55 protein-coding genes (1 of these 55 running past the window's edge) are annotated in these 56,225 nt (G+C 61.9%); 14 read left to right on the forward strand and 41 right to left on the reverse strand.

Translation table 11 applies throughout. The features are described 5' to 3' along the window. Positions 1-467: 467 nt before the first annotated feature. The 4 genes from tyrS to JMA46_RS08980 all read right to left on the reverse strand — a co-directional run bounded on the left by tyrS (position 468) and on the right by JMA46_RS08980 (position 5,565). The gene (gene tyrS, locus JMA46_RS08965; protein ID WP_207345001.1) at positions 468-1,778 is read right to left on the reverse strand and encodes a tyrosine--tRNA ligase; all 1,311 of its coding nucleotides are present in this window, start codon (positions 1,776-1,778) and stop codon (positions 468-470) included. 101 nt (positions 1,779-1,879) lie between these two features. Next, positions 1,880-4,120, reverse strand: a complete 2,241-nt coding sequence (locus JMA46_RS08970; RefSeq protein ID WP_207345002.1) for a UvrD-helicase domain-containing protein — start codon at positions 4,118-4,120, stop codon at positions 1,880-1,882. A gap of 159 nt (positions 4,121-4,279) precedes the next feature. After that, complete coding sequence (locus JMA46_RS08975) at positions 4,280-4,786, reverse strand: adenine phosphoribosyltransferase (RefSeq protein ID WP_348770106.1); 507 nt, start codon at positions 4,784-4,786, stop codon at positions 4,280-4,282. Positions 4,787-4,860: 74 nt separating this feature from the next. Beyond that, entirely contained in the window at positions 4,861-5,565 is a 705-nt protein-coding gene (locus JMA46_RS08980) for a DNA-3-methyladenine glycosylase (RefSeq protein WP_207345003.1), read from the reverse strand. A 43-nt stretch (positions 5,566-5,608) separates the two neighbouring features. On the opposite strand from JMA46_RS08980, the gene JMA46_RS08985 reads away from it, so the two are divergent. After that, positions 5,609-6,646 (forward strand): NADPH:quinone reductase, encoded by a 1,038-nt coding sequence (locus JMA46_RS08985; protein ID WP_207345004.1) that lies wholly within the window; start codon positions 5,609-5,611, stop codon positions 6,644-6,646. A 66-nt stretch (positions 6,647-6,712) separates the two neighbouring features. Next, a complete protein-coding gene (locus JMA46_RS08990; RefSeq protein ID WP_207345005.1) occupies positions 6,713-7,588 on the forward strand; it encodes an AlkA N-terminal domain-containing protein in 876 nt (291 codons plus the stop codon). Positions 7,589-7,776: 188 nt separating this feature from the next. Here JMA46_RS08990 and JMA46_RS08995 read toward each other — a convergent pair whose 3' ends face one another. From JMA46_RS08995 to argC, 10 genes are all read right to left on the reverse strand, one after another. Continuing rightward, entirely contained in the window at positions 7,777-8,706 is a 930-nt protein-coding gene (locus JMA46_RS08995) for a hypothetical protein (protein WP_207345006.1), read from the reverse strand. A gap of 199 nt (positions 8,707-8,905) precedes the next feature. Beyond that, positions 8,906-9,640: a maleylpyruvate isomerase family mycothiol-dependent enzyme gene (locus JMA46_RS09000; protein WP_207345007.1), complete on the reverse strand. Its 735-nt coding sequence runs from the start codon at positions 9,638-9,640 to the stop codon at positions 8,906-8,908. Between the two features lie 248 nt (positions 9,641-9,888). Continuing rightward, positions 9,889-11,310 (reverse strand): argininosuccinate lyase, encoded by a 1,422-nt coding sequence (gene argH / locus JMA46_RS09005; protein ID WP_207345008.1) that lies wholly within the window; start codon positions 11,308-11,310, stop codon positions 9,889-9,891. Positions 11,311-11,312: 2 nt separating this feature from the next. Next, entirely contained in the window at positions 11,313-12,518 is a 1,206-nt protein-coding gene (locus JMA46_RS09010) for an argininosuccinate synthase (RefSeq protein WP_207345009.1), read from the reverse strand. A 110-nt stretch (positions 12,519-12,628) separates the two neighbouring features. After that, complete coding sequence (locus JMA46_RS09015) at positions 12,629-13,165, reverse strand: arginine repressor (protein ID WP_207345010.1); 537 nt, start codon at positions 13,163-13,165, stop codon at positions 12,629-12,631. A 2-nt stretch (positions 13,166-13,167) separates the two neighbouring features. After that, complete coding sequence (gene argF, locus JMA46_RS09020) at positions 13,168-14,139, reverse strand: ornithine carbamoyltransferase (protein ID WP_207345011.1); 972 nt, start codon at positions 14,137-14,139, stop codon at positions 13,168-13,170. Beyond that, positions 14,139-15,479, reverse strand: coding sequence for an acetylornithine transaminase (locus JMA46_RS09025; RefSeq protein ID WP_207345012.1), 1,341 nt, complete (start codon positions 15,477-15,479; stop codon positions 14,139-14,141). The genes argF and JMA46_RS09025 overlap by 1 nt, the downstream gene beginning before the upstream one ends. After that, positions 15,479-16,375, reverse strand: a complete 897-nt coding sequence (gene argB / locus JMA46_RS09030; RefSeq protein WP_207345062.1) for an acetylglutamate kinase — start codon at positions 16,373-16,375, stop codon at positions 15,479-15,481. The genes JMA46_RS09025 and argB overlap by 1 nt, the downstream gene beginning before the upstream one ends. Positions 16,376-16,582: 207 nt before the next feature. After that, entirely contained in the window at positions 16,583-17,752 is a 1,170-nt protein-coding gene (gene argJ, locus JMA46_RS09035; protein ID WP_207345013.1) for a bifunctional glutamate N-acetyltransferase/amino-acid acetyltransferase ArgJ, read from the reverse strand. Next, positions 17,749-18,795, reverse strand: coding sequence for an N-acetyl-gamma-glutamyl-phosphate reductase (argC, locus tag JMA46_RS09040; protein WP_207345014.1), 1,047 nt, complete (start codon positions 18,793-18,795; stop codon positions 17,749-17,751). Before argC ends, argJ begins: the two co-directional genes overlap by 4 nt. A gap of 129 nt (positions 18,796-18,924) precedes the next feature. On the opposite strand from argC, the gene JMA46_RS09045 reads away from it, so the two are divergent. After that, on the forward strand, positions 18,925-19,899 hold the full coding sequence (locus tag JMA46_RS09045) for a quinone oxidoreductase (protein ID WP_207345015.1): 975 nt from the start codon (positions 18,925-18,927) through the stop codon (positions 19,897-19,899). 178 nt (positions 19,900-20,077) lie between these two features. Here the strand turns inward: JMA46_RS09045 and JMA46_RS09050 are convergent, their stop codons facing one another. After that, complete coding sequence (locus JMA46_RS09050) at positions 20,078-21,043, reverse strand: FUSC family protein (protein ID WP_207345016.1); 966 nt, start codon at positions 21,041-21,043, stop codon at positions 20,078-20,080. 154 nt (positions 21,044-21,197) lie between these two features. On the opposite strand from JMA46_RS09050, the gene JMA46_RS09055 reads away from it, so the two are divergent. Continuing rightward, positions 21,198-21,716: an MBL fold metallo-hydrolase gene (locus tag JMA46_RS09055; RefSeq protein WP_207345017.1), complete on the forward strand. Its 519-nt coding sequence runs from the start codon at positions 21,198-21,200 to the stop codon at positions 21,714-21,716. 150 nt (positions 21,717-21,866) lie between these two features. Here the strand turns inward: JMA46_RS09055 and pheT are convergent, their stop codons facing one another. Together pheT and pheS are read right to left on the reverse strand one after the other, a co-directional pair. Continuing rightward, entirely contained in the window at positions 21,867-24,410 is a 2,544-nt protein-coding gene (gene pheT, locus JMA46_RS09060) for a phenylalanine--tRNA ligase subunit beta (protein ID WP_207345018.1), read from the reverse strand. A 3-nt stretch (positions 24,411-24,413) separates the two neighbouring features. Beyond that, positions 24,414-25,499: a phenylalanine--tRNA ligase subunit alpha gene (gene pheS, locus JMA46_RS09065; RefSeq protein ID WP_247647193.1), complete on the reverse strand. Its 1,086-nt coding sequence runs from the start codon at positions 25,497-25,499 to the stop codon at positions 24,414-24,416. 184 nt (positions 25,500-25,683) lie between these two features. Here pheS and JMA46_RS09070 point away from each other — a divergent pair, with 184 nt between their 5' ends. The 4 genes from JMA46_RS09070 to JMA46_RS09085 all read left to right on the forward strand — a co-directional run bounded on the left by JMA46_RS09070 (position 25,684) and on the right by JMA46_RS09085 (position 28,146). Continuing rightward, complete coding sequence (locus JMA46_RS09070) at positions 25,684-26,400, forward strand: hypothetical protein (protein ID WP_207345020.1); 717 nt, start codon at positions 25,684-25,686, stop codon at positions 26,398-26,400. Between the two features lie 290 nt (positions 26,401-26,690). Continuing rightward, positions 26,691-26,975: a hypothetical protein gene (locus JMA46_RS09075; protein WP_207345021.1), complete on the forward strand. Its 285-nt coding sequence runs from the start codon at positions 26,691-26,693 to the stop codon at positions 26,973-26,975. Further along, the gene (locus JMA46_RS09080) at positions 26,969-27,499 is read left to right on the forward strand and encodes a hypothetical protein (RefSeq protein WP_348770104.1); all 531 of its coding nucleotides are present in this window, start codon (positions 26,969-26,971) and stop codon (positions 27,497-27,499) included. Before JMA46_RS09075 ends, JMA46_RS09080 begins: the two co-directional genes overlap by 7 nt. Next, positions 27,496-28,146 carry an SIMPL domain-containing protein gene (locus JMA46_RS09085; protein WP_207345022.1) on the forward strand — a complete coding sequence of 217 codons (651 nt, stop codon included), beginning with the start codon at positions 27,496-27,498 and terminating at the stop codon, positions 28,144-28,146. The genes JMA46_RS09080 and JMA46_RS09085 overlap by 4 nt, the downstream gene beginning before the upstream one ends. A gap of 68 nt (positions 28,147-28,214) precedes the next feature. On the opposite strand, the gene JMA46_RS09090 is transcribed toward JMA46_RS09085, so the two are convergent. After that, positions 28,215-29,714 (reverse strand): long-chain fatty acid--CoA ligase, encoded by a 1,500-nt coding sequence (locus tag JMA46_RS09090; protein WP_207345023.1) that lies wholly within the window; start codon positions 29,712-29,714, stop codon positions 28,215-28,217. 197 nt (positions 29,715-29,911) lie between these two features. Between JMA46_RS09090 and JMA46_RS09095 the strand changes: the two genes are divergently transcribed. After that, a complete protein-coding gene (locus tag JMA46_RS09095) occupies positions 29,912-31,048 on the forward strand; it encodes an Rv2578c family radical SAM protein (RefSeq protein WP_207345024.1) in 1,137 nt (378 codons plus the stop codon). A gap of 45 nt (positions 31,049-31,093) precedes the next feature. On the opposite strand, the gene JMA46_RS09100 is transcribed toward JMA46_RS09095, so the two are convergent. Together JMA46_RS09100 and JMA46_RS09105 are read right to left on the reverse strand one after the other, a co-directional pair. Continuing rightward, positions 31,094-31,285: a DUF5302 domain-containing protein gene (locus JMA46_RS09100; protein WP_207345025.1), complete on the reverse strand. Its 192-nt coding sequence runs from the start codon at positions 31,283-31,285 to the stop codon at positions 31,094-31,096. A gap of 90 nt (positions 31,286-31,375) precedes the next feature. Continuing rightward, entirely contained in the window at positions 31,376-31,798 is a 423-nt protein-coding gene (locus JMA46_RS09105; RefSeq protein WP_207345063.1) for a (deoxy)nucleoside triphosphate pyrophosphohydrolase, read from the reverse strand. A gap of 144 nt (positions 31,799-31,942) precedes the next feature. Between JMA46_RS09105 and JMA46_RS09110 the strand changes: the two genes are divergently transcribed. After that, positions 31,943-33,160: an MFS transporter gene (locus tag JMA46_RS09110; RefSeq protein WP_207345026.1), complete on the forward strand. Its 1,218-nt coding sequence runs from the start codon at positions 31,943-31,945 to the stop codon at positions 33,158-33,160. 9 nt (positions 33,161-33,169) lie between these two features. Here the strand turns inward: JMA46_RS09110 and JMA46_RS09115 are convergent, their stop codons facing one another. The 5 genes from JMA46_RS09115 to infC all read right to left on the reverse strand — a co-directional run bounded on the left by JMA46_RS09115 (position 33,170) and on the right by infC (position 37,132). Then, entirely contained in the window at positions 33,170-34,105 is a 936-nt protein-coding gene (locus JMA46_RS09115) for a cation diffusion facilitator family transporter (protein WP_207345064.1), read from the reverse strand. 118 nt (positions 34,106-34,223) lie between these two features. After that, positions 34,224-35,135, reverse strand: coding sequence for an RNA methyltransferase (locus JMA46_RS09120; protein WP_207345027.1), 912 nt, complete (start codon positions 35,133-35,135; stop codon positions 34,224-34,226). A 67-nt stretch (positions 35,136-35,202) separates the two neighbouring features. Further along, on the reverse strand, positions 35,203-35,586 hold the full coding sequence (gene rplT / locus JMA46_RS09125) for a 50S ribosomal protein L20 (RefSeq protein ID WP_054010475.1): 384 nt from the start codon (positions 35,584-35,586) through the stop codon (positions 35,203-35,205). A 108-nt stretch (positions 35,587-35,694) separates the two neighbouring features. Continuing rightward, positions 35,695-35,889: a 50S ribosomal protein L35 gene (rpmI, locus tag JMA46_RS09130; RefSeq protein ID WP_038467906.1), complete on the reverse strand. Its 195-nt coding sequence runs from the start codon at positions 35,887-35,889 to the stop codon at positions 35,695-35,697. A 103-nt stretch (positions 35,890-35,992) separates the two neighbouring features. Next, complete coding sequence (gene infC / locus JMA46_RS09135; protein ID WP_207345028.1) at positions 35,993-37,132, reverse strand: translation initiation factor IF-3; 1,140 nt, start codon at positions 37,130-37,132, stop codon at positions 35,993-35,995. 274 nt (positions 37,133-37,406) lie between these two features. Here infC and JMA46_RS09140 point away from each other — a divergent pair, with 274 nt between their 5' ends. Continuing rightward, positions 37,407-37,814: a DUF1844 domain-containing protein gene (locus JMA46_RS09140; protein ID WP_207345029.1), complete on the forward strand. Its 408-nt coding sequence runs from the start codon at positions 37,407-37,409 to the stop codon at positions 37,812-37,814. A gap of 428 nt (positions 37,815-38,242) precedes the next feature. On the opposite strand, the gene JMA46_RS09145 is transcribed toward JMA46_RS09140, so the two are convergent. The 7 genes from JMA46_RS09145 to JMA46_RS09175 form a co-directional block, all read right to left on the reverse strand. After that, positions 38,243-39,145 (reverse strand): SseB family protein, encoded by a 903-nt coding sequence (locus tag JMA46_RS09145; RefSeq protein ID WP_207345030.1) that lies wholly within the window; start codon positions 39,143-39,145, stop codon positions 38,243-38,245. A 3-nt stretch (positions 39,146-39,148) separates the two neighbouring features. Then, entirely contained in the window at positions 39,149-39,883 is a 735-nt protein-coding gene (priA, locus tag JMA46_RS09150; protein ID WP_207345031.1) for a bifunctional 1-(5-phosphoribosyl)-5-((5-phosphoribosylamino)methylideneamino)imidazole-4-carboxamide isomerase/phosphoribosylanthranilate isomerase PriA, read from the reverse strand. A 78-nt stretch (positions 39,884-39,961) separates the two neighbouring features. Beyond that, on the reverse strand, positions 39,962-40,111 hold the full coding sequence (locus JMA46_RS09155) for a hypothetical protein (protein WP_207345032.1): 150 nt from the start codon (positions 40,109-40,111) through the stop codon (positions 39,962-39,964). Next, the gene (hisH, locus tag JMA46_RS09160) at positions 40,111-40,788 is read right to left on the reverse strand and encodes an imidazole glycerol phosphate synthase subunit HisH (protein WP_207345033.1); all 678 of its coding nucleotides are present in this window, start codon (positions 40,786-40,788) and stop codon (positions 40,111-40,113) included. The genes JMA46_RS09155 and hisH overlap by 1 nt, the downstream gene beginning before the upstream one ends. After that, positions 40,785-41,405: an imidazoleglycerol-phosphate dehydratase HisB gene (gene hisB / locus JMA46_RS09165; protein WP_207345034.1), complete on the reverse strand. Its 621-nt coding sequence runs from the start codon at positions 41,403-41,405 to the stop codon at positions 40,785-40,787. Before hisB ends, hisH begins: the two co-directional genes overlap by 4 nt. A 172-nt stretch (positions 41,406-41,577) precedes the next feature. Beyond that, complete coding sequence (locus tag JMA46_RS09170; RefSeq protein WP_207345035.1) at positions 41,578-42,675, reverse strand: histidinol-phosphate transaminase; 1,098 nt, start codon at positions 42,673-42,675, stop codon at positions 41,578-41,580. 109 nt (positions 42,676-42,784) lie between these two features. Further along, positions 42,785-43,252 carry a LysM peptidoglycan-binding domain-containing protein gene (locus JMA46_RS09175; protein WP_247647190.1) on the reverse strand — a complete coding sequence of 156 codons (468 nt, stop codon included), beginning with the start codon at positions 43,250-43,252 and terminating at the stop codon, positions 42,785-42,787. Between the two features lie 331 nt (positions 43,253-43,583). On the opposite strand from JMA46_RS09175, the gene lexA reads away from it, so the two are divergent. Continuing rightward, on the forward strand, positions 43,584-44,273 hold the full coding sequence (gene lexA, locus JMA46_RS09180) for a transcriptional repressor LexA (protein ID WP_207345066.1): 690 nt from the start codon (positions 43,584-43,586) through the stop codon (positions 44,271-44,273). A 140-nt stretch (positions 44,274-44,413) separates the two neighbouring features. Here the strand turns inward: lexA and JMA46_RS09185 are convergent, their stop codons facing one another. Continuing rightward, positions 44,414-46,441: an ATP-dependent DNA helicase gene (locus tag JMA46_RS09185; protein WP_207345036.1), complete on the reverse strand. Its 2,028-nt coding sequence runs from the start codon at positions 46,439-46,441 to the stop codon at positions 44,414-44,416. Then, complete coding sequence (gene hflX / locus JMA46_RS09190; protein WP_207345037.1) at positions 46,434-48,095, reverse strand: GTPase HflX; 1,662 nt, start codon at positions 48,093-48,095, stop codon at positions 46,434-46,436. The genes JMA46_RS09185 and hflX overlap by 8 nt, the downstream gene beginning before the upstream one ends. A gap of 207 nt (positions 48,096-48,302) precedes the next feature. Between hflX and JMA46_RS09195 the strand changes: the two genes are divergently transcribed. Next, positions 48,303-48,890, forward strand: a complete 588-nt coding sequence (locus JMA46_RS09195) for a methyltransferase (RefSeq protein ID WP_247647191.1) — start codon at positions 48,303-48,305, stop codon at positions 48,888-48,890. 49 nt (positions 48,891-48,939) lie between these two features. Here the strand turns inward: JMA46_RS09195 and dapF are convergent, their stop codons facing one another. The 7 genes from dapF to JMA46_RS09230 all read right to left on the reverse strand — a co-directional run bounded on the left by dapF (position 48,940) and on the right by JMA46_RS09230 (position 56,065). Then, complete coding sequence (gene dapF, locus JMA46_RS09200) at positions 48,940-49,872, reverse strand: diaminopimelate epimerase (protein ID WP_207345038.1); 933 nt, start codon at positions 49,870-49,872, stop codon at positions 48,940-48,942. A 43-nt stretch (positions 49,873-49,915) separates the two neighbouring features. Next, positions 49,916-50,863: a tRNA (adenosine(37)-N6)-dimethylallyltransferase MiaA gene (gene miaA / locus JMA46_RS09205; RefSeq protein WP_207345039.1), complete on the reverse strand. Its 948-nt coding sequence runs from the start codon at positions 50,861-50,863 to the stop codon at positions 49,916-49,918. Further along, entirely contained in the window at positions 50,860-52,401 is a 1,542-nt protein-coding gene (gene miaB, locus JMA46_RS09210; RefSeq protein WP_207345068.1) for a tRNA (N6-isopentenyl adenosine(37)-C2)-methylthiotransferase MiaB, read from the reverse strand. Before miaB ends, miaA begins: the two co-directional genes overlap by 4 nt. A gap of 248 nt (positions 52,402-52,649) precedes the next feature. Next, the gene (locus JMA46_RS09215) at positions 52,650-53,831 is read right to left on the reverse strand and encodes a lytic transglycosylase domain-containing protein (protein WP_207345040.1); all 1,182 of its coding nucleotides are present in this window, start codon (positions 53,829-53,831) and stop codon (positions 52,650-52,652) included. A gap of 70 nt (positions 53,832-53,901) precedes the next feature. After that, positions 53,902-54,429 carry a RecX family transcriptional regulator gene (locus JMA46_RS09220; protein ID WP_207345041.1) on the reverse strand — a complete coding sequence of 176 codons (528 nt, stop codon included), beginning with the start codon at positions 54,427-54,429 and terminating at the stop codon, positions 53,902-53,904. A gap of 10 nt (positions 54,430-54,439) precedes the next feature. Beyond that, a complete protein-coding gene (gene recA, locus JMA46_RS09225) occupies positions 54,440-55,492 on the reverse strand; it encodes a recombinase RecA (RefSeq protein WP_207345042.1) in 1,053 nt (350 codons plus the stop codon). 351 nt (positions 55,493-55,843) lie between these two features. After that, the gene (locus JMA46_RS09230) at positions 55,844-56,065 is read right to left on the reverse strand and encodes a DUF3046 domain-containing protein (protein WP_207345043.1); all 222 of its coding nucleotides are present in this window, start codon (positions 56,063-56,065) and stop codon (positions 55,844-55,846) included. 70 nt (positions 56,066-56,135) lie between these two features. Between JMA46_RS09230 and JMA46_RS09235 the strand changes: the two genes are divergently transcribed. Then, positions 56,136-56,225, forward strand: partial view of a MarR family transcriptional regulator gene (locus JMA46_RS09235; protein ID WP_207345044.1) — the 5' end (the start) only. 420 nt of this gene lie beyond the right edge of the window; only the first 90 of its 510 coding nucleotides appear in the window; it begins with the start codon at positions 56,136-56,138; its stop codon lies off the right edge, out of view.

Genomic DNA, 56,225 nt, shown 5'->3' on the forward strand with positions numbered 1-56,225 from the left:
TAAATTCGAAACCAGCTAAACGATCATGCATCACCACAGGGGCGGCAACACACAACCAAATAACCAATCCATATAAATAAATTGGTATCAATAAAACTTGGCACACTATTGAGTTCTCAAACAACAATTACAATTCGAGTAATTCCTAATTATTTTTCATAATTAGTTTTCGTCGTTGCGATGATCAAACTTTATTTCAAGGAAAGCATTTTGTCCAATCCACAGTATGTGTGGCTCATCACTCCATGTTTTCCATAAACCCATAACTTCGTCTAGAAACAAACGAATCAAAGAGTCGTTTGTATTCATTCAGAATTTGTATGGTTTTGTTTCTTGCGGGGTGGTGAGCTCTTCCCCGCAAGCGGAGTGGCTCAGCGTTGCGCAAGCAACAGATAGAACAATACACAGCTGCCCGCCCCAACGCAAGTTGAGGCGGGCAGGGAGACTATGACCGGGGAGAACTTTGGTCAGGCGGCCAATTCCACCATGGCCAAGGTTCGCTTCCCACGGCGCACCAGCAAGTACTTGCCGTGGAGTGCATCGGCAGAACCCAACATGGTGTCTGGATCGGTGACCTTGACGTTGTTCACGTAGGCACCACCCTCCCCCACCGTGCGGCGAGCCTCGGAGTTACTCTTGGAAAGCCCTGCGGAAACCAAGAGTTCCACAATGGTCAGGCCAGCTGCCGGCGCCGTTGAACGCGGCAATTCCCGGGTCGCTGATTCCAACGTCGCCACGTCGAGTTCAGCAAGCTCACCCTGGCCAAACAAGGCAGCGGAAGCTGCAATCACCTTCAAGGTGGCGTCCACACCATGCACCAAGGACGTGACCTGGAAGGCAAGTGTCCGCTGGCCTTCGCGTGCTTGCGGCTTTTCCTCAACTGAGGTGGCAATGGCCTCAATTTGTTCACGGGAGAGGAACGTGAACACCTTCAGCCGGTCCACAACGTCCGCATCGGCAGTGTTGAGCCAGAACTGGTACATGTCAAAAGGACTGCACATCTCCGCATCGAGCCAAATGGCGTTGCCTTCGCTCTTTCCGAACTTGGTGCCGTCGGAATTGGTGATCAACGGTGTTCCCAGTGCATGGACAGCGGCGCCTTCAACCTTGCGGATCAAATCGGTGCCACTGGTCAGGTTCCCCCACTGGTCAGAGCCACCTTGCTGGAGCACACAGCCGTACTGGCGGAATAGCTCAAGGTAGTCCATGCCCTGCAGGATCTGGTAGCTGAACTCGGCGTAGCTGATGCCTTCGTCGGAGTTCAGCCGAGAGGCCACAATGTCCTTCTTGATCATGGTGCCCACGCGGAAGTACTTGCCCACGTCACGCAGGAAGTCCAGCACCGACATCGGTTCGGTCCAGTCAAGGTTGTTGACCATGCGGGCGGCATTCTGGCCCTCAAATGACAGGAAGCGCTGCACCTGGCCTTGCAGGTAGCCAACCCACTCCTCAACTGTTTCCTTCGAGTTCATGGTGCGCTCCGCCGTCGGACGCGGATCCCCCACCAAGCCAGTGGAGCCACCCACCAGGCCCAGCGGCTTATGGCCTGCGAGCTGCATGCGGCGCATGGTCAGCAGCTGGACCAGGTTGCCCAGGTGCAGGCTCGGGGCGGTGGGGTCAAAACCGCAATAGTACGTGATCGGATCGCCGGCGAGCAGCTCTTCAAGGGCTGTCTCGTCGGTGGAGACCTGGACCAGGCCTCGCCACTTGAGCTCCTGCCAAACATTGGCGAAGCTGGGGTCGTTCTCGGGGACGTGGAGTTCAGTTTGCAAAGACACATCCCAAAATTACCAGCACGACGGCGGTTCGTCGCCATTCATGGCCCGCGCCGCCTCCCGCCGCGGCTGCCTTGGGCAACAACGGCCGGCAGGTGCTGGCGCTACTTCTCGATTCCCGCCGGCAGCGGCTGCGAGCAAATGAGGCGCAACCGCTGGGTGGGCCGGGTCATGGAGACGTACAGGTCCCCGACGCGACCGTGGGCGTGGGCCAATAGCTCCGCAGGTTCAACGATGATCACACCATCAAATTCCAGGCCCTTGGCCTCGTGCGGGTCGATCACCACAATGTCCTGTTCCAAGGAGCCGGCCCCGTGTCCAATCCGGGGGCCATAGACCTCTCGCAGTGCTGCCGTGGTGGCCTGAACCATGGCCGGAGGGGCGATCACGGCGACAAGCCCGCCGCCCACGGCAGTAGTTTCCTCCGGCATGACCGCCACCACTTGGGCAATCACATCACTTGCCGCAACGTAATCAACGAAGGGTTCCCATTCGCCGTCGCGCACTGCCTTGGGGGCCGAAACGATCTGGCCCGCCGCATTGGCCATGCGCACCGCCGCCTCTGCGATCTGCGCAGGGGTACGGTAGTTGACCGTCAGTTCCTCGATGTTCCAGCGCTCCCCCATGAAGGGGTTCAGTGCTTGGCGCCACGACATGGCCCCGGATGCGGAGCTGGTTTGGGCTATATCGCCGACGATCGTGAAGGACTTCACTGGGCAGCGGCGCACCAGGAGCCGCCACTGCATGGGCGAAAGTTCCTGCGCCTCATCCACCACCACGTGACCGTAGGCCCACGTCCTGTCCGTCAGCGCACGCTCCGCGCTGGTCTGTGCCGCCTCACCGACCACGTTGTAGTCGGCCAGCTGCTCCGCCGTGAGCATCCCGTCGACACCGGAATCCTCCATCTGCTGGCTCATGTTGGCGATTGCCTTTTCAGCATTGGCCAGATCCCGCTTGCGCTGCGACTTTGCATTGGCTTGGGCGCGGCCTCCCGTGGCATCCATCTCACCCAACAGTTCGGCGGCCTCATCCAGCAGCGGCACATCCGACTCCGTCCACGGCGCGTTCGGGCTGCGCAGCAACAGCTCCCGCTCTGCCGGGCTCAAGTCCGGTGTGACGGCGGCCAGAATTTCCGGCTTGCTGAACATGTCATTCACAAGCTGCCTGGCCGTCATGGGCATCCAGCACAAGTTCAACATGACACGTACGTCGCGGGAGGTGCGCACATCCTCGGCGAGATAGGAACGGTCTGCGTTGTTGCCCGCCCCTGCAGATTCAATATGCTCGCGCAACTGTTCTGTCAGCTCACGCAGCAAAGTCTTGACAAAAGTGATGCGCGCTTCGTTGTGCGGCAGACCCGTGGCCCGCGCCTTGTCCCTGGCACGGCGCACTTGGCGCACGGTGAGGATCAAACGGGTGCCTTCGACGTCGAGCCTGACATCCCCATGTGGCATGCGTTGCCGGTTGGCGACGGCGTTTGCCACCACCTGCGCCATGGAAATCCGGCCCTTCAGTTCGGCAGTCTCAGCAGATTCGCTTCCCTTTGCCAGCACACCGGGGAACAGGTTTCCCACGCTGGCCATGACCACCCCCGTTTCACCAAGGGAGGGCAGCACGCGCTCAATGTATTTCATGAACGCGTTGGAAGGGCCCACCAGCAGGACGCCGGCGGACTGCAGTCGTTCGCGGTGCGTGTACAGCAGATAAGCGGCACGGTGAAGGGCCACCGCAGTTTTCCCGGTACCCGGCCCGCCCTGCACCACCAGCGCACCGCTCAAGGGTGAGCGGATGATCCTGTCCTGTTCGGCCTGGATAGTGCCGACAATGTCATTCATGCGACCAGTGCGCTTGGAATTCAGCGCGGCCAGCAGGGCACCTTCACCTTGGACGTGTGCGCCGTCGGAGAGCATGGTGTGGTCAAGGACATCATCCTCGATGGCCTTCACTTTGCGCCCTTGCAGCAACAGGTGCCGACGGCGGCGCACGCCCATGCGGTCAAAGGCCGTGGCTTGATAGAAAGTACCGGCTTCAGGGGCACGCCAATCGACCATGAGCTGGCGCAGATCCTCCGACAGCAGTCCTATGCGGCCGATGTAGCGGTCCTGGCCGTCATCGAGGTCGAGGCGCCCAAACACCAGCTTGTCGTCGACGGCGTTCAGTTGGGCCAGGCGGTCCTCGTACAGTGTGGCGAAGGCATCGCGCTCGGAGCGGTTTTGGTGTGTACCCATGGACCTGGACCTGCGCACTTCTGCCAGCTGCTCAACCTTCTCGGCGCGGAGTTCATCCAGGCGGGAATACAGGCCGTCAACATAGCGTCGTTCTTGGGCCAACTCGTCGTCATACATGCAAGGCTCCTGATAGCTAAGGCTTGTCGCCAAAAAGGCGGACCGTCTATTCTATCCCGGCCTGCGTGTTGGTGGGCCCGTTTGTGAGCACGCCTACACAATGGCAGTGCCGAGGGCCGCGTGTTGTCCGGAACAGCTGCGGATTGAGGATTGTGAGGGCTACACGTGGAGCAGCGACACGATGTCACTGCCAGCAAGGTTTACCCGTCCCGGCAGTGCGTCTATCTCCAGCACCACGCCGAAACCAGCCACCACGGCACCCGTGCGCTCAAGCAGAGCCGCAGCGGCACCCAGGGTGCCCCCGGTGGCGAGGACGTCGTCGAGAATTAACACACGCGTACCAGCAGGGACGTCTTCACGATGCAGTTCCAAGGTCGCCTCGCCGTACTCGAGGGCGTAGCTCTCGGAGTACACCACGCGTGGCAGTTTGCCAGCCTTGCGAATGGTGATGACGCCGGTTCCGGTGGCGTACGCGGCCGCTGCTGCCAGCAAAAAACCGCGGGCCTCCACTCCTGCCACTGCGTCAAACTGGCCGGCGAACGGCCTCACGATAGCGTCCACTACCTGCTTCAAGGCTGCTCCGTCGGCAAATACGGGGGTGAGGTCCTTGAAGACAATGCCGACTTGCGGGTAGTCCGGAACTGTTGCGCACAAGCGCTCCACCACGGCGGAAACATGGGATATGTCGCTATGCTGCTGGATGGTTTGGGCTGGGGCTGACGGGGCGCTTGAGGTCTCATTCACCCTCCAACGGTACAACCTGTCGGAGGCAACGGGGCCTCAGGGGTTTTCGGGGTGGCTGGTGCTTGCCCACGCACCTTGGGCGCTGCGGCCGCCTTGAACTTGGAAACGGTCTTATCCCCGTCTATCCAGAATCGCCACGGGTAGTCCTCCGTCCCGCCGGGCCCGCTTAAGCCCACCCGCGGGCCTGTGCGCACGTGGCGTTCGGGCGTGGACGGCAACGTCAATGAGACTTGGCCGCCAAGAGCTGAAATGCCGTTGTGTTCCAGGTTGAATCCCAGAGCTTTGGTCAGTGTGGCCGGGCCCCTGGCCAACTCGTAGTCGTGCTTCGCGGTGGGCCGGCGCAGCCGTGCTAAATCCAGCCCTTCCACGATCTCACCTGCGCGCATCAGGCAACCGGACGACAACCCCTCGGGCCTGCAGACCAAGTTGGCACAAAAGTGCATGCCGTAGGTGAAGTACACGTACAGGTGCCCAGGCGGGCCGAACATGACGGCGTTGCGGTTCGTCTTTCCACGGTAGGTGTGTGCACCAGGATCGGGGTGTTCAGAATCCTTCGGGCCCAGATACGCTTCAACCTCGGTAAGGCGCACGGCTACGGGCCCCTCCGGACTCTCGTGCCGCACCAGTGCGCCCAGCAAGTAGGGCGCCACGACGGTGGCCGGTTGTTGCAGCAATTCAAGGATGTCGATTGGCTCGCGCATCTTTCCAATTTAGCAGCGTCTGCTTTTCACCTAGACTCCAACCATGGACCCTGAAGTGATGAAAGCTGCGTATTTCACGGCCACGGGCGGACCGGAGGTCATAAGGTTCGGCAGTGTGCCACTGCCTGCACTGGCCCCAGGCAGCGTTCTGGTGAGAGTTACAGCCGCCGCCGTGGACCATGTGGACACGTTCGTGCGCGCTGGGTCTTACACCACCAATCTGGTCTTTCCGCAGGTTCCCGGACGGGACGTTGTGGGCACTGTGGCACAGCTGGGGCCAGATGTTCCGGAGGGACCTGCCGGCTTCCACATTGGTGACCCCGTGTGGGCCAACTCAATGGGCTTCGACGGTAGGCCGGGAACGGCGGCGCAGTTCACCGCCGTTCCAGCAGACCGCCTCTACCACCTCCCAACGGGGCTCAACGCTGATGGTGGGGACGCCGTCGCCGTGGCTGCCGTGCTGCACTCCGCAGCCACAGCCCACCTGGCGTTGCATCGGCATGCTCAGCTGCAAGCTGGTGAGACGGTTTATATTGGCGGCGCAGCTGGAGGGGTGGGCACCGCTGCGTTGGTTCAGGCAGTGCGTGCCGGAGCCCGCGCCATCACCTCCTCCAGCGCGGCCGACGTCGAACGCTGCCTGTCGCTCGGAGCTTCCGCGGCGCTGGACTACCGTTCTGAAGGCTTCGCAGAGGAACTGCATGAAGCCGTCGGCTCAGTGTCCGACGGCTGGGGTTTGGATGTGCACTTGGAAACGTCGGGACGCCACCGACTGGGCCTAGCCGTCGAGCTTTTGGCGCTCCGCGGGCGGATCATCGCCATGTCCGGAATGTCAGGTCAAGATTCGGTGCCGCTGGGCAGGCTCTACACCAAGGACGGCAGCATCCGCGGGTTCGCCATCAGCAACGCCACCGTGGCGGACCTGGCCGCAGCTGCCGAAGCCGTCAATGAGCTGTTGCGGGACGGCAGCCTTCACGCCCGGAACGTGACGGTTCTGCCGCTGTCCGGCGCCGCAGATGCACATACCGCATTGGAGGCAGGGACCGTCCACGGCAAGATCGTGCTGGTCCCCGAAGCGGACTAACTGCCAGAGCAGTGCGGCTCCGTCTGCACAAGCAGGACCAAAATCATCGCATGGAAGAATGCTCGCATGGCTGTTTCACTGGACTTCACTCCCCCTTTCGAACCGGGAATCTTTGACTTTCTCGCAGCCCGTGCCGTCGCAGGTGTAGAGGAAGCAGGGCCCGCAAGTTATGCACGCACCGTGCAACTTGAAGATGGGCACTGCTGGTTCAGCATTCATTGGGATGGACGGGACCTGTGCTTGGAGCATGACGTTGAACGTCCGGAGGAATCTCCCGAGCTGTTGGCCAAGGTGCGGCACCTGTTCAACCTTGACCACCACCCCGCGGCCGCAGATGCGGCAATGGGTGCAAACCCACTACTGGCGCCGCGGGTTGCCGCGCTCCCCGGCATGCGGCTGCCAGGCTGCACTGATCCGGCTGAGATCCTCATCCGGGCCATGGTGGGTCAGCAAATCACCGTTGGCGCCGCACGCACAGCGCTGAACCAGTTGGCCGTGCTGGGCACGCCTAGCCGGTTGCACCATGGTTCGATGCAGCGTTTCTTCCCAACCCCTGCACAAGTTGCGGCTGGAGGCAGAGATATTTTGCGTGGGCCGGCCCGGCGCATTGATTCGATCCTGGATGTGGCGGCGCGGCTTGCGGCAGGGCAACTGTCCATCAGCGCCGAAGACACCGAAGAATCCCTGGCCGCCAAGCTGCTGCCCATTCCGGGCATTGGGCCGTGGACAGTAGGATATGTGGCCATGCGCGTGCTGGGCAGCAGCGACATTTTTCTGCCCAGCGATGCGGCTGTACGCAATGGCTACGGGTTTCTCCGCGGCGACACCCCGACCCAAGCCCGCTCCATCAAGGCCGCTGAGCTGAGCGCCGCAGCCGAACCGCTGCGACCCTGGCGGTCCTACGCCACTTTGCATTTGTGGCGGAGAGCCGGGGAAAAATAGGGAATCCCCAGGCATCCCGAACACACGCAGCATTCAGCACCTGGTCCGGCAAGTTGTGGTCGGTGCCATCCGGCAGCGCTTTCGCACCCTTGAACGGTCAGGGTATGACTTTCCGATCCGTCGAAACAGGAGCAGTCGGCAATCTACCACGGAACCATTGCCGACTGCTCCCGTTTCGATTGGGCTTTTCACGGTTTCCAGCCCTTTGCCCGCAACACGCTAGCAACTTTGCGCACCACGGCTGGTCGATCCCCATACAAGTCCTCCCGGGAGATCCTCACCTCCTGCCAACCGAGGGCTTCGGTAGTTTCCAGGCGCCTAATATCTCGCCGGTACTGGTCCTGATTATTGTGGTGGCCTCCGTCGTATTGCAGGCTGATCCGATAATTTCGGTATGCTGCATCGGGCCAGAGCCGGGGCCTTCCCCATTCATCGCAGACGATGACGTTCAATTCCGGCTCTGGCAGCCCCGCCTCGACAAGGTCCAGCCGGGTAAAGGTCTCCGGCGGCGAATCAGCGCCCACCCGAATCAATTCAAGCCCCGCGCGGGCCTTGAGTACACCTCGACTGCCGGGGTGCTTGTTGACCATGCGTTGCAGGTCAGCCAGGCTGCAGATTTCCTCGCGGGGAGCCGGAAATTCCAGCCCATGCTGGCACACGAGGTAGTCCCCCGCAGCCACAAGTTCCCGCAACGGCAGACACGCCGCTAGGTCCAGCCACGTCCGGGCCGCACTCGTGAGTGGGACACTGTCCATGATCCAGATTTCCCCATCCGCAAAGTTCAAGCGGTGCCCGACGACGTCGACCCTCCGGGGCTCGCTCGATTTCGCTGGATTGGCTATGTGGATCCGCCAGTCATTTTCCAGCCTTGCTGGCAGTGGAATCCCCCACAAACGTGCGGCCGACAAGTGGCTGAGGACACTACGAGGGCTGGTCTCGACATAGGCAGCGAGTGCAGTGGTGCCTCTGAGTGGCACTCCGGCAGGAACGCGTATGTCGCGTGAGACGACAATCAAGTCGCTGGCGTGTGTCCGGCCGCGCGTCAGCCCGGAGGCATCGGAGGATTTCGTGGTGAACGATCTCCGTCGCAGGTGCGGGGGCAGCTCAGAACGGTGCATACCTCATTGTTTCCCTGAAACACCGCCGCTTTTTGGGTTATCCACAGGCAATATCGAGTACCTCTGAATCGAATGCACAGTTGATTACAGTGTTGAGGCAAAACATTGCAATCAACTGTGCATTCGATTTTTGGAAGGATGCTGGCCGTGGGGGAAGTCCGGAACAGGGTGGAAATCAGCACGCCGGGAAGCGCGGGAGTTACTTGACGGGTGCGGGAGCTGGCCAGCCCTGCAGCTTCGGCAGTTCCACCGAGTCGGCGGCGGCCTCGGCTCGCAAACTGCCCATGGTGGGTGTGCGTCCGGCCAGCCAGGCGACGATGTCGGTCAGCATGCCGGAAATCGACACGGCGTTCTCGCCCGTGCCGACCGTCATGGGTGACAGGCCTAGCGGCAGCAGTTTCAAGTGGGTGTCAGCGGGCACGCGCGGAGCCAGGAATTCCAGCAGATACAGGCAGAACTCCTTGGACCACGTTTCGGGTCCGCGCCCCACCTGCAGGTCGGCCAAGTGAATGACAAGCTCGCGCCAATACGCCAGCGCACCGTCGCGCACCACGCCGTTGCGGTAGCTGATATGCAGCTGCCACTGCGCTTCCGAGAGTCCCCCCAGTGCGCCCAGAGCCCTAGCAAACCCGGCCGTGAGCGCCTGCTGGTGCTCCCGCGCGCCATGCCCGGCAGCCATTTCAATGGCCTGCGTCCGGCCGCTTTGCCCGCCGTCGTAGAAGTCAACCAATTCCCCGTTCAGGGCGTATTCAACCTGCCTGGCCACAGCGTTGGAAACATGGGTCAGATGCGCCAACACGTGTCCGCGCGTCCAGCCGGGCAGTTCCGTGGCGGCAAGGACGTCTTCGTCGCTGAGGCCGGCCAACTTGGAGCTCACATTGTCCGCAGCAGCCTTGAGTCGTTCCAGCAGCTGCGCATTTGAAATATCAGTCATGCACTCCAGCCTAGACGGCCGAGGGGCCCACCGCGAGCCTGCGAGTGGTGGGAGGCCGTCAGGCGCTAGACGGCCGAGGGGCCCACCGCGAGCCTGCGAGTGGTGGGAGGCCGTCAGGCGCTAGACGGCCGAGGGGCCCACCGCGAGCCTGCGAGTGGTGGGAGGCCGTCAGGTGCTAGAGCCGGAAATGCCCGCACCCCTCAAGGATGCGGACATTTCACCGATTGCTTTCGAACGTACGACGCCGGTCAGGCCAGGAACGCCCTGACGTCGCCCAGCTGCACCTCAAGCGCCGCCAGTTGCGCCAGCACCGCTGAAGGTGCGGTGCCGCCCTGCGCGTTGCGGCTGTTCAACGAGCCCTTCGTGCTCAGGACAGTGCGAACCTCAGGGGTGAGGTGGGCGGAGATTGCCGCGTATTCCTCGTCGCTGAGATCCCACAACTCCACGCCGCGGGCCTCGGCCACCTTGACAGCAGCCCCGGAAAGCTCATGGGCGTCGCGGAATGGCACGCCCTGCCTGACAAGCCATTCGGCAATGTCCGTGGCCAGCGCAAAGCCCTGCGGCGCCAAAGCTTCCATGCGTTCGGTGTTGAACACCAAGGTGGCGATCATGCCGGAAACTGCGGGAAGCAGCAGTTCGAGGGTGTCGGCGGCGTCAAAGACGGGCTCCTTGTCCTCCTGCAGATCCCTGTTGTACGCCAGTGGCAGACCCTTCAGCGTGGCCAGCAGCCCCGTCAGGTCGCCAATGAGGCGCCCAGCCTTGCCGCGTGCCAGTTCCGCCACATCGGGATTCTTCTTCTGCGGCATGATCGAGGAGCCGGTGGAATAGGAATCATGCAGCGTCACAAAGGAGAATTCCTTAGTGGCCCACAGGATGACTTCCTCGGAGACCCTCGACAGATCAACGCCGATCATGGCGGCAACCCAGGAGAACTCGGCAAACACGTCTCGGGAAGCCGTGCCGTCGATCGAGTTCCAAACAGCTGAATCAAATCCGAGATCGGCGGCGACGGCGTTCGGGTCCAGGCCCAGCGAGGACCCGGCCAACGCCCCGGACCCGTAGGGTGACACGGCTGCGCGCTTGTCCCAATCTACTAGGCGCTGCACGTCGCGCAGCAGAGCCCAGGCGTGGGCCAACAGGTGGTGGCTCAGCAGCACCGGCTGGGCGTGCTGAAGGTGCGTGCGTCCCGGCATGGCCACACCGTGGTGCGCCTTCGCCTGCGCTACCAGCGCGTCAACAACGCTCAATACGCCTGCGGCGACAATCCTGGCATGTTCACGCAGATACATCCGCCCCAGTGTGGCGACCTGGTCGTTGCGCGAACGCCCGGCACGGAGCTTTCCGCCCAGTGCCGTTCCGGCACGTTCGATCAGACCGCGCTCCAGCGAACCATGCACGTCCTCGTCAGACTCGGACGGGGTGTAGGCACCGGACTTCACATCCGCTTCCAACTCGTCAAGGGCCTTCAACATGCCCTCAAGCTCTGCCGCATCCAGCAACCCAGCTGTGTTCAGCACGCGGGCGTGCGCCTTGGAACCTGCAATGTCATACAACGCCAAGCGCCAGTCAAAGTGAGTCGACTTGCTCAGCGCCGCCAGTGCATCCGCGGGACCGCCTTGGAAGCGCCCGCCCCAGAGTGCGCCCTCATTGGTCCCGTGCGTCTGCGCCACTGCTACTTCCCTGCAGCGCGCTGGTCGCGGGTCGAGGCTACCTTGGAGGACATCCCCCACAGCTCGATAAAGCCCTTGGCCTGTGACTGGTCGAAGGTGTCGCCGGTGTCGTAGGTGGCCAAGTCGAAGTCGTACAGGGAAGTCTCGGAGCGGCGGCCGTTCACGATGGCCTGGCCACCGTGCAGCGTCATGCGAATATCTCCGTTGACGTATTCCTGGGTGTCGTTGATGAACGCTTCCAGTGAACGCTTCAGCGGTGAGAACCACTGGCCGTCGTACACCAGCTCGGTCCAACGCTGGCCAACAGTGGCCTTGAAGCGGGCCTGCTCGCGCTCAATGGTGATGTCCTCAAGGTGCTTGTGCGCCGTGATGAGGGCCATGGCGCCGGGTGCTTCATAGATTTCGCGGCTCTTGATGCCGACGAGACGATCCTCCACGACGTCGATGCGGCCCACGCCCTGGGCGCCGGCGCGGCGGTTCAGTTCCTGGATGGCCTGCAACGGGGTGACCTTCACGCCGTCAATGGCGACGGGGATGCCCTGCGCGAAGGAAATGATGACCTCATCCGGTGCGGGAGGGAATTCCGGGGTGGCCGTGTAGTCGTAGATGTCCTTGGTAGGGGCGTTCCAAATGTCTTCGAGGTAGCCGGTTTCCACGGCGCGGCCCCAGACGTTCTGGTCGATCGAGTACGGGTTCTTCTTCGTGGTCTCGATGGGCAGGTTGTGGGACTCTGCATAGACAATGGCCTTGTCGCGGGTCAGGGCGAGGTCGCGGACGGGGGCAATGCACTTCAAGTCCGGGCCGAGGGTCTGGATGCCGACTTCGAAGCGGACCTGGTCGTTGCCCTTGCCGGTACAGCCGTGGGCCACGGTGGTGGCGCCGAATTCACGGGCGGCCTTGACCAGGTGCTTGACGATGACGGGGCGGGAGATGGCTGAAACCAGCGGGTAGTGGCCCTGGTAGAGGCCGTTGGCCTTCAGTGCGGGCATGGCGTAGTCGTTGGCGAATTCGTCGCGGGCATCGGCCACGTAGGCTTCAACGGCGCCACAGCCGAGGGCGCGCTGGCGGATGTCCTCCAAGGACTCCCCGCCCTGTCCAACGTCGACGGCTACGGCGATAACTTCCGCGCCGGTTGCTTCGCCGATCCAGCCAATGGCCACGGAGGTGTCTAGGCCGCCGGAGTAGGCCAATACAATGCGTTCAGTCACGATTTTTCTCCCTTTGTTTGCACGACTCATCAGAGTGTTTTCAACGTTACCTCAAAGCATAATGCATGATTATGCAATCTCACTAAAATATATTCAGCCCGGGCTGCGGCTTATGCCCCGGCCCCTGATTCCGCCGCAAATTGCAGGAACCTCTCGGCTGCTTCCGCTCCCCCGAGAGGGTTGCGGGTGATGACCATGACGGTGTCATCCCCGGCGATGGTGCCAAGGATGGAGGGCATAACGGAGTGGTCGATGGCCAGCGCCAGAAAGTTGGCGGCACCGGGCGGGGTGCGAAGCACGGCGATGTTCGCCGAGGCTTCCGCCGTCACCAGCAGTTCCCCGCACAGCCGGATCAGCCTGGTGTCAAGCTGCTCCTGTGAGGACGCCGCATGCACCCCGCGTTCCCCGCCTTCACGAGGAAGCGCGTAAATCAGGGCTCCGTCCGCCCCGCGCACACGCACGGCACGCAATTCCACCAAGTCCCGGGACAGTGTCGCCTGCCCCACCACCAGTCCGTCATCCGCCAGCAAGGTGGCCAGTTCAGCCTGGGAACGCACGGCACGGCTGTTCAGCAGGGTCTGTACCCTGGCCTGCCGCGCGATTTTAGTTGCCGGCATGCTCACCGGAGTTCCCATGGGCTTGGACATGGTCAGCTGCCAGTCCCTCGAGCGACAGCGGCTTCAGCGGCTGTCTTTTCCACCAGCCACACCATGAGCGCCTTCTGTGCGTGCAGGCGGTTCTCGGCCTCGTCCCACACCACAGACTGCGGCCCGTCAATGACCGAAGCGGCGATCTCGTAGCCGCGGTAGGCGGGCAGGCAGTGAAGCACGACGGCGGCCGGGTCGGCTTGTGCGAGGGCGGCCTCGTCCAGTGCGTAGGCCTTGAAAAGTTCCATGCGCTCCGCCTTTTCCGCTTCCTGGCCCATGGACACCCAGGTGTCGGTGACCAGGACGTCGGCACCGGCAACGGCCTGGGCCACGTCAGTGGTGACCAGCACCGAGCCGCCGGTGAGGGCCGCGCGTTCGTTGGCGGCAGCTACGACGTCGTCCGCAGGAAGGTAGCCTGCGGGGCCGGTGATACGCATGTGCATGCCTGCAGTGACTCCGGCGAGGAGGTAGGAGTTGGCCATGTTGTTGGCGGAGTCACCCATGTACGTCATGGTCAATCCGGCCAGTTCGCCCTTGTGCTCCTTGATGGTGAGCAGGTCCGCGAGCAGCTGGCAGGGATGGTAGTCGTCGGAAAGGGCGTTGATGACGGGCACCTTGGAATTGGCGGCCATTTCCTCCAGGCCGGCCTGGGAGTAGGTGCGCCACACGATGGTGGAGACCATGCGCTCGAGGACCTTCGCCGTGTCGGCAACGGATTCCTTGTGGCCGATCTGCGCCTCACCGGGGTTGATGATCAGCGGGTTTCCGCCGAGCGCCGCAACGCCCGCGGCGAAGGAGACGCGGGTGCGCGTGGAAGTCTTGTCAAAGATCACGGCCACCGTCTGCGCGCCGGAGCCCTCACCGGCAAACGTGCTTTTGGAGTACGGCTGCTTCTTCAGCTCCGCGGCCAGCTCCAGCACTTCCGCCTGCTCGACCGGGCTCAGGTCGGTATCTACAAGAAAGTGGCGTGTCATCAGGAATTCTCTTTCGAATGCTGTGCGGCCACTGCTGTGGCGATCAATGCGGGCAGTGCAGTCAGGAACGACTGCGCCTGATCCGCGCTCAGGTTCAGCGGCGGGGCCAGGCGAATAGTGTGCGGTCCGGGTGCGTTGACAATGAACCCGGCGTCCAGCCCTGCACTGACAACGCCGGCGGCCACCGGTTCAGTCAGGTCGAAACCGACAAGGAGGCCGAACGCGCGGACCTCGCCAACGCCGTCGATCTTGGCCAGGCCCTGGGCGAAGAGCTCGCTGATGGCACGCACGTTGGCCAGCACATTCTGGGATTCCAGCACGTGCAAGGTGGCGAGGGCTGCGGCGGTTGCTGCCGGGTTTCCGCCGAAGGTGGTGCCGTGCTGCCCCGCGCTGAGCAGGTGGGAGGGTGCCTCGCCAAAGGTGATGATGGCCCCGATCGGGAAACCACCGCCCAGGCCCTTGGCCAGCGTCATGGCATCGGGAGTCACCCCCGCCGTGATGCCGGCGAACCAGCTTCCAGTGCGGCCTACGCCCGTCTGCACCTCGTCAAAGATGAGCAGGGCGCCGTGTTCACTGCTCAGTTCCCGTGCTGCCTGCAGGTATTCCGGCGAGAGTGGCCGAACACCGGCCTCGCCCTGGATCGGTTCCAGGATCAGTGCTGCCACGGTGCTGTCCATGGCTTCGCGCAGCGCATCAATGTCGTTGAAGGCAATGTGGCGCACGCCAGCTGGCATGGGCTCGAAGGGCTCGCGGTAGGCCTGCTTCGCCGTCATGGCCAGGGCGCCCATGGTGCGGCCGTGGAAGGCGCCCTCGAGCGCCAGGATGGTGGGGCGCTCCGCTCCCCCGTGGGCACGTGCAAGCTTGAACGCAGCCTCATTGGCCTCGGTGCCGGAGTTGGCGAAGAAGACCTTGGAGCCTTCCGGCGCCTGGCTCAATTCCAGCAGCTTCTCGGCTAGGGCGATCTGCGTGGGGCTCGTGAAGAAGTTGGAGACGTGCCCCAGCGTTGAGAGCTGGCTGGCAATGACGGACGTAACAAAGGGGTGCGCGTGGCCCAGGGCGTTGACAGCGATGCCGCCGAGCAGGTCCAGGTACTCCTTGCCGTCAGCGTCCCAGACTAAGGATCCGGCACCGCGCACCAGCACGCGCTGCGGGCTGCCAAAGACGCCCATGAGCGACTTGCTGTAGCGGGCGAGCCACTGCGCACTGGTCCCCGTGCCGGCCACGGCGGCGGCATTGGCGTTGCCCAGCTCTTTGCCTGTCGACTCTTTCCCTGTCAGATCGGTGCGCTTAGGCTCTGTGCGCTTCGGCTCTGCGCCGGAACCTTGCGTTGCTTCACTCATCACTTGTCATCCTCATCCGCGAAAATTTGTGTTCCATTGCCTTCAAAAGTCATCAGTTCCAACAGGACCGAGTGGGCGCTGCGCCCGTCCGCGACAGAGGCACGTTCCACGCCGCCGTCGACCGCGGCCAGGCAGGCACCCATTTTGGGGATCATTCCTGCCTCAAGCCCCGGCAACATCTCGCGCAGGGCATTGGCACTCAATTCGCTCAGCAGCGACGACTTGTCCGGCCAATTCGCGTACAAACCCTCCACATCCGTGAGGATGACAAGGCGCGACGCCCCCAGGGCCACTGCCAGGGCGGCGGCGGCCGTGTCCGCGTTGACGTTGAGCACCGTGGAGGCATCCCCCACCTCGGGGGCCACCGTGGAAATCACCGGAATCCGGCCGGCTTCCAGCAGGTCCAGGATGGAGCCGGGATTCACGCCCACCACCTCGCCTACCAGCCCCAGGTCCACGGGCAGGCCATCCACCACGGTGCCGGTCCGTTCAGCTTGCAGCAGTGCACCGTCCTCACCGGAAAGCCCGACGGCGTAAGGGCCGTGTTCGTTGATCAGGCCCACCAGCTCGCGGCCAACCTGACCCGTAAGCACCATCCTGACCACGTCCATGGCCTCCGGGGTGGTCACGCGCAGCCCGCCTTTGAACTCGCTCTTGATGTCGAGGCGCTTGAGCATCGCGTTGATCTGCGGCCCACCACCGTGCACCACAACCGGCTTGATCCCCACATGGTGCATAAAGACAATGTCTTCGGCGAAGGCGCGGCGGAGTTCGTCGTTGATCATGGCGTTGCCGCCGTACTTGACCACCACCACAGTGCCAGCGAACTGCTGGATCCACGGCAGCGCCTCAATCAGCGTGCTGGCCTTGCCCTGCGCGATTTCCACCGAATTCATCATGTCTTCCTTCAATCCTGTTGTCTCCTGCATTCAAGCTCCACCCCCCGGCGGCGCCCCGGCTGTTCCAGTCACGCGGCGGGCCTGGCATTTTTGTAGCTCGGCGTAAAGGAGCCGCCCAAGGCCGCTAGCGGCCGACGCGTCGGATAGCCGGGCGGAAAATGCCAGGTCCGCCGCCCAACCCAGCCACGGCAGGCGCCCGAAGCGTTAGGAGGAGTAGGCGCTGTTTTCTTCGACGTAGGCGTGTGTAAGGTCGTTGGTCCAGATCGTGGCCTCGGACAGTCCGGCGTTGAGATCGATCTGGACGGTGACTTCACGCGGGGTGAGGTCAACGAGGTCGCGGGAGTCGCCAATGCAGCCGTTGCGGCAGATCTGAACGCCGTTGATGCTGACGCTGATTTTGTCGGGGTCAAATGCTGCGTCGGTGGTGCCCACGGCGGAAAGGACACGGCCCCAGTTGGGGTCGTTGCCGAAGATGGCGGCCTTGAACAGGTTGGAGCGGGCCACGGAGCGGGAGACAATTTCAGCGTCGCGTTCGCTGTCTGCGTGGATGGTGGTGATGGCGATGTCGTGGCTGGCACCTTCTGCGTCCGCGATGAGGCCACGGGCCAATTTGGCGCAGACTTCGGTGAGGCCGGCGGTGAATTCGTCCATGTCGGGGAACGCTGTGGACGCGCCGGAGGCCATGAGCAGCACAGTGTCGTTCGTGGACATGCAACCGTCGGAGTCGGCCCGGTTGAACGTGACGCGGACGGCGTCGTGCAGGGCTGCGTCGAGCCCCTCGGCAGCAACTGTGGCGTCGGTGGTGATGACAACGAGCATGGTGGCCAGCCCCGGGGCCAGCATGCCGGCACCCTTGGCCATGCCACCAATGCTGTAGCTGAAGCCGTCAGCATTGACCGGGGACGCCCAGGACGCTTCCTTGGGGACGGTGTCGGTGGTCATGATCGCGGTGGCGGCGGCAGCTCCGCCGTCGTCCGCCAAGGCAGCAGCGGAAGCCTCAACACCGGGCAGGATCTTCTCCATGGGAAGCTGCTCGCCGATCAAGCCGGTGGAGCAGACGGCAACGTCAGTAGCGGAGATACCCAGCACGGCGGCGACCTTTTCGGCCGTGGCGTGCGTGTTCTGGAATCCTTCGGGACCCGTGCACGCATTGGCGCCACCGGAATTCAGCACCACGGCGTCAACCCGGCCGTCACTGAGCACCTGGCGGGACCAGTGGATGGGTGCTGCCGCAACGCGGTTGCTGGTGAAAACGGCGGCGGCGCTCTTCCGCGGACCGTCGTTGACCACGAGGGCCATGTCCGGCTTCCCGGAGGCCTTCAGTCCTGCAGTGACGCCGGCGGCCCGGAAGCCAAGTGCTGTGGTTACGCTCATGGTGCTACTCCTTGAAGGGTAAGGCCAGTGGTCTCGGGCAAGCCGAGGGCGATATTCATAGACTGTACCGCCCCGCCGGCCGTGCCCTTGGTCAGGTTGTCGATGGCGCAGCAGACGATGACGCGGTTGACATTGGCGTCGTACGCGATTTGCAGGGCTGCGTAGTTGGAGGCCTGGACGGATTTGGTGGAGGGCCATTGGCCCTTCGGCAGCACACGGACGAAGGGCTCGTCCTGGTAGGCCTTGGTCCACAGTTCGCGCAGCGCCGCTTCGGGATCGTCGAGTGCGGCAATGTCGGCGGAAACCTTGGCGGTGGCCGTGGTGAGGATGCCGCGGCTCATCGGGGCAAGGGTGGGTGTGAAGGAAACTTTCACGTCCAGGCCCGAGGCATTGGAGAGCCCCTGCTGAATTTCCGGGGTGTGCCGGTGCCCGCCGCCCACGCCATACGGGCTCATGGAGCCCATGACTTCGGCGCCGATCAGGTTGACCTTGGCAGCCTTGCCGGCACCGGAAGTTCCAGATGCTGCGACAATCACGACGTCGTCCGGTAGCAGCGCGTTCGCGGCGAATCCGGGCATGAGCGCCAGCAGTGAGCTGGTGGGGTAGCAGCCGGGGACGGCGATGCGCTTGGCCCCGCGGATCCGCTCACGGTGGCCGGGCAGTTCAGGCAGGCCGTAGGGCCAGGTTCCTGCGTGCTCCGAACCGTAGAACTTCTCCCATGCGGCGGAATCTTCCAGCCGGTGGTCGGCTCCGGCGTCGATTACAAGGGTGTCTGCGGACAGTTGTGCGGCGATCGCTGCGGAGGTCCCGTGCGGCAGTGCCAGGAACACGACGTCGTGCCCTGAGAGGTTCTCCACGGTGGTGTCAACAAGGATCCTCTCCGCCAGGGAATACAGGTTCGGTGCAAGGTCCCCCAGCCGTGTTCCCGCGTTGCTGTGGGCGGTGATGGCCCCGATGCTCACGTCGGGGTGGCTGGCCAGCAGGCGCAGCACCTCTCCCCCGGCGTATCCACTGGCTCCTGAGACGGCTACTGAAATTGTCATAAAACGACTATACAGCAGAATTATTCATTGTCATCGATATTTATCCATATGTTCTTGGGCCGTCCAGTTCTATGATGATGATGGGGTCCGCACCCCAACGATTCGACAGCAACCTATTGGGAGTTCATCATGACCGAGACCTGCAACGCCATTGTCGCCGCCGCCCCGGGCGGGCCCGAAGTTTTGAAGCTGGTACAGATCCCCATGCCGTCGCCGGGTGCGGGTGAATTGTTGATCAAGGTTGCTGCCATAGGTGTGAACTTCATTGAAAGCTACCAGCGCGAAGGGGTCTACCCTGTGCCGTTCCCGTTTACACCGGGCGCCGAAGCTGCCGGGAAAGTGGTGGAAGTGGGGCCCGGTGTTGTCGATTTTGAGGCGGGCGATCTCGTGGCCACCGCCGAGGGCATCAACTGTTACGCCGAATACGCCCTGGTTTCGGCGGATAAGGCCCTACGCGTCCCCTCCGCTGTGCCGCTGGATGTTGCCGCAGCACTCCCCCTGCAGGGCATGACGGCCCACTATTTGATGAACTCGACGTATCGGGTGGAGCCGGGCCAAACGGTTTTGCTGCATGCCGGCGCGGGCGGGGTGGGCCTTTTGCTGACGCAAATGCTCAAGGAGCGCGAGGCCAGGGTCATCACCACAGTCTCCACCGACGAAAAAGAGGAACTCTCCCGCGTGGCCGGCGCCGATTCGGTGCTGCGCTATGCGGACTTCGCGGCCCAAGTGCGTGAGCTCACCGACGGCGTCGGCGTGGATGTGGTGTACGACGGCGTCGGGAAGGACACGTTCGACGGTTCCTTAGCGTCGTTGCGCACCCGGGGCACACTTGTGCTTTTTGGTGGCGCTTCCGGCCAGGTGCCACCGTTTGACCTGCAACGGCTGAACTCCGGCGGTTCGCTCACGGTGACCCGGCCCAAGCTGGGTGACTACCTGCTCAATGCCCAGGAACGTATTTGGCGCTCCACCGAAGTTTTCAACGCCGCCGCCACAGGGCACCTATCCGCCCGTATTGGCATCCGTTTCCCATTGGCCGATGCTGGAGCTGCCCACACGGCGCTGCAGGGTCGAAAGACGACCGGCAAGGTCATTCTGGAGCCGTAAAGGCCTCACCCCCCCCAGTTGATACTGCAGCAGGCGCGGGTTGGGCCTCTTGATTCAATCCATACTGCGGCTCCTGCGGGTGTCAGACTCGATGACCCGCAGGTGCTGCAGTATGAATTGCGGTCAGGGCGGAGCACCCGCAGGTGCTGCAGTATCGATGATGGTCGTCGATACGGTCTCAGGCAGCCAGACCTTTTCTGCCTTGACGGCGCTGCTCCCAGCTGCGAAGAATCAATGCCACCACTATCGCCGCAGCAATGCCGACGATGGTGAATCCCACCCGTTCAACGGTCAGTTCAAGACCGAGATTGTAGTCGCCCAGCGATGAGAAGATCAACAGCATGGGCGTCAGTGTCAGGGCCTGCATGATGTAGGCCCCTCCCAGGGTGTACCAAATCAGGAAGAACATGGACAGCGCCGCGACGATCAGGGCTCCCCAGACGGGCAAGAAGACAACGGCCAGCAACGCAATGATGGCCCCGAGGAAGGTGCCAACCAGCCGCCCATTCAAAGTGTCGCGGCGCTCCTCAGGCAGCGGCCGCAGGGCCATGAGCACCGTGACGGCAATCCAGTAGCCGTGGGGGATGCTGCTGGCAAGGGTCCAATACATAACCGCTGCACACAGCACGCCCACGGTGATCCCGTGTTCCCATGCGATGAACGTGTTGACGGGGCGGACGGGGGCCTGAAGCTTCAGGATCTTGGTGACCAGCCCGCCAACAACCCCTCCCGCAATGACCCACAGGCCGGCTTCCCACCAACTGAGATCAACCGCTCCGGGCCCAAAAAGAATGACGATGATGGGTGTCAGTGACAGCAGGCCGGCCGAACGTCGATTCGAGGCGGCAAACAACAGTGCGGACAGCAGTATCAGCAGTGCGACAGCCCAGGGGGTCGACCCCGCCAGCGAGGCCAGGGAGCCGAGCACCGCAGCAATGAAGATCAACACGCCCGCCTGCTGTGGCTTGCTCACAGGAGTGACCGCCATGCCCAGCCCCATAGCCAGGCCAAATCCCATGCTGGCCGACGGCCCTGCCAGCACTGTGATCAGAATTGATGGGATGAGGATGGCCACCAACATCTTGAACGTCATGGGGAGCGTCCCTGGCATGGGCCGACTGAGCAGTGCCATGTTTACCGTCATCTCGATAGTTTGGTCGTCACAATAATCCGCCCTGCATGAGCGGAGAAGGCCAATTCTAGGGCATGTCTTCAGCATCAGCGAGGCACGGTCACCTCCGCCAATTCCAGCAGCACCTGCGAGACTTAATCGAACCGGGCCGTGCGAAGCTGGACTTATGATCAAGCTTGAGAGCGGGGCGTTTCAGCTCCAAAAGTCGCAGGGTGCCAACGGCTATGTCATTCCACTGGGCGGTTCCTATGTGGTTGTCGATCCGGGGATGGCCATGGGTGCTAAGGCAGTCATCGCTGAGTTGGACACCGCCGGCATCCTTGGTGATGTGAGCCAGGTTCTGCTGACACATGGAGACACGGACCATGCCGGTGCCGCGCAGATGGTGGCGGCGGCGGCCGGTGGGCAGTTATGGATCGGTCGTGCCGATGCGGACATCCTTGCGGGACGCGCGGTCCCGGGCACACTTGTACGGAAACTATTGTCGATGATCATGCCGCCAAAACTGCCTGACACAGTCTTGTATCTGGGCGAATCACCGGGCTTCCCTCAGGGCATGACGGCTGTGCCCACTCCGGGACATACACCCGGTCATTTCGCCTTAGCCTGGGGCAACGCTCTCTTTTGCGGGGATGCAGCCAGGGTGCGTGGCGACGGATCACTGAAGCAGTTTTCCGGCCGCTGATTACGGACACCGACAAGGCGCTGGCGTCCACTGCTGTCCTGGAAGCGCTCGATGTTTCATGGATCTGCCCCGGCCACGGCAAGGTCACCAAACGTCAGCGGCGCTAACAGGCCCGGCCACCACGGCCGGGCCTGTCGCGACACCGGATACCTACCGCTGTGTTGCGCCGAAGCGTTCCGCAGCCAGTTCCACGGCCGACGCGCGGGCTGCCGAAGCCTCGTCCGCCGTCAGCGTGCGGTCCGTTGCACGGAAGCGCAGCCCGAAGGCCAGCGACTTCCGGCCCTCAGGGATGCCTTTGCCCTGGTACTCATCGAACAAGGCGATGTCCTCAAGCAGTTCTCCAGCACCTTCACGCAGGGTTTCCAGCACTGTCTGCGCTGGAATGTCCGCAGGCACAACCAAGGCAACATCCTGGGTGGCCAGCGGGAAGGTGGAGATGGGCTTGGCAACAATGACGTCGGCTGCTGCGTCAAACACCTTTTCGGCGTTGATTTCCATCGCCACCGAGCGGGCAGGCATGTTCAGTTCGGCCAGCAGCTTCGGGTGAAGCTCGCCGGCATAGCCGACAACCTCCCCGGTGCGCAGGCTTAGCTGTGCGGCGCGGCCGGGGTGGAAGGCTTGGTGCGAACCCTGCGCCACAACAAGTTCCACGCCTGTCACGTCGGCGACAAGGAGGGCTGCATCCACTGCATCCGCCCAGTCCCAGGCACGCGGGGCATGGCCCGGGGCTACCGGGGAATCCTTGCCCGTGAAGACTGCGGCCATGGTCAAAGGCTGGTACGGAATGCCTCCATCCAGTGCGTCCAAAACGTCGTCGGACGGTCTGGCACCCAGCGGCGGAATGGAGCCGGAGCCCAGTGTTCCCGAGGGCAGGAACACCAGCCCTGACTCAAATAACGCCAGGTCGTGGAAGCCGCGCGAGTGGTTCCGCTTGGCGATCTCAATCAGGCCAGGCAGGATCGAGGTCCGCAGGAAACCGAACTCTTCACTCAGCGGGTTGGCAAGCTTCACGGCGGCGCGTTCCTGCCCTGCCGTGGCCACGCCGAAGGTCTCGTTGGAGGACTTCGACACGAACGGGTAGGCCAGAATTTCAGTCAGGCCGGAGTCAGCCAAGGCCTGGACGGCACGGCGGCGCTGCTGCTGTACGCGGGAGTAACCGCGGCCCGGAGGTGCCGTGGGCAGTGTGGAGGGGATCTGCTCGTACCCTACCAGGCGAATCACCTCCTCCGTCAGGTCCTCCTTCGTGACCAGGTCGAAGCGCCAACTTGGGGCTGTGACGGAATATCCGCCGTCGACCTTCTCCACGACGGCGCCGAGGTCCCTGAGGGAGCCGATGATCTGCTCCTGCGAGAACTCAATGCCGATGCGCGCTGAGGTGAACCCCAACGGTAGGAACACGGGGCCTGCGACGGCGGGCGTGCCAACGTCGGTGGAAGTGGTGTCCTCGGTGCCGCCGGCCAGCTCGACCAGTAGGTTCACTGCGCGCTGCGCGGCGATGGCGGCGACGGCGGGATCAACGCCGCGCTCAAAGCGCTTGGAAGCTTCCGAAGGCAGCTTGTGGCGGCGGCGCGAGCGGGCAATGGAGACTTCCTCAAAGTGCGCAGCCTCAATCAGCACGTTGACGGTCTTTGAGTTGACCTCTGTGGAGGCCCCGCCCATGACGCCGGCTACGCCAATGGCGCCGCTGTCATCGGTGATGAGCAGGTCTTCTGGGTCGAGCTTGCGGACCTTGCCGTCGAGGGTTTTCAGCGTTTCCCCGGCAGCGGCGCGGCGCACCACAATCTCCCCGGCGACCTTGTCGGCGTCGTAGAAGTGCAGCGGCTGGCCTAGTTCCAGCATCACGTAGTTGGAAATGTCCACGGGGAGCGAGAGCGAACGGATGCCAGCCAGGCGCAGGCGCGAGGACATCCACGTCGGGGTCGGTGCCGCCGCGTTGATGCCGCGCACGGTGCGGGCCACGAAGCGGTCGCAGCCGTCCTTGCCGTAGATGGGGGTTTCATCGGCCAGCCGGATGCCATGGCCGGGGCCGGTGGCTGGCGTGACCTCCACGAGGGAGGCCGGGTCAACGAAGACGCTGTCGGTGGCGTGGGCGTATTCGCGGGCGGCGCCACGGATGCTGAACACGTAGCCGCGGTCCGGGGTCACGTTGATTTCAGCGGCTTCGTCCTCAAGGCCCAGCAGCGCCAGAGCGTCGGAGCCCACGTCCGGGTCCAGTCCCAGGGTGGACAGGACGAGGATTCCGTCGTGGTCCTCGCCGATGCCCAGCTCGCGGACGGAGGCGATCATGCCGGCGGAGACGTGGCCGTAGGTCTTACGGGGGGTAATACGGAAGTCTCCGGGCAGCACGGATCCTGGCAGGGTGACAACAACCTTGTCCCCCACCTCGAAGTTGTGCGCACCGCACACGATTCCCTGTACGCCGGAGGGGTCGATGCCCTCGATGTCCAGGGTCTGCTCGGTACCTTCCGGCACCACACGGACGGTGCACCAGTTGATGGTCTTGCCGTTGGACTGCGCCTCCGGCTCCTTGGACAAAACCACGCCGACCACAATGGGCCCGCTGATCTCATCCGAGGGGCGGTGGACTGCCTCTTCTTCAAAGCCGACCTTCACCAGGTCGGTCATGACGTCTTCGGCAGTTGCTCCTGCCGGCACCTGCGCATACTCGCGCAGCCAAGTCAGTGGAATACGCACGGACTAAATCTCCATCCCAAAGTTTTCGCTGAAACGTACATCGCCCTCGATCATGTCGTGCATGTCGCCGACTTCATTGCGGAACATCAACGCCCGCTCAATGCCCATGCCAAAGGCAAACCCCGAGTACTCGTCGGGGTCGATGCCGGCGGCGCGGAGCACGTTCGGGTTGACCATGCCGCAGCCGCCCCACTCGATCCAGCGCGGGCCGCCCTTGGCGCCGGGGTGCCAGATGTCCAGCTCGGCGGAGGGTTCGGTGAACGGGAAGAAGTTCGGCCGGATCCGCACGCGGGCTTCCTCGCCAAACATCTGTCGGGTGAAGTGCTCCAGCGTGCCCACCAGGTCCGCCATGGAGAGGTCCTTGTCGATGGCCAGGCCCTCAAACTGGTGGAAAACGGGGGTGTGCGTGGCGTCGAGCTCGTCAGTGCGGAACACCTTGCCGGGGCACAGCACGTAGACGGGCAGCTCGCGTTCGAGCAGGGCGCGGACCTGTACCGGGGAGGTGTGGGTGCGCAGCAGCAGGTGCGCTTCGGGCGGTTCCACGAAGAACGTGTCCTGCATTTCGCGAGCCGGGTGGTCCGGGGCGAAGTTCAGCGCATCAAAGTTGAACCATTCCGATTCCAGCTCCGGGCCTTCGGCAATTTCCCAGCCCATGCCCACGAAGATGTCGCAGACGCGGTCCTGCAGGGTGGAGAGCGGGTGGCGGGCACCGGCCCGGCGGCGACGGGGTCCGGCGGTGACATCCACCGTCTCCTCGACAAGGATCCGGGCGGCGTCTTCGGCTTCGAGCACCTCCGTGCGGGCTGCGAGCGCCTTGGCAACACGACCGCGTGAGGCACCCATGATCTTGCCGGCGGCAGCCTTGAACTCCTTGGCCAGCCCGCCAATTTCGCGGTTGGCCAGGCTCAGTGGCGATTTTTCCCCGGTGTGTGCCAGACGGGCGGCTTTGAGACCGTCGAGCGTGGTGGCAGCGGCGATGGCTGCGAGCGCGTTCTCGACGGCGGCGCCAACGGCGGCTTCATCAAGCGGGTCTGGGACCGGGAGTGGTTCGGTGGTTGATTCCGGCGTTTCGGCCGTCTTCTGGGACATCTCTGACATCTACTGTTTTTACCTAAGCTCGTGTGCGAGTAAGCGGCGGGGTAGCTTCTCCCGCCTGAACTAGTCTAGTTGACTGCGCCCGCGTGTTTTGAATCAGGCGCTGCCGGCTCAATCGCGGCCAGCTCTTTACCGATGCGTGACCCGCGCGCGCTCCCCCCTTGCTACGCTGTGCCCCATGAGCAACTCCCCCATCCCACGCTTAGGAAGCGAACACTGGGCAAGCACGACGCCGGCCACCCGCCGTGCGCCATCGGCTCCCCTTGCGCTGGGGTGCTTGTTGGTGGGAAGCCTGGTGTTGGGTTTGGCGGGGTGCGGCCTGATTCCCGGTGGTGTCACCCACTATGTCCCCAAGCCTGCCGTTGTCCTGGACAGTTATGACTGCAAGGTGGCGGTTCCCGGTGCGGGCGCAACGGAACTGGAGGACCCGACGTCGTCCTTCAAAGGCAGTGTTCCCGACGGCTTCGTCACTGCAGGGGTGGTGCGCTGCAGCCAGGACTTGTCGTGGACTTCGGTGCCGGCGCCTGCCGGCCCGTCGCCTACGTCTGAGCCCAATACCCGTTACGCCATTGTTGAGGAGCACTTCAGCGGTGACTTCGAGCCCTTGCTGACTGCCCTGGCGCAGCCCAGTGACCATCAGGATCGGGGCGAGTGCCCGGCGATGGCGGAAATCGTCCCCGACCTGTGGCTTCTCAACACCGCAGGAAAGGCGGTCCATGTCCAGTGGCCACTGACAGCGTGCAACTTCACGAAACCCGGTGTCATGGAGGCGCTAGCTGATCTCACCGTCACCTCCAGCACCATCCTCCATTTCCCTGTGCCTAGAACATCCACGGAGGATTCCCCTCCAGCGGGGCCAGCCACGGTGGCCCCAGAGTCAGGGGCGGCAAAGTGACTAGATCACCAGCGGCGGTGAAATGCCGCAGCCTTCGGATGGCGGGCCGTATCATTGCGGCCACTGCCGCGGCGATGCTTTTGTCGTCGTGCACTTCACACTTCCAGCCTAGCTACAACCAGACGGAACCGGGGGCACTGCTGCACGCCTTGGACTGCTCGACGGCCGTCGGCGGGAGATCTGGCCCCTCCGATACTTCCACTGAACGCAAGGGACGAGTCCCGGAAGGTTTCATCCCTGTCGATGTGGTGCGCTGCACGTGGTCGCAGCACGTTTCCCCCTCTGCTGGAATGACGACTGTCGAATCCATTGTGACCAAGGAACACCTGTCCGGCGACTACACCGCTCTGCTGGCAGCACTGGCCGAACCCAGCGACCGTGCGCACAACGTGTCTTGCCTCGACTTCGCAGAACTGGTTCCCGAGTTGTGGCTTGTCAATGCTGACGGCCAGGCAATCAAAGTGCAGTGGCCGCTGGATGGCTGCGAGCACTCCAAGCCGGACACGGCCAAGGCCCTGGCGGGGCTCACCGTCACTGACACCACCACCCTTGTCGGAAAGACAAACCCGTGGTGAACGCCAGCCAGCGGCTTCGCGCCGTCGCCAACGCAGTGAACCTGTCCACGGCCACCGGGTTGTTGCTGGCCGTGCTCAGCCGCACCCGCGTGGAGAAGGGCCCGCAGGGGTTACTCCTGGGCATCAACTACAAGCCCCCACTTCCCTTAGCCGGGGCCTTCACTGTGGGCAACGTTGTTTTTTACCGTGCCGACAGGGCGCTCATTGACTCCCGTCCAGAGCTGCTGGAGCACGAGGCCGGGCATGCAACCCAATACGCCTGGTGCCTGGGCCTGCCCTTCTTTCCGCTTTACGCCGCCTGCGCGGCTTGGTCGCTGTGGCGCACAGGCGATCCCGGTAGCCGGAATTTCTTTGAGCGCAATGCCGGCCTCCAGCGGGGCGGATACCGGGAACTTCCAACCGTGGCCCGGCTGCCCGCCATCAAGGCTCAGCTTCTGCGGATCACATCCCGTGATTCCCCTTACCGCCGTACCCCGCTCAAGCCCGCAGATGATGCCGCACCCGAGAAAAGGACCCACCCATGATTGATCCGCCGAACGAAAACACGAACACTGTCACGGTGACCGGCCAGGGAAGGGCCCACGCCGTGCCCGACTATTTCACCATAAACATTGGCATAGAGGCTTCCCGTACCACGGTGCGCGAAGCTTATGCGAGCGCCAGTGCTGCCGTGAATGCCGTCAGCTCGAAACTGTTGTCCATGGACGTGGCCCGTGAGGTGATCAGCTCATCCTCGCTGGATGTCCGGGTTGACACGCGCTGGCAGGAAGGAGCCGGTTCGGTCGTGACCGGCTACACCGTTTCCAGCACGTTGACCGTGGCATTGCGTTACGACCAGGGAGCCGAGGACGTCGTTGCCGCAGTGGTGGACACTGGCAGCGACAGTGTCCGCCTGAACGGCATGAGCCCTGTTGTATCGGATCCCTCGGCTGCCCAGGATGCAGCCAGGGCCGTTGCCTGGTCCGAGGCGCGCCGGGCAGGGGAACTATACGCCGAACTGGCAGGTCGTTCGTTGGGTGCGGTGGCCCGGGTGGTGGAAAGCGCCGGCCATGATGGGACGCCGCGTCCAATGATGGCCTTGGCCGCCATGGGCCGCGAAAGCGCCATGGCCATTGAGCCAGGCCACAGCGACGTCTCACTGGCCGTCACGGTGACCTGGTTCCTGGAATAACCTGCGGCTGACCGGCTGAGCGACAAATTTGCAAAGTTGCCGATTTGCCGGGCGGACAGCAGCCCGGTCTAGGAAATGGTGATTTCGCGCTTGAGGATCTTCCCTGTCGGTCCCTTGGGCAGCGCGTCCATGATGACAATCTTGCGCGGATACTTGTAGGCAGCCACCCGCGCCTTGACGAACTCCTGAATGTCCGCGGCGAGCGCCTCTGGGTTCTCGGCCCCGTCTGCTCCTTCCTTGAGCGAAACGGCGGCGACAACCTCTTCGCCGTGAACGTCGTCGCGCCTGCCAATAACGGCAGCTTCGGCGACGGCGGGGTGCTCGTAGAGAACTTCCTCCACTTCCCGCGGGTAGATGTTGTAGCCGCCGCGCAGGATCATGTCCTTCTTCCTGTCGACGATGAAGAACACGCCGTCGTCGTCCTTGCGGCCGAGGTCGCCGGTGAAGAACCAGCCGTCCCGGATGGCGGCCGCAGTCGCTTCAGGGTTCTTCCAGTACCCCTTCATGATGTAGCCTCCTGCGGCGACAATTTCCCCGACTGTGTCCGCGGGGGCTTCATTGCCGTCGTCGTCCACTACTTTCAACTGCGCCCCCTCCACCACCGTGCCGATGGAGCCGGCTTTGCGGATTCCATCCACTTGGTTAAAGCAGATCACAGGGGACGTTTCGGAGAGTCCGTAGCCCTCCAGCAGGGTTGCGGCGAAGGTCTGCTCAAATTCATGCAGGATTTCCACTGGCAGCGCCGAGCCGCCCGATGCAGCCACACGCAGGCTGGAGACGTCGAATTTTTCCCGTCCCGCGGCGCGCAGCAGTGCGATGTACATGGTGGGGACGCCCTCAAAAATGGTGACCTTGTCCCGCTGGATGATTTCCAGAGCCTTGACGGGTTCGAACTTGGGTAGGAGGGTCACGGTTGCCCCGCCGAGCACGGCCGCGTTCAACGCGCAGGTTTGACCAAATACGTGGAAGAACGGCAGCCCGCCGAAAATCACGTCCCCGGGCACAATGCTGAACAACTTCGTTGACAGGACGGCGTTGCCCAACAGATTGCCATGCGTGAGCTCCGCCCCCTTCGGCTTGCCGGTGGTTCCCGAAGTGTAAAGAATGACGGCGGTGTCATCCGCCTCTGCCGGTGCAACTTCTGTGATGGCCTCAGCGGCGGACACGACTCCCATGAGTGCTGCGTCGATCGGGATGGTGTGTGTCCCCGTGACGGCAGCAGCGGCGGCTACCTCACCCATGGACCCCTCCCAAGCGAAGGCAAGGGTGGCGCCTGAATCTGCCAAGTGGTATTCAACTTCGCGGGACTTCAGCAGCGGGTTCAGTGGCACGACAACGGCGCCGTAGCGCAGGATCCCGTAGTACAGCGGCGGCATTTGCGGCAGGTTTGGTGAAATGAGCGCCACCCTGTCCCCCGGCTTCACCCCGTTCGCAGCCAGCAGGCCTGCCACTTTGGCACTGAGCAGCTCCAAGGCTCCGAAGGAGATTTCAATGTCATCTAATTTGATGGCGACTCCCGCGGGGTTGCTTTGTGCAGAGGTGCCCACAATGGTGGCCAGGTTCGTCATATCCGCTCCTTGGTGGTGAGGTTATCCGGTAGCCTACGCAACGGTTTGCGTCTAGGCCCGGCAATAGGGCACCAGGGCCCAGTTCTTCAACCATAGTGCTACTTCCAGTGATATGCAGCACATTCCTACTGGTGAGTAACAAATATTTTAGTCATTCTCCATTGCCTTCAATATCGAATATATGTTCTAATAGTTCCATGCGGTGGATACGTCAAGAGCTCAGCCAGCCCCTCTTCCCCGACCAAAACGAGGCGGACGGGACGGCCACGCCACAGCTTCCCATCTCCGGCTTGGTCAAAAGTGTCACAACCCCCGAATTTGCTGGCATCACGTTTCATGAGGTCATCGCGAAGTCGGCATTGAACAAGATCCCACCCACTTCTTCCATGCCGTTTAGCTGGACAGTGAACCCCTACCGTGGCTGCTCCCACGCCTGCGTGTACTGCTTTGCCCGCAAAAGCCACAGCTACCTTGACTTCGATCCGGGCCAGGACTTTGACTCGCAGCTTGTTGTGAAGGTCAACGTCGCTGAGGTGCTCCGCAAGGAACTGCACAAGCCCTCATGGCAGCACGAACATGTGGCGCTGGGGACCAACACCGATCCGTACCAGCGGGCCGAGGGCCGCTACAAGCTCATGCCTGGAATCATCGGCGCCCTGGCTGATTCCGGCACACCGTTTTCGATTTTGACCAAAGGCACCCTGTTGGCCCGCGATGTTCCACTGCTGCGCGCTGCAGGACAGCAAGTCAGTGTGGGTGTTGGCATTTCCTTGGCCCTGCTCGATGAAGGGCTGGCTCAGGCACTGGAACCGGGCACCCCTGCACCCCAGGCCCGGCTGGCATTGATCGGCAAGTTACGCGATGCAGGGTTGCCATGCGGTGTCATGGCCATGCCCATCCTGCCGTGGCTCACTGATTCCCAGGAGGCGTTGGATGCCTTATTCACAGCTCTGGCGCGCGCCGGGGCCACAGGAGTGAGCGCCGGTGCGTTGTTTCTGCGTCCCGGCACCCGTGAATGGTTCATGCAATGGTTGGCGAGCCACTATCCCGCCCTGGTGGACAGCTACCAGCGCCTCTACGGAAACGGTGCCTACGCTTCCAAGGAGTACCGGCAATGGCTGGCGGACAGGGTCAACGAGGCGAAGGTTCGCAACGGGTTCACCACCTCTGGTTTCATCCACAATCCCCGGCACGAGGAAGCGAGGTACCCTGCAGGCAGCCTGCCACCAACGGATTCCATCAGCGCCGGGGTCACTGATCCGCGACCGTCGGAAAAGGCGGGCATCCCCGTAAGGACACCCGCCTTTTCCGACCCTGCCCCCACGCTGTTCTAACGCACTGATCACTGGGACCACTTAGCGGGGCATCAAACGCTGGGACTATCCGCTCTTGCGGCGGAATTCACGCTTGTGGCTTGCCGCACCATGTGAGGCATTGATCTTGGAATCATTGGCTGCTTCCACGCTGCCATGCTGCTTGTTCTTCTTGTTTTCCAGGGCCTGGCGAAACTTTTCCTTCGTTTCTTCACTGGCACCGGTGGGGGTTTGCTCGCTGTGGTTCTCACTCGTCATGTCACAACCTCCTTGGGGTCTTCAAACCCCAGTGTGGCACAAGCGGACAGCTTTTCAACACCCGCGGGAGCCGTTTTATGGAAGCCGGAATTATTGGTGGGCTGCGAAAGCGACCAATGCCTGCACAATGGGCAGGTCGGCAGGTATCCATTCCAGCCCAAGGATTTCCGCACCGTCCAACTCAACCCATTGGAGCAGGTCGTGGTCTTCCAACGGCTCCGGAGTTCCGTCCGTCACCTGTGCCAGCCACACGCGCATGGCGGTGTTGGCATTCAAGGGCCAGCCATTCGACGTCGGACATTGCAGTTCGCTGCCCAAGCTGGCCGTGACGCCAAGCTCCTCCGCCAGTTCCCGGTGCAGCGCCTGCTGCGGGGTCTCCCCCGTTTCCACCTTGCCGCCGGGGAATTCCCACATGCCCGCGAACTCCGGTGGTGCCGTGCGTCGGGCAGCTAGAAGCTTCTCAGGGCGTTCAAGGGAATCCACCAAAGCGGCGCCAACTATCTGCTTTTTCATCGTCACCAGGCCAGTCTAGTAACGAACTAGACTGGAGGCTGCCTCTTGCTGCCGTGCCCGACCCGGCCCAGCACCGTTGTGCCGGCTCCACGTGCTCGGCATCTTCGTGGCAGCGAAGGAAAATCACCCTGCGAAAGTTGCTTCATGACCCTGCATAAGACTCAGCACGATGTCAAAACATCCTCACCGAACGCTGTTGCGTGGGCAATCCTGTCCCTGGCTATCGGCGGTTTTGGCATCGGCACCACCGAATTTGCCATGATGGGACTGCTGCCCAACGTTGCTGAAGGTGTGGGGGTCAGCGTACCCACGGCTGGACATGTGATTTCCGCCTACGCGTTGGGTGTCGTTGTGGGTGCACCGCTGCTCGTGGCCGTTGGCGCGAAAATGCCGCGCAAGGCACTCGCGCTGGGGCTGATGGCGCTCTTCACCGTGGGCAACCTACTCTCCGTTTTTGCCCAGGACTACTCAACTTTGCTCGTTACCCGTTTCATTGCCGGCTTGCCGCACGGCGCGTTCTTTGGTGTGGCCGCCGTATTGGCGGCGTCCCTCGTAGCACCTACCAAGCGCGGGCGGGCCATCTCAATGGTCATGATGGGCTTGTCGGTGGCCAATGTGCTCGGTGTTCCGCTCGCCACTTTTGTAGGACAGCAATTTGGCTGGCGCTGGCTGTTCGTGCTGGTGGGCATCATTGGTGTCATCACCATCGTGTCCATCGCGTTCTTTGTCCCGGCCCAAAAAGCACATCCCGAGGCCAGCCTGCGGCGCGAACTCAGTGCATTGCGTCGCGGCCAGGTCTGGCTGACTCTGCTTGTGGGCGTTGTTGGCTTCGGCGGCTTCTTTGCCGTGTACACCTACGTCGCCAACACCATGACCGATGTGGCAGGCTTTGCCTCCGACTTCCTGCCGGTCATAGTGGGGCTCTACGGCTTGGGCATGGTAGCTGGCAGCTACATTGGCGGCAGGATGGCGGACTGGTCCGTCATGGGCAGCATCTACGCGATGATGGGATTCATCGCCGTGATCCTGGTAATCTACGCAGCTACGGTTCACATCCAGTGGATGGCGCTGCTCATGATCTTCGTCATCGGGGCGTCCGGGTCCATGCTCGTACCGTCCCTGCAGACCCGCCTACTCGATGTTTCACCCGGCGCCCCGACGCTGGCATCATCACTGAACCACTCAGCACTGAACATGGCTAATGCCCTGGGCGCCTTTGTGGGCGGCCTCGTCATCACCTGGGGTTGGGGATTCACCGCCCCGGCGCTGGTGGGTGCGGTACTTGCCGTGCTGGGTCTGGCGATTGCTCTATTCAGCGGGTTCTTGGACAAGACTGGCAGCAAAGTCGCCCAACAGGCTTGAGTGGCTAGTTTACGGCTTGGCGGAGGCTGCATTGTCCGAGTAAATGTCCGGCTCCAAATAGATGACCTTGGCAATGGGCACTGCTGCCCGGACACGCTTCTCTGCGTCATTGATGGCCGTGGCAATCTGTGCCCCGGTTTCACACTCCAAGACGGCAATCTTAGCGGCCACCAGAAGTTCCTCCGGCCCCAAATGCAGTGTCTTCAGGTGGATGATCTTACTGACGCCAGGGCCCACCAATGCCGCTTCAACCGCGCGGACGTCCTCCACCGTGGCTGACTCCCCCAACAAGAGCGACTTGGTCTCAAGTGCAAGAATGACAGCCACGCACACCAGCAGCAGACCAATCAACGCAGTTCCGGCCGCATCCCATAAACCGTTGCCGGTGATGATCGTCAGGGTTACGCCGAAGAGTGCAAAGACCAGGCCCACAAGTGCTGCCGCATCTTCCAGCAGGATCACCGGCAGCTCGGGGGCCTTGGCAGACTTGATGTACTGCACAAGACTGTGCTTGCCCCGGGCAGTGTTGGATTCCTTAACGGCCACGAAAAAGGAGCGTCCTTCCAAGGCGATGGCACCAACCAGCACCACCAAGGGTACCCACGCCCATTGCGGATCCATACCGTGCGGGTGTTGAAACTTCTCATAGGCCTCGTACAGCGCAAAGAGGCCACCGACGCTAAAGAGGACGATGGAGACGACGAACGCATAAAAATAGCGTTCGCGGCCGTAGCCGAATGGGTGCTCCGGGCTGGCCTGGCGCTTGGCCTTCTTGCCGCCCAATAACAACAACAGTTGATTCCCTGAATCGGCCACCGAGTGAATGCCTTCAGCCAGCATCGATGACGACAACGTCAAAAAATACGCCAGGAACTTCAACACCGCAATGGACAAATTGGCAACAAGTGCCGCAACTATGGCCTTGTTGCCGCCTTCATGAGACACAGTGGTTTCCCCTCGTTCACGGCGGCCCTGCAGGCACACCCAAATAGGCATGACCTCATGCCCATGACGAAAAGAATTCTACCGTGTCGCGCTGCCTTGTACTGCAGCAATACTCGCGCTAGAGCGCCCGGCGTTGCGCCCGGGCACTGGCATACAGGCACACCGTGGCGGCTGTTCCCAGATTCAGGGATTCTGCTGCCCCATACACAGGCACTGCCACGCGGTGGTCCGCCAGAGCCTTCTCCTCACCTGCGAGTCCCTGCGCTTCATTGCCAAAGAGCCACAACGTGGGCTCCTCCAGCGAATAGGTGGAGTCCGGGATCTGCTGGTCGAAGGACCGTGCAGCGCTTTCATCCTGCAGCAAGTCAAGGTTCAACTGGCCGTAGCCGTCTGCGGCGAGGGTGCCCACGCCCGCAGTCTTCGCAGCAGCCACTACCTCGGCGAGGTCGGCACCCAACACAACGGGGAGATGGAACAAGGAGCCGGCGGTGGAGCGCACCGCTTTTGGATTGTAGATGTCCACGCTGGAGTGGGAGAAGATCACGGCGTCGGCCCCGGCAGCGTCGGCTGCACGCAACACGGTGCCGGCATTGCCAGGGTCGCGCACCTGCACGAGCATGGCGATCAGCTTGGGTTTCGCAGCGAAGACTTCCTCCAAGGGAACGTCCACAAAGTTGCACACGGCCAGCACGCCTTGAGGAGACACGGTGTCAGTCATAGCGGCCAGCACCAGTTCACTGGCTATGCGCACTTGCAGGCGTGCACCCGGCGCGGAAGCTGATTCGAAAAGATCGGGATGCTTCTTCAGGCACTCGATCGTGGCATACAGGGCCTCCACCACGGGCGTTCCACCTGCAGCGAGGCATTCACGATGAGCCCGTAGGGCTTCCCGCACGGCCTGAGGCCCCTCAGCCAGGAACTCGCGGCGCTTTAAACGGCCCGAGCGCCCTACCAGTTTGGCGACGTCCCTCACTCGATCTGCTCGAGGATTGGTCATTGCTTCTGCTGGCGGGCGCCCGGGTTCACTCATGCTTAGGACTGTAGCAGCCACTTCGCAGGAATCGGGAACTGATGCGTTCCCAAAGGCAAAACTGTAATTACTTGGCGACCGGTGCTGACGTGTCAGCAGGCAGTGCAGCCTTGGCGATCTTGACCAGCGCAGCGAAGGCACCGGCGTCGTTGACGGCCAGGTCGGCCAGCATGCGACGGTCAACCTCGATCTCAGCAGCCTTCAGGCCCTGGATCAAACGGTTGTAGGTCAGGCCGTTGGCGCGTGATGCAGCGTTGATGCGCTGGATCCACAGGCGACGGAAGTCACCCTTGCGCTTGCGGCGGTCACCGTAGCTGTACACAAACGAGTGCAGCAGCTGCTCTTTAGCCTTACGGTACAGGCGTGAACGCTGTCCGCGGTAACCCTTTGCGCGCTCAAGAACAACCCGACGCTTTTTGTGGGCATTTACAGCCCTCTTCACACGTGCCACGTGCGTACTCCTTCAAGTTTAAAGATCCCAAGCCAATCATGCCAGGGAAGGCTTTGATGAAATGGTGTCAGCCCCAAAAGTGGGAATCACACCGATTGACTTGCGAAATTAGATGCCGAGCATCTTCTTGATGTTGCGCACATCTGCCTTGGCAACCAACAGGTCACCCTTCAGGCGGCGCTTCAAGCTGGAGGGCTTGTGCTCCAAGTAGTGGCGGCGATTGGCCTGCTGGCGACGCAGCTTACCGGAACCGGTCAGCTTGAATCGCTTCTTCGCACCACTATGTGTCTTCATTTTAGGCATGAGGACCTGTCTCCTTACGTATCCACCGGCGCTGCCTGTGGTTCTCTTGCAGCGACCGGTTGGGTCACTGTGTGGGTGTATTCACCGCTGAAAAAGGAATATCTTATTCAGCCGAGTTGGGGGAATCGGTCGCTGCTGCGCTCTTTGCGGAGGCAGGCTTGACGGCCGGTTTTGCTGCTGCCTTGGCGGCGGGCTTGGCTGCAGGCTTTGCAGCAACAGGCTTGGCCATCGGCTTGGGCATGGGGATGGGCTTTGCGGCAACAGGCTTCGGCGCGGCGACTGGCTTCGGCGCAACCACCGGCTTGGCTGCAGCCTTGGGAGCTGCCACCTCCGGAGCAGCTGCCTTGACCGTCGCAACCTTGGCGGGAGCGGCCTTCACAGGTGCAGCCTTGACGGGAGCGGCCTGAGCAGGCACGACGGCGGGGGCCGGGGTCTCTGCCGGAGCGGCAACTTCAGAGGCGGCCACGGGGGCAGACGCTTCGGGAGCTGCTTCAACGACCGGTGCGGGAGTCTCTTCGACAGCCTGGGCGGCGGGAGCTTCGGCGTCGTCAGTTAGGTGCAAACCGTCAGGGAGCAGTTCCGCCAGGGACTGCGTCATGGGCGCCTTGTTGTCGCGGTCGACGTCAACGCGGGCCGTGCCATTGGCTACTGCCTCGTTCTGTGCCTTGGCATCTGCACGCTGCTGGTTGCGGCGCGCCTCAGCCTTGGCTTCAGCCTTGTTCTTCAAGGGACCAATGACCATGACCATGTTGCGGCCGTCAATGCGCGGGCTCGACTCGATGATGCCAACCTCGGCAACACCTTCGGCGAACTTCTGCAGGAGGCGGATACCCATTTCCGGGCGCTGCTGCTCGCGGCCACGGAACTGGATCATGGCCTTGACCTTGTCACCGGCACCGAGGAAGCGCAGTGCATGCCCGCGCTTGGTCTCGTAGTCGTGCTTGTCGATCTTGAGGCGGAAACGGATTTCCTTCAAAACGGTGTTGGTCTGGTTCTTACGGGCTTCGCGAGCCTTGACTGCGGCTTCGTACTTGTACTTGCCGAAGTCCATCAGTTTGCAGACCGGCGGTTTGGCCGTCGGTGCTACTTCAACCAGATCCAAGTCGGACTCTGCTGCTAAACGGAGGGCATCCTCAATGCGGACAACCCCAACTTGTTCGCCTGCTGGCCCAACCAACCGCACCTCGGGGACGCGGATTCGATCATTGATGCGTGGCTCGCTAATCTGTAGCTCCTGTTGCATAAGAAAAGGTGAATACCATCAGCAACGAAGAAGGCCCCCGATCTGCTGATGCAGTGGAGGCCTCGAATTGATCGGCGCGGGATCCTTCGAAAAGGACCTGCCTGCCCCAAAGGGACGGCGCCGACCGGAACCAGACAACGCCATGAATGGGTCGAAAGGTGGGAGAGGACTCCACTTGCAAACTCATTGCTGCGCCTTGTGCACCCAAGTGATTTTCATCGTTCAGGCACTAACAAATAACAGCATCGAGTCGGTCTATGACAAGCTTAGCAGTATGAGTAGCTCAGATAATAATTCGGACACCCGCAACACCTTTCAGGCCGCCCCGGAGGAGGCCCTGAGCGATGCACAAGCAGCCTCGGTCATGCGTGACATTGCCGAAGTTCCGGCCGTGGAAGTCATTACGACGGCGGCAGTACACCTCATGAGCGCAGCAGCAGTCAAGTGTGGGCTCGCTGAGGGCGAGAACGCCGAGGAACTAAAAGACCTGGATGAAGCCCGCAAGCTCATCACAGCACTGGCCGGCTTCATCACGGCTGCAGCCCCGGAAATTGGCAGCCAGCACGCCGGACCCCTGCGCGACGGCCTGCGCGCCCTGCAGTTGGCCTTCCGCGAAGCTTCCAGCATCCCTGACGCTCCGGGCAAGGGCCCAGGCGAGAAGTTCACCGGGGCCGTCAACTAATCCCCAATCCCGCCCCAAGGGGGTCCGCTGGCGCGTACCCCCTTGGGGCCCCTCGGGATTGTGGGCCCAACCAAATCGCTGTGGCCGCTGTCACCAGCTGGACGCGCTGATTGCTTTTTCAAGGGAGCTGCACTTACCTAGTTAGGCCTTCAGTCGTCTCAGAGCGGTTCCTTTGCGACGCACCGAGTCCTGTCATACGCGTATGGCCAACAATCGAAGCGCCGCAGCAGAGGTGGAGTACTGTGCCAAGATTCCCCACGCTGTCGTTGTGGCGCAGGGTGGCAACCATGCTGACATTGGTGCCCGCCAATGTCAGCAGCGGCGATTCCGGCTGCGGCATACCCCAGTTTCACTGTCTCCGCCACGGGCAGTCTCAGCAATACCCCGGCTGCCATGTGGGGGACGCGGACGGCACGCCAATGAAGTAGCTATTTCGGGGATGGGTGGCGAAGTCGGATCTGTACCGAATCAACTGCTTGCGCAAAGATTTCATTCTGTGCCCAGAAATTCTGCAGGAAGCTCAGCAGGTTGTTCACGGAAGCCTGATCAAGTCCAGGCTCCAAGGTCAGTGTGACGCACAGTTCCGGGCCGGTGCCGCCACCGGGGACAACCAACCCTGATTCAGGGGAGACTGTGGTCCATTGTGATTTTATGCCCTCCCCGGCACTGGCCGAAACAGCAACCACGCTTGGGTGACCCAGGGCCGCCAGCGACTCCTCCAGCACGGCCGCAACAGCAGGATCCGCATAGCTGGGCAACCAGTCCTGCTGTTGAGCCAATGCCCACAGTGCGGGCCGTCGCACCACAAAAGTCCGCTCTGAACCGGGATCAAGAACCAGTAGTTGTGATTCTTCCGACACTGCAGACAACGCGGCCCGGGCAGCGTAGACGGCCACTGGCCGTGCCTCCGGATGCCACCGGGTCAAGGCCTCTGCGTGGGAAAAGGCCGGCTGTGCTTTACGCCCATCCGGGCCCTGGAGAGTCACCAGAGCCATGTCGGATTCTTTGTCGGAGACCAGTCCGTTCTCCCCCACCGTCTCCTCAGCCAGTTGGGCCACGATAGGGATAAAAACACGCGCGGTGGCGAGCGATGCTACAACCTGCGCTTCAGTCCCGTCACCTGCGGCAAGTCCGGCCAACGCTGCGGCATAGCCGGCATCCATGGCGCCGTCGTCCGCGTCAAAATTGTGGTACTTCTCCTGCGCCGGCAGGTCCCGCCCGGCCCAGGGCTGGCCAGCAGAATCAGTGGCACCACCGGCACCTGCCAAGGCTGCGGCAATGTGGCCAGGAAGGTGTTTTTGAGGCGGTCCGGCCGCAGGCTTTTCAGTCATGGGCTAGCGGCGGCCTGCGACGTCCAGTGCCTGCGGCAAGGTGAACTGACCGGAGTACAGGGCCTTGCCTATGATGGCACCTTCAACGCCTTCGCCGACGAGTTCGCGCAGGACACGGAGGTCTTCCAAGCTGGAAATGCCGCCCGAGGCAACGACCGGTTTCGAGGTACGGGAGCACATTTCACGCAGCAGTTCAACATTGGGGCCGCGCAGGGTTCCGTCCTTGGTGACGTCGGTGACCACGTAGCGGGCACAACCTGCGTCTTCGAGGCGGGCTAGGACCTCCCAAATGTCCCCGCCTTCCTTGGTCCAGCCACGACCGGCCAGCGTAGTGCCGCGCACATCGAGTCCGACGGCGATCTTGTCGCCGAAGCGCTCAATGACCTTGGCGGTCCATTCCGGGTTTTCCAGTGCTGCCGTGCCCAGGTTCACGCGCCCGACGCCCAGTTCCAATGCGCCTTCGAGGGAAGCGTCATCGCGGATGCCGCCGGAGAGCTCTACCTTCACCGTCAAGGCGCTCACCATTTCGCGCAGCAACTCAACGTTGGAACCGCGTCCAAAGGCTGCGTCAAGGTCCACAAGGTGAACCCACTCCGCACCGTTGTTCTGCCAATTCAGCGCAGCTTCCAGGGGTGAACCGTAACCGGTTTCCGAGCCTGCCTCGCCCTGCACAAGGCGCACAGCCTGGCCGTCCGCTACGTCAACAGCGGGCAACAATTCCAAAATGGGGGTGGTCATGGGATCCTCAACGTCATTATTACTGGGGCTGGAAGCGACCGGCGTCGGCCGCCTGCTGGGCGGTGTTGCAAGGTGTTGCTATTGCGTGAACAAGAATGCTGCCACCAGTGACATGGCGGCGAGAAACAGGAAACTAACGGGTATCCAGCGGGCTGTCTTTTGCTGGTAGAACGTGTAGGCGCCACCAATGAGCAGACCGGCCAGGCCCATCAACAACAGTGACCACATCAGCGTGCCTTTTTGGACAAGGACTGCACCCAATTACGCAGCAATCGCGCACCGGCGTCACCGGATTTTTCCGGGTGGAACTGGGTGGCGCACAGGGGACCATTTTCAATGGCGGCAATGAACGGTGCACCGTGTTCGGACCAGGTGACAAGCGGGGGACGCATTTTCGGTTGCAGCACCTCAAAGTCCCAGCTTTGCACACCGTAGGAGTGCACAAAGTAGAAGCGCTCGTCCTCTATGCCCTCAAACAGCATGGTGCCTTCCGGCGCCTTGACGGTGTTCCAGCCCATGTGAGGGACGACATCGGCGGGCAGCAGTTCCACTGTTCCCGGCCACTCGCCCATGCCTTGTTCCTGGATGCCGTGTTCAACTCCGGCGTCAAAAAGGACCTGCATGCCAACACAAATGCCCAGCACGGCACGCCCACCGGCAACCCGGCGTCCGATCATGCGCAGGGCATCAACACTCTTCAACTCGGCCATGACCGAGCCGAAGGCACCCACCCCGGGCACCACGAGGCCGTCGGCATTGAGCACGTCCTCGGCCTTGGCGCTCAGGGTAACGGTTGCACCGGCACGCTCCAGGGCGCGCACGGCTGAGCGCACATTTCCTGAACCGTAGTCCAGGACTGTGACGGTGGGTTTAGTTGGTGCGGTCTCGATGTCTTCAGAACTCACAAAAGACCCTTCGTGGACGGAATTCCGGTGACGCGGGGATCAGCTTCAATTGCTGAACGAAGTGCGCGGGCAAAGGCCTTGAACTGTGCTTCGACGATGTGGTGCGGGTCGCGGCCGGCAATGACGGTCATGTGCAGGCATATCTGTGAGTGCAACGTGATGGCTTCAAAGACGTGACGGGTCAGCGAACCGGTGAAGTGACCACCGATCAAGTGGTACTCCTGACCTGCTGGCTCGCCTCCATGGACAAGGTAAGGGCGCCCGGACACGTCGACGACGGCATTTGCCAGTGCCTCATCCAGCGGGATGGTCGCCTCCCCGAAACGGCGGATCCCAGCTTTGTTTCCCAACGCCACCTTCAGCACTTCGCCGATCGAGATGGCAACGTCCTCCACCGTGTGGTGGGCATCGATGTGGGTGTCTCCGGTTGCTTTGATGTTCATGTCAATCAAGGAGTGCTTGGACAGTGCTGTCAGCATGTGGTCGTAGAACGGCACGGACGTGTCAATGGTGGACACCCCTGTTCCGTCGAGGTTGATTTCAACCATGACGCTCGACTCGCTCGTAGCCCTCTCCAAACGGGCTGTGCGTCCCTGGCCGGGCGTGATCTCAGTCATTGCAGCTGTCCTTTGATAAGTGCGTCGGGGTCCCTGCCGTGTGCAGGGCGCGGTGGGGCGCACGAACGATCCTTGTGGGTAACACCAGTTTACGAGAAGAGCAGGGCTTAAGCCCAAACAGTCCGCTCCCGGCGTCATGCCCAGCACGGACGACGGCGCGGACTCCTTGCGTTTATCCGGCCAGAATGGCGCGCAGTCCAGTGAGGAACGCGCTGGTTTCGGCTTCCGTGCCGGCCGTGACGCGTAGGTGCCCGGCAATTCCCACGTCGCGGATCAGCACGCCCTGAGCTAACAGGGCTGCCCAGACGTCGGCTGGCTTTTCAATGCCGCCAAAGAACACGAAGTTTGAGTCCGAAGGAGCCGGTGTGAGACCCATGTCCGTCAGCTCGGACACGATCCGGTCGCGTTGCACCTTGATCTGCTCAACGTTGGCCAATAGGGATGTGGAGTTGCGCAGGGCAGCAACTGCCGTCGCCTGCGTGATGGCTGAGAGGTGGTAGGGAAGCCGGACCAAGCGCAGTGCATCTGCAACTTCCGGGGCGGCGGCCAAGTAGCCAAGGCGTGCTCCAGCAAGGGCGAAGGCCTTGCTCATGGTGCGTGAGACCACGAGGCGCGGCCGTCCCTCAAGCAGACTCAGGGCGCTGGCCGTCCCTGTCTTGGAAAATTCTGCATACGCTTCGTCGACGATCACGATTGTTTGTGATGTCTCGCCGGCCTCGTAGACCGCTTTGACGACGTCCAATCCCAGCGCGGTGCCAGTTGGGTTATTCGGTGAGCAGAGGAAGACAACGTTGGGTGCGTGCTGGCGGACTTGCTCGGCCGCGGACTCCGCGCTCAGGCTGTAGTCAGCAGCACGGACACCCTCCAGGTAGCCGGTTCCTGTTCCACTGGCCAGCAGTGGGTACATGGAGTACGTGGGAGGGAATCCCAGGGCAGTCCGCCCGGGGCCGCCAAAAGCCTGCAACAACTGCTGCAGAACCTCATTGGATCCGTTGGCCGCCCATAAGTTCTCTTCGTTGAGTCCATGGCCTAGATAGGAAGCAAGTTCTTGACGAAGGATTGTAAATTCACGGTCCGGATACCGGTTCAATCCTTCAAGTTCGGCTGCCACGGCATCCATGATGGCTGCCTTCGCATCGGCCGGAATGCCAAAGGTGTTTTCATTGACGTTCAGCAGCACCGGCACGTCGAGCATGGGCGCGCCATAAGGGTGCTGTCCGCGCAGATCGTCACGGAGTGGCAATTGGCCGAGGCGTTCAAACTGATCCATGGCTCCATCGTATTTCCCGAACGGCCCAAAGACCGAAACGATGACAGCATGCGGACAGTTGGGCTGGTCCTGACGCTTCCGGTGGCAGCCTCAGTTGCGGTGGCAGTCGCTATTTGGGGAGGGGCACGAACAACTGCTGGCCCGCTTGCAGGACACCTGCGCCAAGCTCGTTGAGGGCCACGATCTCACTCACGATCTCACGAACATCGCGGTTCGGGTCGCTCGCGGCGGCAATGCTCCAGAGGCTCTCACCTTGGAGCACGGTGACCGTTCTGGCGTAGTCGGCCATGTTCACGGCTGGATACTGCGCCGAAGCGTGAGCCGGACTCGCCGTGGACCCGAACACAAATGCCATTGAAACGAGCACAACCACAGCTGCAAGGGCAATAGCTGGCACACCCAGGAGCACCAACCGCCCTCGACGTGTCAGCTCTAAGGAATACCTCGATTTCGCTGCGACACCAGTGGAATCGACACCAGGGAGAACAACGCTGGGGCGAGTGGCACTTGTGCGCTTTGTGTGATGGGTGTTGTATTTAGTGCCAAATGCTGCTGTTGAGGCAACCATTGCATTCATGACTTCTGGTCCTTTCGCCATGGATCCGGATCCGTGGCCACAAAAACCGTCTGGATCAATTTTCCATGCATTGCATACATATTAGAATGTATGTTCGAATTTGCTACTAGTACAGTTTTAGCATCTATAGACGACACTTGCCAAGACCTGATAGAACAAATGTTTGAAAAAGCCTTGTTCGTGGCTTAAACTTGGGAGTACAAGGATTGGCCGCTACTTGCAGTCCACCAGCAGGCACTGACATTGGTCAGGGCAGCCACGAAAGGAACTCGGAACCATGGCGCTTCCAGACCCCCCGCACCGCATTCCCCAGGCTCCGAGCCGCGCAGGCATGAAGGGGTTGACCGTCAGGCAGAAGAAGATTCTCGAGTGCATCCAACGCTCCATCGCGGACAAGGGCTACCCGCCCTCCATGCGTGAAATTGGCGACTCAGTAGGGCTGGCAAGCCTCTCCAGCGTCACGCACCAGCTGACTCAGCTTGAACGCCACGGATATTTGCGCCGCGATCCCAAACGGCCCCGCGCCATGGAAGTGCTCATCCCTCTGGTTCTCGACGATGGAAAAGTTGAGATTGAAGGTGTCCGCTCCCCCTCCCAGCTGCGCAGTTCGAATGGCTTGAACTTTGCCGAGCTCAGCAGTTCATCCGACACAGCCTTTGTGCCGCTCGTGGGGCGCATCGCGGCAGGTGGCCCCATTTTGGCGGACCAGTCGGTGGATGATATCATGCCGCTGCCACGGCAGATCGTGGGCAGCGGCGAACTGTTCATGCTCAAAGTTCAGGGCGATTCCATGATCGACGCCGCTATTTGCGACGGCGACTGGGTTGTTGTCAGGCAACAACCAACCGCCAACAACGGTGACATTGTTGCGGCCCTGCTTGAGGATGAGGCAACTGTGAAAACGTTCCGCCAGCGTGACGGGCACACGTGGCTACTCCCACAGAACACCCGCTACGAGCCCATCCTTGGCGATCATGCCACCATCATGGGCAAAGTGGTCTCTGTGTTGCGCAGCCTTTAGTCGCGAGCAGCAGCGCACCAAGCACTACTCTGCTGCGCAACGGCAACAGTGGCAACAGCGCTAACAGCAAGCACAGCGAAGGGCACCCTCAGCCGGCAACGGCCCAAGGTGCCCTTTTTTGGTGCTGCCACGCAGGCCACTCAGTGCCCGGAGAGCCTCTTCAGTGCCGAAAGGACAACAGTTTTGTCCTTGGTGGCCCAAAATGGTGGAAGGGCTGCGCGCAGAAAACCGCCGTAGCTGGCGTTGGCCAGGCGCGAGTCAAGCACGGCAACCACGCCTCTGTCCTCACTGGAACGGATCAGGCGCCCCACACCCTGCGCAAGACGAACAGCGGCGTGCGTGGCCGAGATCGCGATAAAGCCGTCACCACCGCTTTGTGCCACCGCCCTGGCCCGGGCCGTAACCAACGGGTCATCAGGACGTGGGAAGGGAATCCGGTCAATGACAACGAGCCGGCACGAGGCGCCTTGGACGTCAACACCCTGCCACAGCGACATGGTGCCGAAGAGGCACGTGTCCGGTTCGGCAGCAAACTCCTTGATGAGCCCGGCCATGGACGAATCACCTTGGCACAGGATCTTCACTGAAAGCTTTTTTCTCAATTTCTCAGCCGCTTCCTCTGCGGCACGCCGTGAGGAAAACAGCGCCAGAGTGCCGCCACCGGCAGCGGTGATGAGAGCTGCAAGTTCATCCAACTGTTCCTGGGACATGCCAAAGCCCGGCTTTTTAAGGTGGGCCGCCACATATAACATGCCCTGTTTGGGGTAGTCGAAGGGGGAACCTACATCGGCTCCGGTCCAACTGGGTGCGCTGGGACCCAACAGGCCAAGCCCGCCAGCTGTTGCCTGAAACGATTCCCCAATGGCGAGCGTGGCTGAGGTCAGCACCACCGTACGGTCAGTGAATAGACCCTCGCGTAATTTCATGGCGACACTCAACGGGGCAATGTTCATGACGGCGGGTTCGTTTTCGTCCGCTTTCTGATACCCCTTGCCCGGTGTGAAGCTACCGGGCCGCGAAGCCCAGACGACTTCGCGGGCATCCTGGGCAGCCAACAGACGTTCGCACAAGTCAAAGATCAGGTTCAGGCGTGATCTTGCTATGGAGCGGCCACCGTCGGCAGCTGAGTTTCCCTCTGGTTTAGAATCCGACAGTGCTGCCCGCACGGCGTCACGCACCTGTTCGATGGCCTGAGTTTGGCCGTCGTTAAGACCGTTGGGTTGAAGCCCTTCGGGGATCCCTGCCAATACCAAGTCAAGAGCGGCAGCGCTTGCGTGCAGAGCGTCTACTGACACACCTGTGTGCTTCCGGGTGCTGGAGGCTGCTGCCTGCACCATTTGGACGGACAGCTGACCTGTGACAGCCCCTGTCACCCGGTCGTGAAGTTCATGGGCTTCATCCACCACAACAACGTCGTAGTCAGGCAAAACGGCAATGCCTTCGAAGGCGCTGATGGCCAGCATGGCGTGGTTCGTCACCACAATGTCCGCATTGGCGCCACGGGCACGCGCCAATTCCGAGAAGCACTCTGCAGCCAGCGGGCACTTTTGTGCACCCAAGCACTCCATGGACGTCACAGAGACTTGGCGCCACGCCTTGTCGGTGACACCCGGCACCAGCTCGTCCCGGTCCCCCGTTTCGGTGTTCTGCGCCCATTCGCGCAGCCGCACCACTTCCTTGCCGAGCACTGATGTGGGGCCGGAGCCTGCACTTGACGGATGCGGGACACTGCTGTCCTCACCCAAGCTGAACAAGGCACCTTCGCCGGTGTCTTCCGAGGGAAAGCCGCCGCCCAACTTGTGCTTGCATACGTAGTTGCTGCGTCCCTTGACTAAGGCAACGTCGATGGGTCGTGGCAAAAGCGGCGCCAAGGCTTCAAGGAGTCTCGGCACGTCACGGCCCACGATCTGGGCCTGCAGCGCAAGCGTTGCAGTGGCCACCACCGAGGGTTTGTCGCTCGTCAGGGAATTCACGATCAACGGAATCAGGTAGGCCAGCGACTTTCCGGTGCCCGTGCCGGCTTGGACCAGTAGGTGGTCGCCGCTTTCAATGGCTTCCACAACACGGCGCACCATTTCATGCTGGCCCTCCCGTCGCTGGCCGCCCATGGCTGCCACGACTTTGTCCAAGAGGTCAATGGCCTGCTGTGAAAACTCACTCTCAGGCATGCTGGACAAACGGCTCTACCTCAGCTGCCAAATCTTCACGAACCCTCACGTTCGCCAACGTGCCATGCTCACCGTGATCCAAGCTGATAATCTCGGCATCGCTGCGGTGGAGTTTGTTCAAGACATCACCGCGGTCGTAAGGGATCAGCAGTGTCAAGGTGACACTGGGATGAGGAATTCCCTCACTGATGGCCTCAAGCAGTTCATCAATGCCCTGGCCCGTGCGTGCCGACACCACTACTGTGCGGGCCTCGTGCTGGCGAAGCCGCTCAACCACAAAGGGGTCGGCAATATCCGCCTTGTTCAAGACGATGATCTCAGGGATTTGCAAGGCCCCCACCTCGGCAAACACTGTCCGAACGGCAGAGATCTGCCCCTCCGGGTCCGGGTGGGAGGCGTCCACAATGTGCAGGATCAGGTCAGCGTCGGCCACTTCCTCCAGCGTTGACCTGAACGCCTCAACCAACTGAGTGGGCAGCGACCGGACAAAGCCGACAGTGTCCACGAGTGTATAGCCCAGCCCGTCAGCAGTTTCGGTCTTGCGCACGGTGGGGTCAAGGGTGGCGAACAGCGCATTCTCCACCAGCACACCGGCGTCGGTCAGGCGGTTCAGCAAGGAGGACTTGCCGGCGTTGGTGTAGCCGGCGATGGCTACCGAAGGCACGCTGTTGCGCTTGCGGTTGGCACGCTTCGTTTCCCGGGCGGGGCGCATGGCGGCAATTTCACGGCGCAGCTTGGCCATTCGGGTGCGGATTTTTCGCCTGTCCAGTTCCATCTTCGTTTCACCGGGTCCGCGCGAGCCGATCCCGCCGCCGGCGGTACCGACACGTCCGCCAGCCTGGCGGGACATGGACTCGCCCCAACCACGCAGACGTGGCAGCAGGTATTCCATTTGGGCCAGCTCCACTTGGGCGCGGCCTTCACGGGACTTTGCATGCTGGGCAAAGATATCCAGGATCAAGGCAGTGCGGTCAATGACCTTGACCTTGACGACTTCTTCCAAAGTGCGTCGCTGGGACGGAGCCAAGTCGCCGTCGATAATGACGGTGTCCGCCCCTGTCGCGTGAACAATCTCCTTCAGTTCCTGGGCCTTGCCCGTACCTAGATACGTGGCAGGGTCGGGTTTGGCGCGGCGCTGGACCAAACCGTCAAGGACCTCGGACCCAGCTGTTTCAGCTAGGGCTGCCAACTCCCGCAAGGAATTTTCCGCATCCGCCATGGTGCCCTGGGACCACAACCCAGCCAGCACAACTCTTTCGAGGCGCAGTTGGCGGTATTCAACCTCGGTAACGTCTTCCAGCTCGGTGGAGAGGCTGGCTTTTCGACGCAGCGCATTGCGTTCGGCCAGCTCACTCTGGTCCCCGTCAAAGCTGCTGTGCTGGAAATTCATTGACGAAACGGCCTGCGCCCCGGAGGACAAGGGCCGGGTCGATCGGGTTCCCCGGTACGGGTCCTGTGCCTCAAATTCGTCATCGGCACGAACCGTGGCCGCTGCTGCGGCGTCTTTGGCCAGGATCCGGTTGATCACGGCTTCGATCTCGGCGACCGACAACTCCTGCCCAGACGCGTCTGGGCTTGAGGCAGCTTCCTCATTCCCGTCGTTGTGGGGTGTGGTGTTGTCGTCGGAACCATTGTGGGCAGATGCGTTGGACATGTTCTCCTTATAGGCGCTTACCCTCAATCTTAGTCCGGCCCGCCCACACGCACACCTGCACCCTCCCGTTCCTGTGGACAACGGCCGCCAACACTCGTGGTGCTAGGGCGTGCCTAGATACACAATGCGGCAATTTCGCACTAATCTGGCATGACTATGGGTACTCAGGGCGCAGATCATTATTTCAGTTCACAACCGTCAACACCGATGACGCGCCGGCCACTGCGCGTAGTGTTGGCCGGTGAAAAACGGCAATTGCAGACAGCGGGTGGCATCTTCAGTCCCGACGGCGTCGACAAGGGCACTGTGATCTTGCTCAACGAGGCGCCACCGCCAGCCACCGAAGGCAATCTGCTGGACATTGGTTGCGGTTGGGGGCCGGTCGCACTCACCTTGGCATTGCGCTCCCCCGCGGCGACCATCTACGCCGTCGACGTCAATGAGCGCTCCATTGAACTGACCCGCGACAATGCGAAGGCGTTGGGATTGGACAACGTCCACGCTTCCACGCCCGACGCCGTCGACCCGTCACTGCGCTTCAACACGATCTGGTCCAACCCCCCTATCCGAGTGGGCAAGTCGGAATTGCACTCAATTCTGCTCATGTGGCTTCCTCGGCTGGCCCACAACGGCAACGCCTACCTCGTGGTGCAAAAGAATTTGGGTTCGGATTCGCTGCAGCGCTGGCTGGCGGCAGAACTGGGCGAGCAGTTCCCCGAGGCCGGGTTCACGGTGGTCCGGGCCTCCACGAACAAGGCCTTCCGGATTCTCAAGGTCACCCGCACCAAGCCCTGACCCACCGGCAGCACGGCACCGGCAGCACCGCTCATGAACGTGGCCGGGCCTACTCCAGGGCGTCGGCGATGACCCCTTCGGCCACGATCACGGCCGGTCCGCTGAGTTCCACGTGTTCGCGGCCGTCGGGGCCGGGGAAGAACCGCACGCCGACCACACCGCCGGGAACGGCCACGGCCCAGTCGTCCGGGGCCTCGGTGCCTGCCCAAAAGCGCGTTGCCGCAGCGGCCGCACATGCCCCGGTGCCACAGGAAAGTGTCTCCCCGACGCCGCGTTCGTGGACACGCATGCTGATGTGCCCGACGTCGTCCATCACCAACGGCTCAGCCGGTACGGCAAACTCTACATTCGTGCCGTGTGGGGGAACCGGCGTGACGGCGGGGGCCGTGGCCAGGCTCATCATGGCCAATTCCTCGAGATCCGCCAGCGCCACCACGGTGTGGGGGTTGCCCATGGTGATGGACAGGGCCGGGCGCTCCACGGGCAGGCCCGATGCCTCGACGAGCGAATCCATGCCGCGTCCAGCAGCAAGTTCAGGGTGGATAAAACCCCAGGGGCCCATATCCACCCGGTAGCCGGCACTGGTGCGTGCAACCACCTTGACGCCCGCGCGCGTGCCAATCGTCAGTTCCTCGCCGAGCCCCAATTCAACGAGTCCCTGGGTGAGCAGGAAGTGCGCAAAGACACGGACGCCATTGCCGCACATTTCCGAGCGCGATCCGTCCGCATTGTGATAATCCATGAACCATTCGGCTTCCGGGTGGTCCTCCAACAACGCCACGCCTTCGGGCAGATGCCGGGAGCGCACGGCGCGGATCAGCCCGTCCCCGCCAACACCGCGATGCCGGTCGCACAACCTGGCGATCTGCTCTGGCACAAGCTCGCGCAGGCCTTCGGGGTCTGCCAGCAGCACAAAGTCGTTGCCGGTGCCATGGCCTTTGGAAAATCGCAGGCCGGTTAGGGAAAGCTCGGATTCAGTCATGATTCAAGCCTATTGCACCTGTTGTTCGACGCCGGACAACGCCTCAGGTGTCCGTGTTGCCTTGCGCTTGGCTCATCCAGGTGGCGTTCACCAATGCAGCCGCGGCGCTGCCCAGATCCGGTTGGGCCCAGTCCAACCATTTCACGCGGGGGTCTGCGCGGAACCAGGTCAGCTGGCGGCGGGCAAATTGCCGGGTCGCCACAATCGTTTCCTCGGTGGCCGTTTCCAGGGTCGAGGTGCCGTCAATGACGCGCAGGAACTGCTGGTAGCCCAGCGCTTTGTGGGCCGTGCGGCCTTCACGAAGGCCTTGCGGGATGAGTGATTGAACTTCCGCAAGCAGGCCGTCCTCCACCATGATGTGGACGCGGGCGGCCAGCCGCTGGTGGAGTTCAGCACGGTCCCCGTTCAAGCCGATTTGCACTGTCGGCGTGAGGTACTGGCGCTCAGGCATGAACGAGCTAAATGGCCGTCCTGTCAACGCATGCACTTCCAGTGCCCGCACCACGCGCTTGCCATCGTTGATGCGTAGCGCTGAAATGGGGTCCACTTCGGCAAGCCGCGCCAGCAAGGCAGGCTGTCCTACGCTTTCAAGTTCGCTCTCAAGGGCCGCGCGGACGTGCTGGTCGGTTCCTGGAAATTCGAGGATGTCCACAGCGGCCCTGACATAGAGCCCTGAGCCCCCCACCAAAATGGGGAGCCTGCCGCGGGAACGAATATCGGCAACAGCATCCCTGGCCATGCGTTGGAAGGCAGCCACCGTGGTGTCTTCGCGCACGCCAAGGAAGTCCATGAGGTGGTGTGGAATGCCGCGCCGATCCTGCGGAGGCAGCTTGGCAGTGCCAATGTCCATGCCCCGGTAAAACTGCATGGAGTCGGCGTTGATTGCCTCACCGTTGAACTGTTCGGCCAGTTGCAGGGCAAGTTCCGACTTGCCGGATCCCGTCGGACCAACAATGGCGACCAGCGGAAGAGTGGCAGCTTCCACGCTCACGCGGTACGGACTGGCAACGACGGCATGCCGAGGCTGACTTTCGGCCGGGCGCCCTCGTTCCCTCCGGCCACGGGCACACCACAGGATTCTGCCTGGGCAAGGTCCCAGGCATCCCCGGCTCGCGAACGCCGCAGCGAGTAGTCGGCCGTGGTGTCCGGGTCGGCGATGAGGTGGAAGGATGCAGCTTCAGTAACGGTGACCGTGACCACGTCGCCGGGACGCGGGGTTTGCCCACCTTTGGGAACACTGAAGTGAACGAGGCGCTGGTCCTGTGCGCGGCCGGAGAGCCTGTGCGTTTCCGCGGCCTTGCGCCCAGAGGACGCGGTGACCATGACTTCCACCTTGCGTCCCACCTGCTTGGCGTTTTCCTCCGCCGCGATCCGGTCCTGCAACGCGGTCAGGCGCAAGAATCGTTCCTGCACAATTTCCTTGGGCAGCTGATCAGGCAAATCTGCCGCTGGCGTACCGGGTCGTTTGGAGTATTGGAACGTGAAGGCGGTGGCAAAGCGGGACTTTTCGACGACGTCGAGCGTGGCCTGAAAGTCCTCCTCCGTCTCGCCGGGGAAGCCGACGATGATGTCTGTGGAGATGGCGGCATGGGGCATCTGCTCACGGACCTTGTCCAGGATGCCCAAGAACTTGGCCGAACGGTAGGAGCGGCGCATGTCCTTGAGTACCTTGTCCGAGCCGGACTGCAGCGGCATGTGCAGTTGCGGCATGACGTTGGGGGTCTGTGCCATGGCGGCGATGACGTCATCGGTGAAGGCCGCCGGGTGGGGACTAGTGAACCGCACGCGTTCAAGACCTTCGATCGCACCGCAGGCTCGTAACAGTTTGCCGAACGCGAGCCTGTCACCAAATTCGACGCCGTAGGAATTCACGTTCTGGCCCAACAGCGTCACCTCGATGGCACCGTCATCCACCAACGCCTGGATCTCTGCGAGGATCTCCCCGGGGCGGCGGTCGCGTTCCTTCCCACGGAGGGCTGGGACGATGCAGAAAGTGCACGTGTTGTTGCAGCCCACGGAGATGCTGACCCACCCGGAGTACACGGAATCGCGACGCGTGGGCAGGGTGGATGGGAAGACCTCCAGAGATTCCAGGATCTCCATTTGTGCGTCTGCGTTGTGGCGGGCCCGTTCTAGCAGCACAGGCAGGGCCCCTACATTGTGGGTGCCGAAAACCACGTCTACCCACGGAGCGCGCTTTTGAATCGTGTCGCGGTCCTTCTGCGCCAGGCAGCCGCCCACGGCGATCTGCATGCCCGGGTTGGTCTCCTTGATGTGGGCCAGCATGCCAAGGTTGCCGTAGAGCTTGTTGTCGGCGTTCTCGCGGACCGCACAGGTATTGAATACCACCACATCCGGAATAGCGTCACCGTTGGCATCCAGAATACGAGCAGGCCCGGCTTCCTCCACGGCCACAAGCCCGGCCGTTTCCAGCAGCCCGGCCATGCGCTCGGAGTCGTGCACGTTCATCTGGCAGCCATAGGTTCGCACTTGGTAGGTGCGCGGCTGTGTAATGGTTTCTAGGCTCATGGACTCGGGGCTGGCGGAAGAATCAACGCTGTCTTGGATCAGGCTCACCCCACCAGCTTAAGACCAACGGCGCTCTATCAGCTAAACCGTCCTTTGACCCGCCCCTTAGTCGCATGAGAGCGTCTCAGCCGCGAAACCGCTGACAGGCAGCCGCGTTCTCACTGGTGCGGCGCTGGCATGTGGTTCAGGCGCGGTTTCGCGGTTTGCCCCTTACGGGTCAGTACCAGCCCACACTTTGCGAGTGGCCCTCATGTAATTTGCGTCTGATAGTTGTTTAGCCAATCAGATCCGACTTCCCCATATTTGCCCGGAGGCAGCGCCTGGGCAATTCCATAGGCACCGCTGGAGGGATTGGTGGCATTTGTGCGCCAATTCGATTCACGTTCCCACAACTGGTTCAAGCACTGGAACTGTTCTTGATCCCAACCATGGGCGGCAAGTCGTGATGCAACATAGGCCTTTGCACCAGCAGGATCGTTGGTAGCACCACTGGGAATATTGGGCAATAGCTCCTCAACGGGAATGTAGCCACCTCCGGGGTTTGGGGCAACAGGAGCCGGCGGGGTCACGGGCTTGATTGGTCCAGGGACGGGCGCGGGCAGTCCGGGATTTGGCGCAGGGTTGGCGATGACCGGGTTTGGTCCAGGATTGGGAGCTGCAGGCAATTGTTGGATTTGAGCCGCCCGCTGAGCTTGAGCTGCAGCGGCGTCCCGCTTAGCCGCTTGTGCCTGCTCATAAGCGGCGAGTTCCGTTTGGCCCCTTCGGTACTCTTGTTCCTTGGCAACGCTGGTGTTGTTCAGCGCGGCAAGTTGGGCGACAAGTGTGGTGCTTTGGGACTTCTTTGACTCCAGTTGAAGTGACACCGTGGCGTGAGCAGCTACTGCGGTGTCACGGGTTCTCAATGCCGCGGCAGAGAGTTCCATTTGCGCTGTTTGCGCCGCCTGACGATTCTTTTCCAAGGCGGCTGCTGCGGCTTGCGATTCACCGGCCAGTTCATGTCTCCTTGCTGACTGATCCCCCACCCGCTGCATCAGGTCCACGCCGTTGAGGCTGTCCAGGGACTCAAGCGCCGCCATGGTGGCAAACAGACCAAGCCCGATGCCACCGTGTTTGTAGTTGTGTACGGCCACAGCCACAGCTTCTTTTTTATATTTCTGGGCCTGTTCCGCAGCTCGCTGCGCTTGGGCGTTCAGGACGTCTACTTCGACTGTGGCTGCGTCGAGTTTGTTCTGCGTCATTGCATAGTCGGCACCAGCTTGTACGGCAGTGGTGCCGACAATATCTGCTTCGCATTCCAGCGCGTCCAGCGCCTGAGCGATCTTCGAGGCCACACCCGCCGTGGCAGCAACATTGCCTGTCGCAGCCTCAACATCTGCCCAGCTGGGCGATCCCGACGGCGGCGCATCCTGCGCCTGGGGCCGGCATCGCAAGCAGGCAGGAAACGAGCAAAACAAGGGCCGCCAAGGGGACGGCCAGTAGTCGGTTAGGTAGTGCCAGCGGCTAGTTCTCCTGGAGGCTTTCATCGATGGCCTCGCCCACCACTTGATAGGCCATTGATGGGTTGAATCCCTTCCGCGCCAGCATGGCCACCCACCGACGCGTGTACTTGTCCCGTTCAGCCCGTTCACGCAGATCGACGGATACCCGCATTTTGCGTTGGATAAGTTCCTTGGCCTGACGGCGCTCGGTGCCCTCATCAATCTGGTCCAATGCTGCCTGTGCCAGTTCCGGGTCTATCCCCTTCTCTGCCAGCTCACGCTGCAGTGCCCCCTTGGCTAAGGACTTGTGCATGGAGCGGCTGCGCACCCACAACTGGGCAAACTCGGCGTCGTCAATGAGCTTCACCTCTTCAAAACGGTCCAGCACTGCTTCGGCAACATCGTGGGGGATGTTGCGTTCGGCAAGTTTCTGGCTAAGTTGGAGACGGCTTTTCGGCGAGCTGGTCAGTTGGCGCAGCACGATGGCCCTGGCCGCCGACGCCGGGTTGGCGTCAGCAGCCTGGTCAGGGGCAGGTCCTCTGGACTTCACGGCTGGCTCCCTAGAAGCCGTCCACGGCCTTGAGCTTGGGGGCACTCTCAACTTCGGCTTCAGCTACGACGCCGACACCAAGTTTTGCCTTGATAAGGCGTTCAAGCTCCTCCGTCAGTTCAGGGTTGTCCTTGAGGAACCGCCGGGAGTTTTCCATGCCCTGGCCGAGCTGGTCGCCGTCGTACGTGTACCAGGACCCGGACTTGCGAATGATGCCGTGTTCAACACCCATGTCGATAATGCCGCCTTCACGCGAAATTCCCTGACCGTAGATGATGTCGAATTCAGCAATTTTGAACGGCGGCGCCATCTTGTTCTTTACGATCTTTGCCTTGGTGCGGTTGCCCACCGCGTCGGCACCTTCCTTCAAAGTCTGGATCCGGCGTACGTCAATGCGGATTGAGGCATAAAACTTCAGCGCCTTGCCACCGGTGGTGGTCTCGGGGCTGCCGAAGAAGACACCGATCTTCTCGCGCAGCTGGTTGATGAAGATGGCAGTCGTCTTCGTCTGGCTCAGGCGCCCGGTAATTTTACGCAGTGCCTGGCTCATCAGCCGTGCCTGAAGGCCGACGTGGCTGTCTCCCATGTCACCTTCGATTTCGGCGCGCGGCACCAGGGCCGCCACCGAGTCAATGACGATCACGTCAAGTGAGCCCGAGCCAATGAGCATGTCCATGATCTCAAGGGCCTGCTCACCGGTGTCCGGCTGGGAAACGAGCAGTGCGTCGACGTCAACGCCCAATTTTGCGGCGTAGTCGGGGTCAAGTGCGTGCTCGGCATCAATAAATGCCGCGATGCCGCCGTTCTTTTGCGCACTTGCCACGGCGTGCAAGGCAACCGTTGTCTTACCGGAGGACTCGGGCCCGTAGATTTCAACGACACGGCCGCGCGGCAGGCCGCCTATGCCCAGCGCAATGTCCAAGGCAATGGAGCCGGTGGGAATCACTTCGATCGGAGCTCGTACGTCATCACCCAGGCGCATGACTGAACCCTTGCCAAATTGCTTGTCAATCTGGGCCAGTGCTGCTGCCAGCGCCTTTTCACGGTCTGCGGGAGCGGCCATGATTCACCTCGGTCTTTCCTTCGTGCCGTTACCGGCCCCCATGGGATTGCGCGGAGTGCGCAATCCATGGTCAGTTGTCTTTTGCTTTGCTTGTGCAATTTTCGTGATCTTCACCGGTTTCCCGGCTTCATGCTGCGTCGAATGCCTCGACACGCTTTCCTCATTAACTAAAACGCTAGTTCAAGGGTCTGACATTGTCTGCGGCAACCAGGCTTCAGCTGGAAAATTGTGGAGAACTATTTCTGCCCGCCAAGGTGCAGCCCCGAAACTATTATAGATTCGATCGAATAGATATTCGAACTTTACACCACGGCGTGTCGTTGTGCGGCGCAGCGCACCATGTTTGTGGCGTTAGTTTTTCAGCGGTATGTCCCGGCCCAGCCAGCGCGACGACGGGACATCCTGGACGCGGCACACCTCAAGCCAGATTTCCTTAGGGTCATACCCGGCTTTCAATGCTTCACTTGCCGTGTTGCCGCCGACGCCGCCAAGGACCAGGTCACGGGCCAGAACCCGTGAATAGGCTTGGCTGAATTCGTCATCCATCAATCTCCAAAACTCGCTTACTCGCACTCCCCTATTCTCGCATGCGCAGGACTTAGTGCCGACGCTCTTTCATCCTGCGGGTGGATAGAATTGGGCCATGACACCAACCGATGGACAGCCGGAGGCGGCAAGTCTTGAAAAGCTCGCGGCCGTGGAAGTACTTGACGCACAGCTCAGCCTGCTGTGG

The organism is Arthrobacter sp. E3 (assembly GCF_017353415.1).
Classification (GTDB): domain Bacteria; phylum Actinomycetota; class Actinomycetes; order Actinomycetales; family Micrococcaceae; genus Specibacter.

What these genes read in the sequence shown, in the direction of transcription:
- JMA46_RS08970 (WP_207345002.1), bottom strand. Translation starts at nt 4,120, where the DNA reads ATGTATGACGACGAGTTGGCCCAAGAACGACGCTATGTTGACGGCCTG.
- JMA46_RS08980 (WP_207345003.1), bottom strand. Translation starts at nt 5,565, where the DNA reads ATGCGCGAGCCAATCGACATCCTTGAATTGCTGCAACAACCGGCCACC.
- JMA46_RS08985 (WP_207345004.1), top strand. Translation starts at nt 5,609, where the DNA reads ATGGACCCTGAAGTGATGAAAGCTGCGTATTTCACGGCCACGGGCGGA.
- JMA46_RS08990 (WP_207345005.1), top strand. Translation starts at nt 6,713, where the DNA reads ATGGCTGTTTCACTGGACTTCACTCCCCCTTTCGAACCGGGAATCTTT.
- JMA46_RS08995 (WP_207345006.1), bottom strand. Translation starts at nt 8,706, where the DNA reads ATGCACCGTTCTGAGCTGCCCCCGCACCTGCGACGGAGATCGTTCACC.
- JMA46_RS09000 (WP_207345007.1), bottom strand. Translation starts at nt 9,640, where the DNA reads ATGACTGATATTTCAAATGCGCAGCTGCTGGAACGACTCAAGGCTGCT.
- JMA46_RS09015 (WP_207345010.1), bottom strand. Translation starts at nt 13,165, where the DNA reads ATGTCCAAGCCCATGGGAACTCCGGTGAGCATGCCGGCAACTAAAATC.
- argF (WP_207345011.1), bottom strand. Translation starts at nt 14,139, where the DNA reads ATGACACGCCACTTTCTTGTAGATACCGACCTGAGCCCGGTCGAGCAG.
- JMA46_RS09025 (WP_207345012.1), bottom strand. Translation starts at nt 15,479, where the DNA reads ATGAGTGAAGCAACGCAAGGTTCCGGCGCAGAGCCGAAGCGCACAGAG.
- argB (WP_207345062.1), bottom strand. Translation starts at nt 16,375, where the DNA reads ATGAATTCGGTGGAAATCGCGCAGGGCAAGGCCAGCACGCTGATTGAG.
- argJ (WP_207345013.1), bottom strand. Translation starts at nt 17,752, where the DNA reads ATGAGCGTAACCACAGCACTTGGCTTCCGGGCCGCCGGCGTCACTGCA.
- argC (WP_207345014.1), bottom strand. Translation starts at nt 18,795, where the DNA reads ATGACAATTTCAGTAGCCGTCTCAGGAGCCAGTGGATACGCCGGGGGA.
- JMA46_RS09045 (WP_207345015.1), top strand. Translation starts at nt 18,925, where the DNA reads ATGACCGAGACCTGCAACGCCATTGTCGCCGCCGCCCCGGGCGGGCCC.
- JMA46_RS09050 (WP_207345016.1), bottom strand. Translation starts at nt 21,043, where the DNA reads ATGACGGTAAACATGGCACTGCTCAGTCGGCCCATGCCAGGGACGCTC.
- JMA46_RS09055 (WP_207345017.1), top strand. Translation starts at nt 21,198, where the DNA reads ATGATCAAGCTTGAGAGCGGGGCGTTTCAGCTCCAAAAGTCGCAGGGT.
- pheS (WP_247647193.1), bottom strand. Translation starts at nt 25,499, where the DNA reads ATGTCCCAGAAGACGGCCGAAACGCCGGAATCAACCACCGAACCACTC.
- JMA46_RS09070 (WP_207345020.1), top strand. Translation starts at nt 25,684, where the DNA reads ATGAGCAACTCCCCCATCCCACGCTTAGGAAGCGAACACTGGGCAAGC.
- JMA46_RS09075 (WP_207345021.1), top strand. Translation starts at nt 26,691, where the DNA reads ATGACGACTGTCGAATCCATTGTGACCAAGGAACACCTGTCCGGCGAC.
- JMA46_RS09085 (WP_207345022.1), top strand. Translation starts at nt 27,496, where the DNA reads ATGATTGATCCGCCGAACGAAAACACGAACACTGTCACGGTGACCGGC.
- JMA46_RS09090 (WP_207345023.1), bottom strand. Translation starts at nt 29,714, where the DNA reads ATGACGAACCTGGCCACCATTGTGGGCACCTCTGCACAAAGCAACCCC.
- JMA46_RS09095 (WP_207345024.1), top strand. Translation starts at nt 29,912, where the DNA reads ATGCGGTGGATACGTCAAGAGCTCAGCCAGCCCCTCTTCCCCGACCAA.
- JMA46_RS09100 (WP_207345025.1), bottom strand. Translation starts at nt 31,285, where the DNA reads ATGACGAGTGAGAACCACAGCGAGCAAACCCCCACCGGTGCCAGTGAA.
- JMA46_RS09105 (WP_207345063.1), bottom strand. Translation starts at nt 31,798, where the DNA reads ATGAAAAAGCAGATAGTTGGCGCCGCTTTGGTGGATTCCCTTGAACGC.
- JMA46_RS09110 (WP_207345026.1), top strand. Translation starts at nt 31,943, where the DNA reads ATGACCCTGCATAAGACTCAGCACGATGTCAAAACATCCTCACCGAAC.
- JMA46_RS09120 (WP_207345027.1), bottom strand. Translation starts at nt 35,135, where the DNA reads ATGAGTGAACCCGGGCGCCCGCCAGCAGAAGCAATGACCAATCCTCGA.
- rpmI (WP_038467906.1), bottom strand. Translation starts at nt 35,889, where the DNA reads ATGCCTAAAATGAAGACACATAGTGGTGCGAAGAAGCGATTCAAGCTG.
- infC (WP_207345028.1), bottom strand. Translation starts at nt 37,132, where the DNA reads ATGCAACAGGAGCTACAGATTAGCGAGCCACGCATCAATGATCGAATC.
- JMA46_RS09140 (WP_207345029.1), top strand. Translation starts at nt 37,407, where the DNA reads ATGAGTAGCTCAGATAATAATTCGGACACCCGCAACACCTTTCAGGCC.
- JMA46_RS09145 (WP_207345030.1), bottom strand. Translation starts at nt 39,145, where the DNA reads ATGACTGAAAAGCCTGCGGCCGGACCGCCTCAAAAACACCTTCCTGGC.
- priA (WP_207345031.1), bottom strand. Translation starts at nt 39,883, where the DNA reads ATGACCACCCCCATTTTGGAATTGTTGCCCGCTGTTGACGTAGCGGAC.
- JMA46_RS09155 (WP_207345032.1), bottom strand. Translation starts at nt 40,111, where the DNA reads ATGTGGTCACTGTTGTTGATGGGCCTGGCCGGTCTGCTCATTGGTGGC.
- hisB (WP_207345034.1), bottom strand. Translation starts at nt 41,405, where the DNA reads ATGACTGAGATCACGCCCGGCCAGGGACGCACAGCCCGTTTGGAGAGG.
- JMA46_RS09170 (WP_207345035.1), bottom strand. Translation starts at nt 42,675, where the DNA reads ATGGATCAGTTTGAACGCCTCGGCCAATTGCCACTCCGTGACGATCTG.
- JMA46_RS09175 (WP_247647190.1), bottom strand. Translation starts at nt 43,252, where the DNA reads ATGAATGCAATGGTTGCCTCAACAGCAGCATTTGGCACTAAATACAAC.
- lexA (WP_207345066.1), top strand. Translation starts at nt 43,584, where the DNA reads ATGAAGGGGTTGACCGTCAGGCAGAAGAAGATTCTCGAGTGCATCCAA.
- JMA46_RS09185 (WP_207345036.1), bottom strand. Translation starts at nt 46,441, where the DNA reads ATGCCTGAGAGTGAGTTTTCACAGCAGGCCATTGACCTCTTGGACAAA.
- hflX (WP_207345037.1), bottom strand. Translation starts at nt 48,095, where the DNA reads ATGTCCAACGCATCTGCCCACAATGGTTCCGACGACAACACCACACCC.
- JMA46_RS09195 (WP_247647191.1), top strand. Translation starts at nt 48,303, where the DNA reads ATGACGCGCCGGCCACTGCGCGTAGTGTTGGCCGGTGAAAAACGGCAA.
- dapF (WP_207345038.1), bottom strand. Translation starts at nt 49,872, where the DNA reads ATGACTGAATCCGAGCTTTCCCTAACCGGCCTGCGATTTTCCAAAGGC.
- miaB (WP_207345068.1), bottom strand. Translation starts at nt 52,401, where the DNA reads ATGAGCCTAGAAACCATTACACAGCCGCGCACCTACCAAGTGCGAACC.
- recA (WP_207345042.1), bottom strand. Translation starts at nt 55,492, where the DNA reads ATGGCCGCTCCCGCAGACCGTGAAAAGGCGCTGGCAGCAGCACTGGCC.